Below are 45,669 nucleotides of genomic sequence, written 5' to 3'. Positions count from 1 at the left end.
GCAGGTACCGGCTACGTCGGTCTGTCTAACGCCATGTTACTGTCCCAACACCACGAAGTGGTGGCGGTGGATATCATTCCTGAAAAAGTGGCGATGCTTAATAATAAGCAATCCCCAATTATCGATACCGAAATCGAACAGTTTTTAACGGAAAAACAGCTTAATTTCCGTGCAACCGAAGATAAAGTCGAAGCCTATACTGGCGCGCAATACGTGATTGTGGCGACCCCGACAGACTACGACCCAAAAACTAACTACTTCAACACCAATTCAGTGGAATCCGTTATTCACGATGTGAACAAACTGAATCCAGACGCGACCATTATCGTCAAATCTACTATTCCAGTGGGCTTTACGGAGCGTCTGCGTGAAGAGTTCGGTTACACCAACGTGATTTTCTCCCCAGAATTCTTACGTGAAGGTCGCGCGCTGTGGGATAACTTGTACCCGTCCCGTATCGTGGTGGGCGAGCGCTCTGAACGCGCACAGATTTTCGCTGACTTGCTGTTAGAAGGCGCGATTAAGAAAGATGTGCCGGTGCTGTTTACTGATGGCACTGAAGCCGAAGCGGTCAAATTATTCGCCAACACTTTCTTAGCCATGCGTGTGGCATACTTCAATGAATTAGACACTTACGCAGAAAGCCGTGGCTTAAATGCGCGTCAAATCATTGAAGGGGTTTCTTTAGACCCACGTATCGGCAGCCACTACAATAACCCATCCTTCGGTTACGGCGGTTACTGCTTACCAAAAGACACTAAGCAGTTACTGGCGAACTACGACGATGTACCGAACAACCTAATTAACGCGATTGTCGAATCTAACCGCACGCGTAAAGACTTTATCTCGGATGCGATTATTGCTAAAGCACCGCGTAAAGTGGGTGTGTATCGCTTAGTGATGAAAGCGGGCTCCGATAACTTCCGTGCCTCTGCGGTGCAGGGTGTGATGAAGCGTATCAAAGCCAAAGGAATTGAAGTGGTGGTTTACGAGCCAGTACTCAAAGAAGATGAATTCTTCCGTTCGAAAGTTATCCGTGATTTAGAAACGTTCAAAGCAGAAAGCGACATTATTCTGGCAAACCGTATGGTGCCTGAACTGGATGATGTGGCGGACAAAGTCTATACCCGCGATTTATTTGGCAATGATTAAGTGATTCCCTCATGAAAACAGCAGTCTTAATTCAGTCTCATAATAATTCAAGATATATTTGTAAACTAGCTGAGTATTTTCCTTCTATTAGATTTTATATACATATAGATAGAAAAAACACTCACGACTTTAACTTCATAAAAGAAAAGAAACTAAGTAATATTTTTTTGATTGAAGAACGGATAAATGTATTCTGGGGTGGAGTTAGCCAGATCAAAGCCACTTTACTTTTATTAAATGAAGCTGAAAAAAACAAAGAAAATCATTACTTTCATCTAATGAGTGGTGAGTGTTTACCCTTGACTAGCTTTTATGAAATGGAAAAAGAGTGGGATAAAACTCCACATATTAACTTTATTGAAAGTCATATTGATAATAATAACTCTTGGCGACTAAAAGTAAGAGTTCCACATTCTGATACAAAATATTTAAGAACTTTTATAGGAAAGGCATTTAATAAAATGCTTAAATATAGCACATACATAAAAAAAACCACATCATTTAGTAATGATGAATTTTACTTTGGTTCTCAATGGTTTTCAATAACTCGAAATTTAGTTAGCCATATAGTATCTGCTGATAATGAACATTTTTTTGATAGTTTTAAAAATATAACATGTGCTGATGAGCATGCTTTTCAAATTTTATCAAGACGAATAGAAGAACCTTGTAATATTGCAGATAATAACAAACGCTTCATTCATTTCAAGAAAAAATCTAGTCCAGAATATTTAAATGAGAGCACCTTGTTAAAACTTGACAACAATAAATATTGGTTTGCTAGAAAAGTAAAAGAAGATGTTACATTAGATTATCTTGATAGGTTAAAAAATAATGTTTGAGAACTTCTCGGTAATAATGCCTGTTTTTAATGCACAAAAGACCTTAAAAGAAAGCATTGATTCTGTATTAAATCAAACCCATAAAAACTTTAAACTGTATATTATAAATGACTGCTCAACCGATAGCTCTAAAGATATAATCTTGTCTTATATAGATAGTAGAATTGTCTATATCGAAAATGATATAAATCAAGGTGTTTCTCTATCGAGAAATACCGGTATAAAAATGTGCACAGGTAAATACCTGTCATTTTTAGATAGTGATGATTTATGGCTACCCAATAAATTAGCTCTTCAATTTGAGAAATTAGAATCCGGTTATGATGTAGTCTGTTCAAACTATTTCACCTTCATAGAAAATAAGATAATTAACACAAGAGTCAGCCCAACATCCATTAATTTATCTGATATGTTAAAAACAAACTATATTGGGAATTTAACTGGCACCTATAACTGTGAAAAACTGGGAAAAGTTTATCAAAAAAACGTTGGACATGAAGACTATATTATGTGGTTAAATATATTAAAAAAAGGACCAAGAGTATATTGTATTCAGGAACCATTGGCAAAATATAGACTCTCAGAAAATTCTGTATCAGGAAACAAATTTAAGGCCATGAAATGGCAGTGGCTAATTTATCGAACTGAACTCAACTTTACAGCCCCTAAATCCATATATTACTTTTTACATTATATTTTTAACGCTTTTAAAAAAAGAAGATAAACTATGTTAACTATCATCGGTGGTTCCGGTTTTATCGGAACACGTCTATCAAACCAATTAAAATCTCAAAATATCGATTTCAAAATCGTTGATATTGAAAAAAGTGAAGCCCATCCTGAAAAATGGGAATTTGGTGATGTCACCAAACCTGAAACGCTTTTCGAACCACTAAAAGGTAGTGACGTTATTATTAACCTATCAGCAAAGCATAAAGATAACGTTCACCCTATTAGCCTTTACTATGAAGTGAACGTTGATGGTGCCAAAAACGTCTGTGATGTCGCTGAACAGTTGGGTATCAAACACATTGTTTTCACTTCATCGGTTGCTGTTTATGGCTTCGTTGAAAAAGAAACTGGGGAAGATGGCGAATATCATCCATTTAACCACTATGGTAAATCTAAGTTAGAAGCTGAATACGTTTACGATGCATGGCAAGCAAAATCTGCGGACAACATCTTAGTTACTATTCGTCCAACCGTTGTATTTGGTGAAAATAACCGTGGTAACGTTTATAACCTATTCCGCCAAATTGCGTCTGGTCGATTCTTAATGATCGGTTCTGGTAATAACCAAAAATCAATGGCCTATGTAGAAAATATTGCAGCGTTTATTACATTCGCAACCACCTTCACTGAAGGAAAGCATGTATTCAATTACATCGATAAGCCTGATTTTACGATGAACGAATTAACAGCGGTCATTTGCGGTGCCCTTAATAAGCCAAAATCCAATATCCGCATTCCATATCCAGTTGGGATTTTAGGTGGCTACTGCTTTGATGTGCTTTCTAAACTGACGGGCAAAGAATTCCCAGTGAGTAGTATTCGTGTGAAAAAATTCTGTGCTCGTACACAATTTAAATCCAATTACATTGGAAATACCTCTTTTGTTCCACCAGTTACGTTGGAACAAGGTATCGCCAATACTGTGCAATATGAGTTTAAATAAAACTCATTTTTCATAATCTCAATTTTGGAATATACAGACAGGATACAACCATGAGTAGTTCTTGCGTATTAGTCACCGGCGGTCTTGGCTATATCGGCAGCCATACCTGCGTACAAATGATCCAACAAGGTATTCAAGCGATTATTTTAGATAATCTTCATAATGCCAACCTTGAAGTGCTTAATCGCATTGAAACCATCACGGGAACTAAACCGACGTTTTATCAAGGTGATGTACGTGATAAAAGCATTTTAGACACCATTTTTACTCAGCACTCCATTAGCTCAGTAATCCACTTTGCGGGTTTAAAAGCAGTCGGTGAATCTGTTGAAAAACCGATTGAATACTATGATGTGAATGTGAATGGCACTTTGGTTTTAGTGCAAAGCATGCGTCAGGCGGGTGTTAAAAGCTTAATTTTTAGCTCCTCTGCGACAGTGTATGGTGAACCTGAACATACCCCATTAACTGAAGAGTCCTCTGTCGGAAATACCAACAGCCCATATGGTACGAGCAAATATATGGTTGAGCGTATTTTAACTGACCTCAGTATCTCTGATAGCGAATGGTCAATTTCCTTACTACGCTACTTCAACCCAGTTGGTGCACATAATTCTGGCTTGATGGGTGAAGACCCGAATGGGATCCCAAATAACCTGACCCCATTTATTGCGCAAGTAGCTGTCGGTCGCCGTAAAGAACTTGCTGTATTCGGTGGGGATTATGCCACTAAAGACGGCACTGGCGTCCGCGATTATATCCATGTGATGGATTTAGCTGATGGACATATTGCTGCGTTAAACTATATGAATAAAGACTCAGGGCTTTATATCTATAATCTGGGTACAGGTACTGGAACCAGCGTACTGGAAGTGATCGCTGCTTTTGAAAAAGCTGTCGGTAAGCCAATCCCTTATAAAATTGCCGAGCGTCGTGCGGGAGATATTGCTGAATATTGGTCAACCCCAGCAAAAGCAGAACGCGAGCTTGGCTGGAAAGCCAAATATAACATTCAGGATATGGCCGATGATGTATGGCGCTGGCAGTCAATGAACCCTAACGGTTATCAAAACTAAATCATCCTTGATATAGCATCAATTAGGCGAGCCACCGGCTCGCTTTTTTTTATTTTTTACATCCTCAAACTCTATTCTCACCGCACTATTAACCTACTCGCTCCCTAGCTCCCCCTATCGCTCACTCCGCCCTTATTCACAAAATATCCACCCCATCAATATCATTTTTTGTTTTATTATATTTTTATATAACATCGATTTTTGGATGAATTATTTGGTTTTTTATTTAAAACTGAACTATTATCCCGAGAAAAATTTGTGTCGTGTAACTTCGATTACTAAAAATTACCATTATCCATCCTGATTTAGGGCTATTATCATGTTCAGTAAATTCCTCATGACTATCACAATGAGCATCCTCGTTTCTGGATGTCATCTCGTCCCGGGAACCTATATTTCCACATCAGGAAAAATGCTCGTTGATACTGGGGAACGGGATATCAACCAGCTTGTGGATATTTACCCTATCTCCCCTAAACTGCTAAGTGAAATGCAGGTTTCCCCCGTGATCGCCAAACCCAATCCGCAGCTTGAAGCACAGCTAGCTGGTTATGACTATCGCGTTGGCGTGGGTGATGTGCTCGCTATTACCGTGTGGAATCACCCTGAACTCACTATCCCTGCAGGTGCCTACCGCAGCGCTGCAGATTCAGGAAACTGGGTTCACGCAGATGGCACCATTTATTATCCCTATATTGGAAAAGTCTCCGTTCTCGGTAAAACAATCAGTGAAATCAGGAGATTAGTCAGCACCCGACTGGCCGCCTACCTTGAAGCACCACAAATCGATGTCAGCATTGCTGCCTTTCGCTCACAAAAAATCTATGTGTCTGGCGAAATTGCCAAACCAGGTTCCTTGCCCATCACCAATGTCCCTCTCACTATTTTGGAAGCCTTTAATACCGCAGGCGGGTTAACCCAAAAGGCGGACTGGGATAATGTGATCCTCACCCGCGGGGGGAAAGAGATAAAAATCTCGCTGCAATCGTTAATCCAATACGGCGATTTAACCCAAAACTATTTAATGCTATCCGGCGATGTTCTCTATGTTCCCCGTAATGATGCGCAAAAGGTTTTTGTGATGGGAGAAGTTGGGCAGCCATCAACATTGACTATCGACCGTGCAGGAATGAGTATCACTGAGGCGCTAAGTAAAGCCAATGGACTCAGCCAAACTACCGCAAGTGCGACAGGGATTTTTGTCATCCGCTCAACGCATAAACCCACACCAACGGAAGGTTCTGAAGGCGAACAATCCCTTTCCAAAATGGCAACCATTTATCAACTCGACCTCTCCGATGCGACGTCACTCGTGATGGGAACGGAATTTAAATTACAGCCTTATGACCTTGTTTATGTGACAGCGGCGCCCGTTGTTCGGTGGAACCGTTTAATCACCCAATTGCTGCCAACCATCGCCTCATACAACCAGCTTGCCGAAGGGACTAAGCGTATTTATGCGTGGTGATTTTATTTTTAATCAAATACTTATGTTTAATAACATTCTTATCGTGTGCATGGGAAACATCTGCCGGTCACCCACCGCAGAGCGTTTAATGCAGGAGCTTTTCCCCCAAAAAAGGATCCACTCCGCAGGCCTGATTGCACAGGAAAATCAACCTACTGATGCTCAAGCTCGCCATATAGCAAAAAGCCATCGCCTCTCTTTGGAGGAAAACCGTTCTCGTCGTTTAACTAGGCATTTATGCCAGATGGCAGATTTGATCCTCGTAATGGAAAACACTCATACCCAAAAACTTTATCAACGATTTCCGCAAACTCGGGGCAAAGTCATGCTATTTGGTGAATGGCTAGATAAAACCGAAATCCCCGATCCTTATAAACATAGCGAAGAGATGTTTGAGCATGTTTATCAGCTTATGGAAAAAGCGGCCGAGTCATGGCAAGGAAAGATTTAGCCTCTATTTGAGCTTATTTAAAAACTAACCCTATGAACCAATTATTTATATGAACAATACAGAAAAAAAGCATGTGCCGAACGCCGATGAAATCGACTTACTCGCCATATTAAAAACACTGAAATCTAACACGCTAACGATAGCGGCGTTTACTATTACCGCCATTTTAAGTGCCGGAGTGTATTGCTGGTTCGCTTCTCCTATTTACCAAGCAAATGCCACATTGCAATACGATAAGGTCAATCAAGCATCACTATTAGAAAAAATGAATGATGGAATACTTTTTGGCGGCAATAACGGGCAAATCGATTCAGAAATTGAAGTCATTAAATCCAGAATGGTGTTAGGCAAAACGGTGTCAGACTTGAATTTAGATATTCAAATTTTGCCTTCAAAGATATTCTCCAGATTTCTAAGTGGTGTGCCCGTTGTTCATATTACAGAGTACCAATTACCCCCAGATTTAATCGGCCAACCCGCCACCTTAACCTTTTTAGATGATCGCCAATATACGCTGGCTTTTGCCGACCAAATTTATCATGGGCAAATTGGTACCACGTTAAAGCAAGGAGAAATTCACTTATTAATTGATTCATTTACAGCTCAAGGTGGGGAAAAACTGAGCTTAATAAAAAATGATCGTTATTCTACTATCGAAAATTTGCGACACCGTCTCAGTATGAATGAAGCCAGTAAAGGCTCTGGCATCATTAACTTAACCATTAAAGGGACAAATCAGCGAGAAAATATCGAGATTTTGGATAATGTAATTCAAAATTATATTAACCAGAATAGAGAACATAGAAAACGAGCCACAAATAACATATTGATTTTTCTAGATAACTACATACCAAAAGTAAAAAATAAACTCGACCATTATGAAAATCAGTTAAATACGTTTCGTAAACAAAATGAGTCTATTGACCTAACGCTAGAGGCTAAATCCGCGCTTGAGAGTGCATTGCATGTAGAAGAAAAGCTAAATGAGCTGACTTTTAAAGAAGTGGAGCTTCAACAGCGATATACCCGTAGCCATCCAGCTTATCAATCCTTACTCGATAAACGCCAAAAGTTGTTACTCGAGAAAGAAAAAGCCAGTAAAAACATTCAACAACTACCAAACACCCAGCAGCAAATTATTCGTTTAACTCGCGATGTTGAATCCGAGCAAGCTATTTATAATCAGTTGGTGGCCAAGCAGCGCGAACTCAGCGTATTAAATTCAGGGATCACTGCCGATGTGCGAATTATTGACTCTGCGGAGTCTTACCCCATGGCCATCGCTCCCAAGAAAAACTTAATCATGGTGCTGGCCTCCTTATTGGGTCTCATGATGGGTTGCGCCTTTGTGATCGGGAAAGAGCTTCTCAATAATAAAATTAAGAACACGGAAGATCTCGAGGTACTAGGCCTCCGTGTTTATGCCACTGTGCCATTCTCGTTGGATGAAAAAAAATCACGGTATCGCGAGAATAAAAAGCCCCTATCCATTGAAAATCCAGCAGATATGGCAATAGAATCCATTCGTTCATTAAGAACCAGTGTCTATTTCTCTGTAATGAATCAAGACAATAATATTGTGATGGTGACAAGCTCATCCCCAAATGTAGGAAAAAGTTTTATTACTGCAAATATGGCGGTCGTCCTTGCCAATGCAGGTAAAAAAATTCTGCTTATCGATACTGATTTACGCAAAGGGCATATTCATAAAACATTTGGGTTAGAAAATAAATCTGGGCTTTCAGAGTTTTTATCCCAACACAGTGAAAACCCAGTCTCAACACACCATCAAGTTATTGATAATTTAGATATTATTAGTCGAGGGGAAAGTACTACCCACTCTTCAGAACTGCTTATGGGCGAGCAATTTAAGCATTTATTGGACTCAGTTAAACATCAATATGACATGGTTCTGCTGGATACTGCGCCCATTTTTGCGGTTACCGATCCGGCTATCATCGGGAAATATGCTGGTACATCACTTTTAGTTGCCTATTATGGCGTGAATACCGTGAAAGAAATTGAACGCGCACTGAAACATTTCAAGCAAAATAACATTGAAATTACTGGCGCCATTCTTAATGGCATTGATGAAAAGTCTGACGACTATCACTATGTTTACCAGTATTAATAGAATGGCGAGCTACCCACTCGCCTTTCATTCTCATATCGACACAACTAATGCATCTTTCCAAATTTGCGCGTAAACTCTGCATCATCTTTTTTCATCCCGACCAATAGCCGTTAACGTTATGCCACATATTGTTTTATTCGAACCTGAAATCCCACCCAATACTGGGAATATCATCCGATTATGCGCCAATACAGGCTTTAGTCTGCACCTGATCCATCCCCTCGGTTTTACTTGGGATGATAAACGCCTACGCCGTGCAGGGCTAGATTACAGCGAGTTTGCGGATATCAAACATCATCATGACTATTACGCATTCTTAGAAAGTGAAGGGTTAAATCCTGATAATAATCAATCGCCAACAGGCGCTCGTGTGTTTGCGTTAACCACCAAAGGTAAGCCGAGCCACAGCAATGTGAGCTATCGGGAAGATGATTATTTGATGTTTGGACCAGAAACCCGCGGCCTACCGCCGTATGTTCTCGATAATATGCCAATCGAGCAGAAAATTCGTATCCCAATGTTGGCAGAAAGCCGCAGTATGAACCTGTCTAACTCGGTCGCCGTTGTGGTTTTCGAAACTTGGCGCCAGCTTGGGTACCCGGGTGCGCTGCTGAAAGACTAAAAACAACAAAGGAGCTGGTTAAGCTCCTTTGGTTTTATTAGAAAAAGTTTTCCGCTCCAATGAGTGGGATTAGCCTTGCTAGAACATCCTCAAAAACTCCATCTTCGGCAACGGCCGCAAACTTAACATTCCGGTCTTTCCAAGAGAGAGTCTGAATTAAATTTGATGCAACTACACAGGGCGTATCAAGATTTTTTACTGGAACTTCAGTTATTGCGCCTCGAATACTTGTGCTCACCGGGCAACAAATAACTAACCCCGTTTTTTGGCTATATTCCACACTAGATAAAACCAAAGCAGGACGATATTTACCGATTTCCTTGCCCTTTGTCGGTTCAAAATCTAACCAAACAATATCATTACGCCTTGGTACATATATTGTTTTCATTCACCCGTTTCCATACCCTGAATGTTAGCTAATTCATCAGAATGGCTATTATGCTCATCCAGATTTTTCAGTAAGTAAGCTTCAGAAAAAAGAACTTTCTTCTTTTTTGGTGATAATACTAATGTTCCATTTTCCACGACGAGATCAAGCTGTTGCCCGACTTCAATACCTAATTGCTTTAAGATAGCTAATGGGATAACTATGCCTTGGCTATTTCCCCACTTTTTGATAGCGATATTCATCTTTATCCACCCCACTTTATTGAGTATATTATGAACACCAAAGTATATACACTGTATAACTTTAATTTACCCTAAGCAACTCATCCTTCATTCTTCGTGTAAGTGAGGTCATTTATGGAAGTAATCAATATCAACGAAGCTGAGAAAAACTTTGATACCCTATTTGAGCAGATAATCAAAGAGATAGATGTGAAGATCATACAACGGCATGGCAAACCAGCAGCGATCATAATGCCATTAAGTATTTATGATGACTTAATGGAAACATTGAATGCGCTACAGATAGGTTACTAATAAATCTAAATCCCATCCCCGCCTTCAAAACCATCAACGTTACCATTAAAGTTTTGATCCATCTCCAGTGATGGTTTATCGCTTGTTGGCTTACCGACAATACGCGCAGGAACTCCCGCCACTGTGGTATGAGGAGGAACTGGGTGCAACACCACGGAGCCAGCGCCAATTTTTGCGCCGCGACCAATTTCAATATTGCCCAGAATTTTAGCGCCAGCGCCAATCATCACCCCTTCACGTACTTTAGGATGACGGTCGCCACAGGTTTTACCTGTACCGCCTAGCGTAACAGACTGAAGAATAGACACATCATTCTCAACAATCGCCGTCTCACCAATCACGATCCCTGTTGCGTGGTCGAGCATGATCCCGCAGCCAATACGGGCAGCAGGGTGGATATCGACCCCAAAAGAGACAGAAATTTGGTTTTGCAGATAAACGGCCAACGCTTTACGCCCTTCACCCCATAACCAATGCCCAATACGATAGGCTTGTAGGGCGTGAAAACCCTTCAAATACAGCAGTGGCGTAGAATATTTATCAACCGCAGGGTCACGTAAACGGACAGCAGAAAGATCCATCGCCGCAGAAAAAATCATCTGCTCATCATTACGATAGGCTTCTTCCACAATTTCGCGGACTTCCATTGCGGGCATAATTGGCGAACTCAACTTATTCGCCAACATATAGCTAAGTGCACTACCGAGGTTGTCATGCTTCAGTAATGTCGCGTTAAAAAAACTGGCAAGTAAAGGCTCACAGTCAGCAAGCGCCTTGGCTTCTTCCTTAATGTAACCCCAAATTCTATCCAGTTCTTCACGCGACATAATGGCTCTCTTCTATATTATTATTAGCTTGGTAATTTAGGCATATCTGCAATTTCATCTTTAGTTGCGCGCCCGAGCAAGGCTTGGGAGGCTTCTAACACATTTTTATTGCAGTAGAGAATTTGATAAATCTGTTCCGTGATTGGCATTTCAACACCGGCACGCTCCGCAAGGGCTTTCACCTCTTTGGTATTGCGATAACCTTCAACCACTTGCCCAATCTCTTTTTCCGCCTCTTCCACACTGACACCATTTCCCAGCATCATACCAAAACGGCGGTTACGGGATTGATTGTCGGTGCAGGTTAACACTAGGTCACCAAGTCCTGCCATACCCATAAATGTGGATGGATCCGCGCCCAGTGATACACCTAAGCGACTCATTTCAGCTAAACCTCGGGTGATCAACGCTGTACGTGCGTTTGCGCCAAAGCCCATACCATCGGAGATCCCTGCGCCTATCGCGATAACGTTTTTCACTGCGCCACCGAGCTGCACACCAATCATGTCAGGGTTTTTATAGACGCGGAAACTTTTGCCGCAATGGAATAATTTTTGTAAATCATCACCAAATTGGCTATCGGATGCCGCGACTGAAATAGCCGTAGGGAGACCTGCCGCAAGCTCTTTTGCGAAAGTAGGCCCAGAAAGCACCGCCAGAGGAATTTCGTTTCCTAATACCTCACGCGCTACATCTTGCAACAAACGCCCAGTATCTCTCTCTAACCCTTTGGTTGCCCAAATAATGCGGGAGCCCGCTTTTAGATACGGTTTGATTTGCTTGAGTACATCACCAAATACATGGCTAGGTACCACAATCAAGATATTCAGGCTCGCTTCAACGGCGCTTTTTAAGTCCGTTTCGAGAGATAAACTATCAGGGAAAGAAACACCAGGTAAAAATGCCTGATTGCTACGTTCTTGGTTTAATTTACGGATGTGTGCTGGGTCATGCCCCCACAACACCACCTGATGGCCATTACGTGCAAGGGTAATGGCTAAAGCGGTGCCGTACGAGCCGGCACCGATCACTGTCATTGAAGCAGTATTCATTAAGCGACCTTATTGAACTTCAGGGTTCTGCGCTTGTTCACCTTGTTGCTGCTGTAAGTAATTCATGAACAGTGCATCAAAGTTAACTGGCGCTAAGTTCAATTGTGGGAAAGTACCACGACCCACCATATTCGTGATAGTTTCACGCGCATATGGGAACAGGATGTTCGGGCAGTATGCACCTAAGCAATGTGCCATTTGAGTGCCTTCGATACCATCAATGGAGAACACACCCGCTTGTTGAACTTCACACAGAAATGCAGTTTCTTCGCCCAGAGTTGCGGTAGTGGTCACACGCAGAACAACCTCATACACGCCTTCAGCTAGCTGAGTTGAAGAAGTATCTAAATCTAATTTGATCTCTGGCTGCCACTCTTTTTGAAAGATTTGAGGTGCATTAGGTGCTTCAAATGAAACGTCTTTTGCGTAGATACGTTGAATTTGAAATACCATTTCTGAGTTGTTTTGTTCTGACATAATAATTACCTTACTTCCATATTAGAGTTTCGAGATATATTCAGTTGCCGGCACATTTTTACAGTGCCGGATAATTACTTCTTACCACGAGCCAGTGGTAGGTTTTCACCTGCCCAACCAGCGATCCCTTCTTTCAGGACAAAGACTTTTTCAAAGCCATGATGAGCAAGCTGTTCAGCAGGTTTAGTTGCTTCCATTCCACTTGCAGAAACCATAATTACAGATTTCTGTTTATGTTTTTCCAGCTCACCCAAATTATTATCTTTAATTTCAGATGGTGTTAAGTTAATAGAATCAATAATATGCCCTTTGCGGAACTCTTCGCGAGTACGTAAGTCCACAACAACTGCTTCTTCTTTATTGATCATTGTAATCGCTTGAGTGCGGGCAATGACTTTAGTTTTAGAGAACAGGCTTCTGAAGGTCATCACGACCACGGCAACAAATAACACTATCCAAGTCAGACTAACAAACGTGTTACGACCGACAAATTGCATGATTTCTTGGATCATGGGGGGCAATTACTCCCGTTAGTTAAAAACGAATATCAAAGGGTTCAGAGTATACCTTTGTGCTGAGCTAATTACAGCCAGTTAGCGCAAACTAGAAGGTCTTTTTTGCGAAAACACTCGCAGAATTAACACCTTTTTTCTGAAAAAAAGAATTTTTTCTCAAAGCTGTACGCAGGCATTTTAACATAAACATGCTCAGACTCGACTTTGACGCTAAATTAATTCCCATCTAAATAGAGTATATACAGTAAAATTCAGTGATAATACGCCTATAATTTGACTTAGTATCAAATGGTATAATAGCAATATTCTTAATTTTTAAGCGTTTTTATGACTATTTTTAAGAGAACACTGGAAAGCACGACTTGCAGATGAAATAATCAGTTATTGCATTTAATTGAGGTGATCTATCACAATGGCCCATACATCCCATCGAATAAAGACATTTTTTGTTCGTCAGGCAATGATCCCTGCCCTGCTTGGTTTGGGGTTATTTACTTTGGCGCCTTCTCACGTCGCGCTCGCGAATCAGATCACTGAAAATAAAGGTCAATTAAATGACCTGCTAAAAAGTATTGCTGAAAAAGAAAAAAGCGTTAAAGAACAGCAAACTAAAAAAAGTAATCTTCTTCAACAGCTCAAAGAGCAAGAGCAAAGTATTTCTGCAGCAAGCCGTGATTTGCACCTAACACAAAACCAATTAAAACAGCTAGATAAAGAAATATCCTCCTTATCTAGCAATATCAGTCGACTGCAAAAGAAAAAAAATGAACAAGAAAAATTGCTTGCTGAGCAGTTAGATGCCGCATTCCGACTTGGTAAACACCAAGGTTTATCACTACTCTTAAAGGGTGAAGAAGGTCAACGGGAAGAACGAATTCTTGCGTATTATGGTTACCTCAACCAAGCCCGTGAAAAAAACATTCTTGATCTAGAAGAAACCACCAAAGAGTTGCACGAACAGAAACAGTTAGAGCAAAAAAAGCAAGCTGAGCAAAAAACAACGCTCACACGCCAACAACAAGAAAAACAAAAGCTCGATAATGCGCAAGCGTCACGGCAAAAAACCTTAACCGTATTAGAAAGCTCATTAAAAGAAGATCAAAAAAACCTCGCGGTCTTAAAACAGAACGAAGCCAGACTACGCGACAAAATTGCTAAAGCAGAACGCGAAGCTAAAGCGCGCGCCGAGCGTGAAGCTCGTGAAGCCGCGCGAATTCGTGCTCAAGTTGCTGAAAAAGAGCGAAAAGCCAAACAAAAAGGCGCCACGTATAAGCCATCTGAAAGTGAGCAATCACTTATGTCTCGAACGGGCGGTTTAGGTCGTCCTGCAGGTCAAGCTATCTGGCCGGTACGCGGTTCCACCCTACATAATTATGGGGATGTGATCTCCAGCGAATTACGTTGGAAAGGTATGGTGATCGCCGCAAATGAAGGCACCCAAGTTAAGGCTATTGCGGATGGTCGCGTACTACTCGCTGACTGGCTTCAAGGTTACGGTTTAGTTGTTGTCGTTGAGCATGGTAAAGGGGATATGAGCCTATACGGCTATAACCAAAGTGCACTGGTAAATGTGGGACAAGAAGTCCGCGCTGGTCAACCAATTGCCTTAGTAGGAAGTAGTGGCGGCCAAGAACGCCCTGCACTTTACTTTGAAATTCGCCGACAAGGTAAAACCGTCAACCCTCGCCCGTGGCTAGGAAGGTAGCGCAATCTCCTTTCGCACTACCTATAAATGCTAAGTTTTCAAATACTAAGCTATAAAAAGTTAGGAAAATAATTATGTTAAGACACTCGCCGATGAAATTACTGATTAGCCTACTCCTTATTATGGTCGGCGCTCAGGCGAGTGCCGCTAAGCTCGCCATTGTTATTGATGATTTCGGTTACCGAGCCAAAGAAGATAATCAAATCCTAGCGTTACCGGCGGCCATTAGCATTGCTATTTTACCTAACTCACCTCATGGTGCTGAAGTCGCGGCCACGGCCTACCAGCAAGGGCGGGATATTTTAATCCATATGCCCATGAAACCATTGAGCAAACAGCCTCTTGAAAAAGACACTTTGGCACCCTCGATGAGTGCTGAAGAGGTTGATCGCATCATCAAAAATGCCATTAGCCGAGTTCCTCACGCTAAAGGAATGAATAACCATATGGGCAGCGAGATGACCTCCAGTCTTTCAGGAATGCGCAATGTGATGCGCTCGCTGTCGCAATCGAACCTCTTTTTCTTAGATAGCGTCACGATTGGCAATACACAAGCGTTGAATGCCGCTAAAGAATTCGGTGTTCCCTCTACGAAGCGCAATATTTTTATTGATAATCACCAATCTGAAGAGGAAACCCGTACACAGCTGAATAAAGCCATTGCTTACGCACGTAAACATGGCAGCGCGGTTGCTATTGGTCACCCGCACCCATCAACCGTACGCGCCTTACAAAAATTTATTCCATTGGTTCCTGCGGATGTTGAACTTGTGCCTGTCAGTACACTGGTTGGCTATCAGCCAGCAACTGGCGAACCACGCAAAACTCTCAGAATGCAACCTGAAGGCGTTAATTCAACACTGCCTGCGACAAAGCCTGAGACCAAAACGCCAAGCAAATCAGAGGTAAAACCTCATGAATCAGCCAAACCAACCACAAGTTCTGATGATGCTACGCCAACTCTTGCAGAGCCAGAACTGACCAACAATGCTGCCGAGCAACCAGAGAAAACTGTAGCGCCCGCTGAGTTAGGTGTATGTGATATCGAACTGCCAGCCACCCGCCTACAAGGCATTGAGCTACTCATGTTTGTGGTCGAGGCCATTTATCAAGATAAAACCCTGCAAACATATATAAAATAAACCCGATATCAACCTGAATTAACAATTTAAATGGGTAATGAAAACCGAATATTATATACTTGGCGGTAATACATCGAGTAAAGAGGCTTTCTGTAACCATGCACTCCTATTATTTTGGCTTAATTCTTATCGCTATTGTTTATTATTGCTCTATCAGTACTCAAATAAAATACAATAGAGCAATTACTCACACCCTACTGTTTTTATTAATTTATTTATCAATCTCTCAAATAGAGAATACTTTGCTGCGAAACTGCATTGGTATTCCAGTTATCACTATTTTAAGTCTAGACTTTTTAGCCTCTCAATTTTACAGTAAAAACTTTGATAGCCGATTAGAATATTCTTTTGCATTAAGTATAATTGAAACGGACAAAAATGAAGCACGAGGTATGTTATTGCATTATCTCCATTATATAATGCTATATCCTCTTTACCTGCTTGTTAGTATTACACTTATTAATATCCTACCCTTATTACCTCAGGGGTATAGCAATATTCCATCAGTTATTCTAGTCATATACTTGCTCAGTCTCCTGATAAAATCCTATCTTCATAATAAGAGAAAAAATAATGTCGACAGTTTTATTATCCGTTTTATCGAGGAAACACCCGTCAGCAATGTTGCACCTTTTTTAGAGGTCTACCAAGACAGAAAAGTTATACGCTCTTTATCATCGACAAAGCCAAGCTATACATTTAAAAACGATTCCACTGATATAGATACCTATGTCATTGTATTAGGGGAATCAGCACGCCCTAATAACATGAGTATGTATGGTTATAAGCGCCAAACAACTCCATGTTGTGATGCACAAAAAAAGAGCATGTTAATCTTTAATCGGGCCTATAGCCCGAGCTCCGTGACAGCAACAGCTGTTCCAATCGCATTAAGTAAAGCAAGCATTACCAATCTTCAATTTACTGATTATTCAGATAATATCGTTCATATCGCCAATCACTTAGGCCTAAAAACATTTTGGTTCAGTAACCAAGGGCAATACGGTAATTACAGTAACGCAATCACTGGAATGGCAATGAATTGTCACGAAAAAGAATGGTTGCCAAATGGTAGCTACGATAAGGATCTGCTGCCTCTTTTTAAAAAGGCTTTAGATGATAAAGAGAGAAAGCTAATTATTCTGCATTTATATGGTAGCCACATCCCATGTGAGCATCGTTATCCCGCTACGGATGCCATTTTTAATGGTCATACTCCTGATGACCATTATGATAACTCCATTCATTACACCGACAGTTTATTGGGTGATATCTTTGATTCTCTGCAAGATATGAGGGCATCTGTTCTGTACTTTTCTGATCACGGGCTCGAACGGTTTGTACAGGGAAATAAAGTCAAATACCAACATGGGGGTGCCAATGCTACTCTTGATGCTTTTATGATCCCAATGTGTACTTGGTATAGCCCTATAGTTAAAGACAGTCACCACACCGGTGAGATCAATGGCATCTGGTTGTCGGAAAATAATTACTTTTTCATCAAAAACTGGCTAGGTGCAACAGATACTTCAACCTTGGAAACTCTCACGCAAAAAAATAATCAAATTAAAGTAATGAGTACAACTGGAAAAATAAACGTACTTTCAGAATAAAATTAATAGGCGGGCAATGTATTTAGCCCGCCTGTAAATACTTTAATCCCAGTTTAAAATCACTTTTCCTGACTGCCCTGAGCACATCACATCAAAGCCTTTCTGGAAATCATCAATAGAAAACTCATGCGTAATGATTGGTGATAAATCGAGACCCGATTGCACTAATGTCGCCATTTTGTACCAAGTTTCGAACATTTCACGCCCATAAATTCCCTTGATAAACAGACCTTTAAATATAACTTGGCTCCAGTCTGTTGCCATTGAAGCTGGCGGAATACCTAATAGCGCAATTCTGCCACCGTGGTTCATGGTGTCTAGCATGGTCTGGAAAGCGGCGGGCGCTCCTGAAACTTCTAACGCCACATCAAAACCTTCTTTCATGCCCAGTTCATTCATGACGTCTTTAAGGTTTTCACGGCTCACGTTTACCGCGCGGGTTACACCCATTTTTTTTGCTAATTCAAGGCGATAATCATTCACGTCCGTGATCACCACATGGCGGGCACCAACATGTCGGCAAACCGCTGCCGCCATAATACCGATAGGGCCTGCGCCCGAAACCAACACATCTTCGCCCACTAAATCAAACGATAATGCCGTATGTACCGCATTACCAAATGGGTCGAAAATTGCCGCAATTTCATCGGGAATATTGTCTGGGATTTTAAAGGCGTTAAACGCGGGGATCACTAGATATTCAGCAAAGCATCCCGGGCGATTTACGCCAACGCCAATGGTATTACGGCATAGGTGAGTGCGCCCACCTCGGCAATTACGACAATGACCGCAGGTAATATGCCCTTCACCAGAAACACGGTCACCAATTTTAAACCCTTTAACTTCCTGCCCAATCTCAACAATTTCCCCTATATATTCATGACCCACCACCATCGGAACGGGAATGGTTTTTTGCGACCATTCATCCCAATTGTAGATATGAACATCCGTTCCGCAAATGGCGGTTTTACGGATTTTAATCATCACATCATTGTGTCCCAGTTCCGGTTTCGGAACGTCTGTCATCCATATACCTGGTTCTGCTTTTAATTTGGACAGTGCTTTCATAGGCGACCTTTTATTTATGATTACATTAATTTCATGACCACTTTAATTTCATAACTGTATAAATTTGATAAGAAAATCAAATTGATAACTAAATTAATTGAAGCTTTTTGCCAATACGGGTGAATGCATCAACCGCGTGTAAAATATCGGCTTTACTGTGTGCAGCGGACATTTGCGTACGAATTCGCGCTTGCCCCTGCGGAACCACCGGATAGAAAAATCCAGTGACATAAATACCCTCTTTTAATAACTCTGAAGCGAATTGCTGAGCAATTTTGGCATCGCCTAACATCACAGGAATGATGGCGTGGTCGGCGCCTGCTAATGTAAATCCTGCCGCAGACATTTTTTCTCTAAATAACTTCGCATTAGCCCACAATTTCTCACGACGCTCTTGCCCTTCGGTCATCATATCGATCACCTTAATGGACGCGGCAACGATGGCTGGAGCCAAAGAGTTAGAGAATAAGTACGGGCGTGAGCGTTGGCGTAACCACTCGACAACCTCTTTTTTGGTGGCAGTATAACCACCCGATGCACCACCCAGAGCTTTTCCTAATGTGCCAGTGATGATGTCAACACGCCCCATGACGTTACAATACTCATGGCTACCACGACCGTTTTCACCAACAAAACCAACAGCATGGGAGTCATCCACCATAACCAATGCGTTATATTCATCCGCAAGGTCACAAACCGTTTTCAGGTCAGCAATCACGCCATCCATCGAAAACACACCATCCGTCGCAATCAGAATATGACGCGCACCCGCCGCTTTGGCTTCTTCAAGACGCTGTTTTAATTCCGTCATATTGTTATTGCTGTAACGGTAGCGCTGGGCTTTACACAGGCGAACACCGTCAATAATGGAAGCATGGTTTAACGCATCGGAAATAATGGCGTCTTCAGGGCCTAATAGGGTTTCAAAAAGTCCGCCATTGGCGTCAAAGCAAGAGGAATAAAGGATCGCATCTTCCATTCCAAGGAAATCTGCGATTTTCTTTTCAAGAATTTTATGGCTGTCTTGGGTACCGCAAATAAAGCGAACCGATGCCATTCCAAAGCCATGGCTATCCATACCCTGTTTTGCCGCTTCAATCAGCGCGGGGTGATTGGCTAATCCTAAATAGTTATTTGCACAAAAGTTAATAACGCGCTGCCCACCTTGGATTTCAATATCCGCGTCTTGAGAGGTCGTAATAATGCGCTCATGTTTAAACAAGCCCTCAGCTTCTATTTGCACCAATTGTTGTTTAATCTGCTGGTAAAATTGTTCTGACATGATTTGTTCCTGTAAAGAAGTTGTTTACAGAGTTTAATAATAGTCACTGGAACTCGCGATATCTGCGGAGCAAATAAGTTAAGTTTGTAGGCAAGATCACGATAATGCCCTTTGAAGAGGTATGACAACTAGGACAATTATCTGGTCGATATACTGTTGTCTGCACAAAGAGGTGTTATTATAGACCCCAATTTTATATCCATTTATTCTTAACCCACTTGAGGTATTCACGATGATCGTAGTCACTGGCGGAGCTGGTTTTATTGGCAGCAATATTATTAAAGCCCTGAATGAAATGGGTCGCACCGATATTCTGGTGGTGGATAACCTGAAAGATGGTACTAAGTTTGCCAACCTTGTTGACCTCGATATCGCCGATTACATGGATAAAGAAGACTTTATCGTGAGCGTTATTGCGGGTGATGATTTTGGTGATATCGACGCTGTTTTCCATGAAGGTGCTTGCTCATCCACCACTGAGTGGGATGGTAAGTACATGATGGATAATAACTATCAATTTTCTAAAGAACTGCTGCATTACTGTTTAGAACGTGAAATTCCTTTCCTGTATGCTTCCTCCGCAGCGACATACGGCGGACGTAGCGATAATTTCATCGAAGAACGTGAATTTGAAAAACCACTGAACGTGTACGGCTACTCTAAGTTCCAATTTGACCAATATGTCCGCAACATCATGCCTGAAGCGCAATCTCAAGTGTGTGGCTTCCGCTATTTCAACGTTTATGGGCCAAACGAGAACCATAAAGGCAGCATGGCGAGCGTGGCTTACCACTTAAACAAACAGATTAATGAAGGGCAAACCCCGAAACTGTTTGAAGGCAGCGACACTTTCCGCCGCGATTTCATCTACGTTGGCGATGTAGCTGCAGTGAATTTATGGTTCTGGGAAAATAACGTCTCTGGTATTTTCAACTGTGGTACAGGTCGTGCGGAATCATTCCAAGCGGTTGCCGATGCCGTCACTGAATTCCATAAAGATAAAAATGTCTCTATCGAATACATTGAATTTCCTGAGAAATTAAAAGGTCGCTACCAGAGCTTCACGCAAGCGGATCTGACTAAACTGCGTGCCGCGGGTTACACTGCACCGTTTAAAACCGTTGCTGAAGGCGTGACCGAATATATGCAATGGCTGAATAAAGACGCGTAATTGTCTTTTATGAAAACCGTTCCTATGAAAACCACGCCTATGAAAATATTAGTGATTGGCCCCTCATGGGTAGGGGATATGATGATGTCTCAGAGCCTTTATCGCACGATCAAGGCACTGCATCCTCATGCTCAAATTGATGTGATGGCACCAGATTGGTGCCGTCCGTTATTGGCGAAAATGCCTGAAGTGTCTGAAGCGATTTCCATGCCATTAGGGCATGGAAAGCTAGAAATTGGCGAACGTCGTCAATTAGGCATCAATTTGCGGAAAAATGGGTACGACCAAGCGATTGTTTTGCCTAATTCATTGAAGTCTGCACTGGTGCCATTCTTTGCTAAAATCGCCAAAAGAACGGGATGGCGCGGTGAAATGCGTTATGGGCTGCTCAATGATTTACGCCCATTAGATAAACAAGCATTTCCGCTGATGGTGCAACGCTACGTCGCATTGGCGTATGACAAACAGCTCATCAAATCTGCCGATGATATTCCCGCCCCGATTTTATGGCCTAAATTAGTCACTGATAAACAGCAAGTTAGCGATACTGTTAGTCAATTTAATATTGATTTTTCTCGCCCAATTATTGGTTTTTGCCCAGGAGCTGAATTTGGCCCTGCAAAACGTTGGCCGCACTATCACTATGCGGCGCTCGCTCAAAAATTAATCAGCGAGCAAGGCTACCAAGTCCTATTATTTGGTTCTCAAAAAGACCATGAAGCGGGTGAAGAAATCCGTCAAAGTTTGACTGACGATGCTCGCAATTACTGCCTTAATTTCGCAGGAAAAACCTCGTTAGAACAAGCTGTTAATCTTATCGACGCTTGCCAAGCCGTTGTCAGTAATGATTCAGGTTTAATGCATGTGGCTGCCGCTCTCGATAAACCGTTAGTCGCGCTATATGGCCCAAGCAGCCCTGATTTTACCCCGCCACTGTCTGATAAAGCGGAAGTCATCCGCCTGATCACGGGTTACCACAAAGTGCGTAAAGGTGACGGCGAAAGTGGCTATCACCAAAGTCTGATTGATATTCAACCGCAAATGGTACTCGATGCCCTCACGCGTTTAAATATAGGTATTAAATAATGAGAGTGTTATTAGTAAAAACATCATCTATGGGAGATGTTTTACACTCTCTGCCTGCATTAACCGATGCGCAGGCAGCAATACCGAATATTCAATTTGATTGGGTGGTCGAAGAGGGATTTGCTCAAATTCCCACCTGGCATAGTGCGGTGAATAAAGTGATCCCTGTGGCAATCCGTCGTTGGCGAAAAAATTGGTTTTCTGCGCCAATTCGTGCCGAACGTGCAGAGTTTCGTCGCCAATTACAGGAAACCCACTACGATGCCGTTATCGATGCGCAAGGGTTACTTAAGAGTGCGTTGCTAGTCACTCGCCTCGCTCACGGTTCTAAACATGGTTATGACCGCCATAGTATCCGCGAGCCGATTGCCAGCTTCTTTTACGATCATCGTTATTTCATTAGTAAACAGCAACATGCGGTAGAACGTATTCGCCAATTATTTGCTAAAAGCCTCGGGTATACTTGCCCTAGAACGCAAGGCGATTACGCGATTGCTCGCCATTTCTTGCAATCAACCGATGGAACCGAAGCACCCTATGTGCTGTTTTTGCACTCCACAACACGCGATGATAAGCATTGGCCGGAGTCTCATTGGCGTGAACTGATTCAGTTAATGAAGGAAACCGGGCTGAGAGTGAAGCTCCCTTGGGGTGCAGAGCATGAGCATCAGCGAGCAATGAGATTAGCCGAGGGTTTTGATTTTGTTGAAGTCTTACCAAAATTAACGCTGGCACAAGTCGCACAACAAATTGCGGATGCTAAAGCGGTGGTTTCTGTCGATACAGGCTTAAGCCATTTAACCGCTGCGCTGGATAAACCGAATTTCACGCTGTTTGGCCCAACAAATCCCGGTTTAATTGGTGGTTATGGAAAAGGCCAAAATGAGATAAAAAGCGTAGATAATAGAATGGATAGCATTAAAGCTGATGCCGTCTTTCAACAACTGCGCACCGAGTTATAGCCCACATAGCGCATTATCTAAAACCTATCTCCCATAAAAATTAAGCGGCCATCTGACCGCTTAATTATTTTTCACTTCGCAAAAGATTTATTTTTTCTCTGGGGCAATAAACCCAAAACACATGGTTTTCGGCTCAGCATCCGGTTCAGAGCGGTAAATCACATCTTCTTTTTCAATTTTAAATTGTGGCCAGAATTTGCGTACTTTGGCGAAATCTTCGTGGGCACAATCATCATATTTGCGCCCTAATAAAATGGCACCGTGCTCACGAATTTCTGCTTCAGTAATATCACGGTTATACACATTCGGTGGCATATGGTTTTCTAGCGTCCAAGGCTGGATAACATGAGGCCTATCTTGAGCGTAGATAATAAACCATTGGTGTAGGTTATCTTCGCCGCCAACATATTTGACTGGCGTTCCGTAACGTTGATACCAACGTTGTTCACCTTCCGCGATTAAGGTTTTCACGCCAATAAATTTCTGACCCGCTCCGCGAATATTTCCAGCTTGAACAATGAGATAACCGGATACCATTAAGGCACCAACTACGGCTAAGCCAATTAATGGTTTTTTCAGTGACTTTTTCGGCATTATGGTGATTGAGCCAACAAACAAAGGCGCACATACCATCATAAATGGCTGTAACCACTCCGTAATTCGCCCGCCATCATGGAACGAGAACCAACCGTAAATCACCGCGAGTGGAAATAAAATAATAAAGTTTGCCATGCGATTCGATAAGGCTTTCGGCCAACCGATTTTTCCGCCACAGCAATATAAGATAATCGCTGCGATAATCAGCGGGTAAAACACGCTCAGAGCTGCTTCGGTGGTATGTAAGTTAAAGCCTGGGTCAATTTGTGAATCTACCCATTTAAAAGCAGAAAAATCACTCGCCATCAGCCAAAAGAAGTTTGGCAAAATCATCGAAAACCACAGCGCTATCGCCAGATAAAACACCGGATGGCGATAGCTTTGGCGCGCTTGTTTCACAAAAAGAGTGAGCAAAAAGACAGAGCCAACTAAGGCGAGCGTGGAGTATTTCCCCATTGTTGCAAGACCAGCAACTAAAGCAAAAGGCAGCCACCACAAAGGGTTATCTTCGACAGCACGCAGGAAGAAATAAATCACCCAAGGCCAAAATGTCACTAAAATATAGTTATCATTATAAGGAATGATATCGAAATTAATGACACCGGATAAATTCATCATCAGCATCGCAAACCATGCGAGATCGCGACGACCGGTTAATCGGTAGGCAAGTTTCCATACCCCAAGTAACCCAAATCCAATACCGATAAAATGGCTCAAATACCAATAGAAACTATAAGAAATTCCCAAATGGATTGCAGGCCACATCATGGTACCGACAAACCACGGGTTTTTTGGCGATCCCCATTCACCATTCATTCCCCAGTTAACGGCTTCGACCGTATCGTAAGGAACAGTTGGGTCAAAAAAGAAACTCGCAAGGATCCAGGCAATGGCATAGCCAATGATCCAAAGATACACATACTTATTTGAAGTTGGTTGATTGGTTGTTGGCATTCTTTTTTCAGCGAAATTTATCAATAAAGTTAAAGGGAAATACGCATTATTTTACGTCGAGCTTATAGAGGGTTACCCCTCGCTCGGCTGAGTATGCAAAAACGTGACTGGGTAGTTTACTATAGTTTAAACGAAATAATCAGAAATGAGAGAAATTGTCATTACTCATTGTAGTAATATTCAAGTTATCAATATTTTTGCTGAATATTACTGTTCTCTTGGAGGTAAATAAGGTTGCAATAACTTAAGTAAACGCTGTAATGCGCCTTGGTTTTCATGCAATACTTCCGCTGCATGACGACCATAATACAGTCGATAATCTTCATCAGACAGTAAACTCGTCACGGCTTGAGCCAACGATTCGCTATCTGTCACAGTGATCAACCCATCAGCTTGGGTTAACTTCGCACAAATATCTTTAAAATTAAAGGTATGCGGCCCCATCAAAACAGGCAATGCATGCGCAGCTGCTTCAAGTGGATTATGACCACCGGTTTCAACTAAGCTCCCACCAACGAAAGCTATATCTGCAATTCCGTACAGCAACATCAATTCCCCCATCGTATCGCCAATAACCACTTGGGTTTCTAGAGATGGGATAACGCCGCTACTACGACGAATAAAGCTTAGCCCTGCTTTTTGCGTCAGCTCTTCCGCTTTTGCAAAGCGTTCTGGGTGCCTTGGGACTAAAATGAGTAATAAATTAGGAAATTTTTTCAGCAACTGTTGGTGAGTTTGCAAAACAATCGCTTCTTCACCTTCGTGGGTACTTGTCGCAATCCATACTGGACGATGTGCAGCCCACTGCCTACGTAACGTAATCGCTTTAACGGCCAGTTCAGGGGTAACGGAAATATCAAATTTTAAGCTCCCCGTCACTTCTAACTGCTTACGTCTTAACCCTAATTGAATAAAACGTTCACCATCTTCTTGATGCTGAGCAGCCACCATCGTGACATTTTGCAGCATGCGCTTCACAAAACTACCGAGTTTTTGATAACCCACAGCGGAGCGTTCAGATAGCCGAGCATTCGCGATAACTAATGGAATATTACGCTTATGTAGCTGGTTGATCATATTCGGCCAGAGCTCCGTTTCCATAATAATCACCAGTTTAGGATCAACTTGATTAAGGAAACGACTCATGGAGCCGGGTAAATCATAAGGGAGATAAACGTGACTAATATCGTCACCAAATGCTGACTGAACACGTTCTGACCCGGTTGGAGTCATTGTGGTCACGGTAATAGGGAGTGATGGGTAGTGATGGCGAAGCGCACGTACTAATGGTACTGCTGCAAGGGTTTCGCCCACAGAAACTGAGTGTAATAAAATGCCTTTAGGAACAACTTTACCACCACAAAAACCATAGCGTTCTCCCCAGCGTTTGCGATACGCAGGGGCTTTACGGCTACGCAATAATAAGCGTATCCAAATTAATGGCTGGATGAGATAAAGAAGTACCTGATATACACGCAATAACATTCGATCTGATTCACTTACCAAAATTGGCGGTATCTTACCATAAACCATTACTGAAAGTGTGTAGAATCTGTGCCTAAAATGAGACTTAAAATAAATGCATACTTATCAGTGATTGTTGCAAGAGAATGCAATTGCCGTTAATGTGGATTTCACCGTCACTTATTCCTATCGATATATTGGGATAAGCAATAATAAACAAAGAGATAGCAATATCATGACCCATAAAGCTATTTATCCGGGAACCTTTGACCCGATTACCTCTGGACACGTCGATATCGTCACCCGTGCCGCAGCGATGTTTGACCACGTTTTACTCGCTATCGCAAACAGTCAACGCAAAAGTCCTATGTTTAATTTGGAAGAGCGTGTTGAGCTAGCAAAACAAGTTACCGCTCACTTAGGAAATGTTGAAGTAGTTGGTTTTTCTGAGTTAATGGCGAATTTTGCACAGAAAAATAATGCAAATATTTTAATTCGTGGCGTACGTTCAGTGGCGGATTTTGAATATGAGTGGCAGCTGGCTAATATGAACCGCCATTTTGTTCCCGAGCTAGAAACGGTATTTTTACTTCCATCACAAAGCTTATCTTTCGTTTCATCCTCATTAATTAAAGATGTCGCGCTTCATGATGGAGATATTTCGTCGTTTTTACCGCCTGTTGTTGCGGATGCTATGTTGAAAAAACTCAACAAAATCTAGCAATTACTTCTGACATTGAGGGCAATAAAAGGTTGTCCTCTGTCCTTGTTTAATGCTTTCAATCGGGGTTCCGCACACAGAGCACGGCTCGCCTTTTTTTCCATACACAAATAACTCTTGAGCAAAGTAACCCGGCTTTCCGTCTGACTGTAAAAAGTCTTTAAGAGTGGTTCCACCTTGCTCTATTGAACGTTGCAGCACTTTTTTAATCTGCGTAACCAATTCGGTAATTTCATTGAGTGTCAGTGTGTTAGTCAGCTTTTCTGGGGAGATTCTTGATGCAAAAAGCGCTTCATTAGCGTAGATATTCCCTACCCCAACAACGATTTTGTTGTCCATCAACCAAGGTTTGACCGCAACCTTACGTTTAGCGGCTAAATCAAAGAGATATTTAGGATTGAATTCATCGGAGAGAGGCTCAGGACCTAAATGGGCGAGAATGGAGCTGGACGCTAAATCATCACACCAAAGCCATGCACCAAAGCGTCGAGGGTCGGTGTAGCGTAGTACTTTACCATCACGCAAGATAAGGTCTACATGGTCATGTTTCCCTTCTGGTAATTCTTCCGTCAAAATTCGCACACTGCCAGACATTCCTAAATGGACGATAATCCACCCTTTTCGCAGTTCAATAAGCAGGTATTTTGCCCGTCGCTGGACACTAATCACGGTTTCATCAGATAAACGCATGATTTGTTCACTTACTGGCCAACGTAACCGTTCATTACGCACTATGGCATAACTAATTGTATTGCCGACTAAATGCGGTTCAATACCTCGGCGACTGGTTTCAACTTCGGGCAGTTCTGGCATGATAAAGTTTCCACTTAATAAGGTACAGAGTATATGTATTAATGTATAATGATACCGAAAATCAACAGTTATCTGTATAGATATATTGTTGCACTAATTTAACATAACTTAAAATAGGTAACTTTATGATTTTTGATGATAAAAGTGATATGACCCTTGTTATAACTAGCTGTGGGCGATTTGAATTGCTGAAAGCAACATTATTATCATTTGATAAATATAATTCATATCCGATCAAAAAAGTCATAATTACTGAAGATTCTGGAAACACTGATATTCATGAAGTTATTCCTGAATCATGGAAACCATATACCGATATCATTATTAATAAAAAAAACTTAGGTCAAATAAAATCTATTGACCTTGCATACAGCAAAGTTGACACCGACTATATTTTTCATTGTGAAGACGATTGGGAATTCTATCGAAGCAATTTTATTGAAGATTCAATAACTTTATTACTACATGACCCTAAACTCTTGCAAGTTTGGCTGCGTGATTATGATGATGATATCAAAAAGCATTATTCTTTTATTAGCAAAGATGAGCAGAAAGAATTTGAAAATATATCTTATTCCGTAATAAATAGCTCTCATTCAATGATGAGAGGATTCAGCTTCAACCCTGGCGTAAAAAGATTGTCTGATTATAAATTAATCAAAACGTATAATATTGGAAAGAGTGCGGATCTTACTGAAGGCGTTTTATCTATAGCATATAGCATGTATGGAATGTATGTCGTTATTCTAAATAAAAGTGCAGTAAAACACTTAGGATGGGATAATCACATTCCAACTGATAGCGAGAAATTCAAAAAAAGTAAAAAAATAAAATATACAACATTAGGTTTTTTATTTGGGGTTTTGGTTTCCATGATTTTCAGCTTTTTAATTTTCAAATAAAATGAGTAATGGTATGTTTGATTCTATAAAAAATGGTAAATATGATAAACTTACACTAATCAATATGTTTTCTATTGTATTTATTATTTCTATATTTTTCATCGATGGAATAACAAGATATAAAAAGGGAATTTCAATATTAATTGTAATACTGTCATTGATAACTTTATTTAAATCAAAAAAAAATAAAGCTTTCGCCTTATACAATAACAAAGTCTTCTTTTTTTCATTGTTTTTCTCCCTGTTTTTATTGCTCTCATCATTATATTCTGAAGATCAAGAAGAAACTGTTAAGTATGCGTTTAATAGCACATTCAACTACGGACTTCTTTTCTTCATTCTTTTTATCCCGATTTTACTTTATAAATTAGATAAAAAAGAAATTTTTCAAATACTAACCTTTTCATTTATCTTTGGGCTAACATTAAACTGTACTATTGAGCTAACAAGATATTATTTAGAATATATAAATAATGGAACATTACCATTTACAACTTATTCTTTTAGAGAAATTTCAAATTCTTTAGTTTTTTATTTTCCAGCGCTACTTATATTGCTTTTTTCAGAGAAAACAAAATATTCTTTTTATCTCACTCTATTATTAATTGTATTTTCCTTTATACTTCTAGGTACCTTATCCCGAGGGGCTTGGTTAGCGATATTAGTATCATGTATAACCTTCTTTCCATTAATAAAAAATTGGAAAATACCACTAGCAACGCTAATCGTTATTGGAATTACATTTATCACCTTGAAAGTAATTACCAATGAAAACAATATATTATTATTTTCTAAATTAGAGCAAACTAGTAGTTCTAACCGTTATGAAAATGGAACTCAAGGTACTGCCTTGGAAATGATTAAAGAAAGGCCAATTCTTGGATATGGTTATGGCAACAATGTTTATGATGCCGTTTATAATGAGAAAGTAAGCCAACACCCAGATTGGATTTATAAAAAATCTATAGGCCCCCATAATACGTTTTTATTTATCTGGTTTGGTTCTGGCTTATTAGGTCTGACTTTATTTATTTCAATGATAATAATGGCATTTATTTCACTCTTGAAAAACTTAAAATCTGACTGTATCTATACCAAAAAAATTAGCATTATTTTAATAACCATTCTCGTTGGTTATCTACTCACTCGAGGTATGTTTGAACAGATGGATATTAAGCCTATAGGGATAATACTTGGCTTCTTACTCTTAATACAAAAGAAAACCTAATTATAACCACCTGTTCAAAAAATCATATTAGAGCCTAAAATATTTTCTTAAATAAATATTTTAGGCTTAATAGAAAACTAGAAATAAACTCTCCCTGCTTAAATAAATGCTTTGCACTGTATCTTAAGTGGTTGCTACTTTTAGCTTTCAATAAAGGAATATTTTTCCACGGTGAAGCATTTTTAGCTTCTAGAAAAGATTTTGCAGTTGGGTAATTAGCCCATTCATGCCATGGTTTCGTTGGGCCTATATAATGAATCAAAATTGTACTCGATGTTATTGGATTCTCTTTTCGACCATCTTGTAATTCATAATTGATGCTATATTGCGTGTTATATTTTTGGTCTAAGTAGACAATTTTACCAGTTAACAACATGTTCAATATATCTTGGTCAAGATAGGAAATCTTGGCTTTAACTTCATCTTGAGATAACAGATTCATCGCCTTTAAGGATATATCATTTTCCTTCCAACTCACTAAATTTAAAACTAAGAAGCCAGCATTAAAATACCCATTAGCAATACTCGGGATCCCCAATGCATCCGCTCTTTTTTTCCACCAATCAGAATCTCTTTCAGGAACAGCCGCGACTACTTGATTTTCTGTAAATTCGAGCTCTAATAATTCACTTAATGAGCCTTGACACATAATATCCGCATCCATATAAATGATGCGCTCTAGTTGCTCAGAAAAGTAGTCTGCAATGATAAATCTAAAATACGTTGCGTAAGACCAATTTTTGGTGCTTGGTAACGACTTTAACTGTTCACAATCAACTAAATATATTTTTATGCTTGTTTTATATTGCTCAGCCAACTCACGAAAAAGAGCCTCTTGTTCCGAATCAAAATAATCGGTAAAAACATGAAAACAGAATGATATGTCCTCGTTATTTTTTAAGAGAGAGGCAATAGAAATTCCACAACCATATAAAAAATTACGGTCAATACCGTAAGAAATATGTAAACAATCATCTCTAGCAACCACATTTTTGGCTGTAAGATCAATTTGCTTTGTGATTGCACTTTCCTTATTAAAAAACATGTTTAGTCTCTCTTTTTCTTTATAGCGACTTTCTGATCGTACGCGCTTTAATTTTGTCAGCTTTGCTTTTCGCATCTGCCATCAAACTAGATTCTTGACTCAGTATCTCTTTTAACGGCATTTCAAAATAAACCTTCATAAATCGGAAAATATCTCGCTGAGTTAAACCGATTTCTAATGATGAAAAGTATAAACCAATTAAGTCCTTATTTCGCCAGCGGGTAGGAACTGATGACCGTAGCTGTGCGCGATGCAAATCGATGACTGAGATTTTTAAATCTTGCAGATTTTCTGTGAACGGTAGATGCAGTAAGAAATGGCAAATATAACAGTCGCGATGGTTAATACCGATGCGATGCATCTTACGTACCATCTCAGCGACTCGCTGGATCAGCATTTGCTTAGTTTTGAATTTAGGCGGCTGAGTGGCCCAATTAGCGCAGTAATCTTCTAAACTCACTGTTGGAGTGAGGTCTTCAGTAATAATAAATGAATGACGTCGAAGTGGGTTCCACCCTTTTTGCCCGAAAGCGCGCCCGTTCATGGTATCAACGCCAGCTTCAGTCAATCGATGAATTGCATTCCATTCACGATCTGCACCTAAAACAGGTAAACGGAATGAGAATAAATTCTTCAAAACCTCTTTTAGCGTCGTGCCATAGTGAATCTTAATAAAATAGCTTTTATCATCAATCTGAAAACGCAATGTTCTGCGCGTTTCCAATGCACGAAAAACTTCACCATCCAATTTATCTGTTTCAACAAATGGGTCTTTATCTTTCCACAATTCGTTAAAAGGCGCTTTTAACTCAACCATTAGAGCATCCTAAAATAATATCGGCCGCTTTTTCCGGTAAACTGTACAGATCTTCTGTGTCTGCATAGTATTTAGCATTGTTTACCCATTGAGCTCGTTTTTGTGTATCTTGCAGGCTATCGCATAGCGCCTGATTTAAAACTGCCTGTTCAAACGGCTCATTGACCACAACGCCACACTGGGCTTTGTCGATAAACGACGCGTAACCACACACTTCCGTGACAATAATCGGCAGTCCCGCAACAATCGCTTCAAGTAGGACAATCCCAGCCGCTTCTTGGTAAGCCGGATGCATCAAAATATCCGCAGCGGCCATTAGCTCTGCAATATCATTGCGCCCGCTAAAAAATGAAACTTGTTTAGCAATTCCCAACGCTTCCGCTAAGCGTTGATATTTAGCGGGTTTGTCTTGCCCTACCACCATCAATAATGTGTTGTTTCTGATGCTTTCAGGTAATGCAGCCATTGCTTTGAGAGTTCTATCAACGCCCTTGCGTTTAAAATCGGACCCAACTTGAAGCAGCAAAAATGCAGACTCGGGAATTTGATTCTTTTCTCGATAGATACGCTTAGCATCCGCAATCTGTTGGTCATATTTTCGGTCAACGGCGATACCCGGAGGCAGCATATGAAAACGGTCACTTTCAGTTCCATAATGCTTTTCAAAATGGGCAATTTGATGAGGAGTAAGCATCATTAGCTGCGTTGCCTTTCCTTTTTGGAAGACGGCTTTTTCAAAAGCAGCATAATGTTTATAGCGCGGAGTCAGCTTATAGAAAAAACCTTTTTCTTCAGCCACTTTTTGCGCATAACAAACATCCGCAGCAAAATATACATCCAGATCAGGCATTTTATTAAAGCCAATGATTCTATCTGCAGGATGTTGCTTCAGATGTGCCATGACCCATTCACAGTATTGGGCATTTCGTCCATGGTTAGTGCCTGAACTGGTAGGAACAATAATAATTTCAAACTGTTCCGGACGTTCACCTTCCCATGATTGGGTATAAACACGAATACAGTGTCCACGAGCTTGGCAAGCCATCGCAATACGTAAAAAGTCGCGTTGTAGCCCACCAAATGGAAAATATTTATACAGACAAAATGCCAATACCATCTTAGTACCTTCCCATCATTGAGCGCATATTCATCGGTAGCATTTGCTCCGTCGCTTCAATCACATCACTCGCAGGAATTACGGAGAGATATTTTTTATTGCGGTCTAGTTCATCTCTAGGTGGCATATTTTCATAATCTCCTGCCCAGAATTTCACCACATTATCGCTCCATGGACGCCAGAAAATATGGTTTGTGGCGCCAAATAGGCAAACGATGGGAGTTTTCACCGCGGCAGCAATATGCATAGGTGCAGAATCCACGCCAATAAAAAGAGCGGCGTGCGCAATTAATGCACCTAATTCAGGGAAGGATGTTTTTCCTGCAAGCTCAGTCGTTGGCTTGGTTTGGCAATTCTCCGCAATTTCATTCACACACGCTAAGTCTTCTTTGCTTGGGCCCGATGTTAATACCACTTGATAACCACGAGACTGCAATGCATCAATGACAGCTGAGAACTTTTCATTATCCCAACATTTAAAAATTTGTCGGGCGGTTGGCTGGATCACAACATAGCTACTGTGAACGCCAAGATCTAACAGCCTCTGATCAATTTTTTTCCAATCATCTTCCGCATAAGACATGGTTAGGTCTGTTTTGAATTCTTGGATCCCTAACGGCTTTAATACAGAAAGATTGTTTAAAACAACATGTTCCCCTTCAGGGGGAGTGAGATGCGTAAAGCTATTTCGCCAAAATTTCGAATCACGATGACCGAAATCGTGCGAAACCTTAGTTTCTGCGGGAATGGCACGAACGAGTAACGAAACCATCCATTGATCAGCAAGGTTAACGACCAAATCATATTGATTACGACGTAATTTAAACAGCAGACTTAAAAAGTTGCAGGCTTTACTCAAACCACCACTTTTCTTACCTTTCATACCATATAGTGTATGGATCTCTTGGTTTTCCGACAAAATGGGAATGGTGTCCTGATAAAGCAAAACATCAATCTGGGCATCAGGATAATTTTGCTTTAATGAGCTGATAACAGGCGTCGTCAGTAGCATGTCACCATGAAACCGCATCTTGATTACAAGAATTTTTTTATACTGTTTTTTCACCAGGAGCTCTTAATCAGGTCTAGTAGATAAATTGATATGGATATTTGACAATAAAATGCGTTATTAATTCCATGAATACTGAATATGTTACTACGTTCAGATTAATGGTTATAGTTTTTAATCAATATCCCAGTGGATAGCCACTTTATGGCTAATTTTTGACATAAAAAAACCCAGCCTAAGCTGGGTTCTTCGTACGCAGAAAGCAAAATTATTTGATTTTTGCTTCTTTGTAGATCACATGCTTACGAACAACTGGATCGAATTTTTTCAGTTCCAGTTTTTCTGGCATTGTGCGCTTGTTCTTCGTAGTGGTATAGAAGTGACCTGTACCTTCAGAAGAAACCAGCTTGATTTTCTCGCGAATACCTTTAGCCATTTTTTAGCTCCTTAGTACTTCTCACCGCGGGTACGCAGTTCAGCAAGAACAGCATCAATACCCTTTTTATCGATAACACGCATACCTTTAGCAGATACACGCAGTGTTACGAAACGTTTCTCAGACTCAACCCAGAAACGGTGAGAGTGCAGGTTTGGCAAAAAACGACGTTTGGTCGCGTTTAATGCGTGTGAACGGTTGTTACCGCTCATTGGACGCTTGCCGGTAACTTGGCAGACTCGTGACATGTCTATTCTCCAAAAATCTAATCAGCTCGAGCTTTTTTGTTCTGGGCTTGACTGCCTCGTCAGGCTTAGGAGCCCATCTCAGCAAACTTTTAAGTGATCAACAAAATATCTTTATCTTAGCAAAAAAATTTACTGAGATAGGCTCTTCTCGTCAAACCCGAGATCCTTAAAGGTGGCGTAGTATACGCTTTCAATCGTTTTCACTCAAGCCCAACACAGCAAAAGTTGTCATTTTTTAGTCAAAAAAATGATTTTACAGCCATCCGCGCTCAGTAAATGAGGTACAAGATTTGTGTCCAACCACAAAATGATCAAGTAATTTAATCCCCATCATGTCACAAGCACTTTGAATTTTCTCAGTAACGTACTTATCTGCCATGCTTGGCTCAGGGTTTCCCGATGGGTGATTATGGGCAAGCACTATCGCTCTGGCATTCATTTTCATGGCAAACCGGATAATTTCCCTTGGATGCACTTCAACACGATTGATTGTGCCTTTAAACATCTCTTCATGGCAAATCACCTGATGCTGATTATTCAAAAATAGCACCATGAAAACTTCTCGCTCCTGCCCTGAAAATAATTCAAGTAACCTCGATTTCAATGTATTGGGATTATCCATCACATCATCACAAAGTACTTGTGCAGAGAAACAGCGCCTTGCGAGCTCACTAGCTGCTTGCAATTGGCTTAATTTACAAACCCCCAGCCCTTTACATTCAATCAGCTTTGCGTAGTCAGCTTGCACTAATAAATAGAGTGAACCAAACTCATGAAGTAAGCGCTGAGCAAGTTGTAAAACGGGTTCACCCCGTGTTCCAGTGCGCAGAAAAATCGCTAATAATTCTGCATCTGATAATGATGCAGTCCCATACGCCAACATTTTTTCTCGTGGTAAAAGCTCCATATATTCGTGCATCGACTCACCCTCTTTCGCGTCGTTGTCCTCTTTGTAGCCAACCAACATGCTCAGGGCAATCATCTAAACTAGCCTTTGCGTAGCGCTTCGCAAAAATAGCATCGGGATACAAAATCGGCTCTCTCACCAAGCTCATTGATATGGTAAGATGCCCCCCATGTTGACCAAATCGGACAGAGACCATGACTCAACAAACTTCAGTTAACTCATTATTAGGTAAGCGAATTGTTCTTGGTATCAGTGGTGGAATAGCCGCTTATAAAATTCCTGAACTCACTCGCCGACTGCGTGATGAAGGGGCATCTGTACGTGTTGTCATGACACCTGCGGCAAAAGCGTTCATTACACCTCTCACTCTGCAAGCTGTTTCCGGTTATCCGGTCGCTGATGATTTGCTAGACCCCGCAGCGGAAGCCGCAATGGGTCACATTGAATTGGCAAAATGGGCTGATATAATTATTTTAGCGCCAGCAACTGCCGATTTAATCGCACGATTAAGCGCTGGTATGGCGAATGATTTACTCACGACTGTTTGTCTTGCATCTGCGGCGCCTATTGCCGTCGTGCCTGCGATGAATCAACAAATGTATCGCGCAGCGGCAACACAGGATAATTTAATCAGACTGCAACAACGCCAGTGTATGATTTGGGGCCCTGATGAAGGCAGCCAAGCATGTGGTGATGTCGGTCCCGGGCGCATGATTGACCCATTAGCGATTGTGAAATTAGCTAGCCAGCATTTTCAATCATGTTTAGATCAGCAATCCCGTTCAGATCTAGACGGGATTTCAATCATGGTCACGGCAGGCCCAACCCGTGAAGATTTAGACCCTGTACGCTTTATCAGTAATCACAGTTCTGGAAAAATGGGTTTTGCTATCGCGCAAGCCGCCAGTGAACGCGGAGCGAATGTCACTCTCGTTGCTGGCCCTGTTAATCTAGTAACACCGGATGGTGTAAACCGCATTAACGTGACGAGCGCCCTTGAGATGTATGAACAAGTACACCAGTCTATTACTGAGCAAGATATTTTTATCGGCTGTGCTGCGGTTGCAGATTACCGAGCTAAAACCGTCGCTGAAAATAAAATTAAGAAACAAGGGGATGAAGTTTCCATTACTCTTGTACAAAATCCTGACATTGTGGCAAGTGTAGGAAAACTGACGCAAAATCGTCCTTATGTAGTCGGTTTCGCGGCAGAAACCCAAAATGTCGAAGAATATGCACGACAAAAGCGCCAACAAAAGCAACTTGATTTAATTTGTGCGAATGACGTTTCCTTAGCGGATAATGGTTTTAATAGTGATAACAATGCACTACATCTATTTGATGCCCACGGCGATGTTCGATTACCACACAGTAGTAAAATTGAATTAAGCCACCATTTACTTGACGAGATACTCCAACGTTATGAAAAAAATCGATCTGAAAATTCTTGATGCCCGTATTGGGAACGAGTTTCCACTGCCAACTTACGCGACCACTGGCTCTGCGGGTTTAGATTTACGTGCATGTCTTGATGCACCTATCGATTTAGCGCCGGGTCAAACTGAATTGATCCCAACGGGTCTAGCTATCCATATTGCGGACGAGCAACTTGCCGCAGTGATCCTGCCGCGTTCAGGTTTAGGTCATAAGCATGGCGTTGTACTGGGTAACTTAGTCGGTTTAATCGACTCTGACTACCAAGGCCAACTGATGGTGTCTGTATGGAACCGTGGCGATAAAACATTCACCGTTGAACCAGGTGAACGTATGGCACAAATGGTCTTTGTTCCTGTTGTTCAGGCACAATTCAATATTGTGGATGACTTTGACGCGACAGAGCGTGGTGAAGGCGGTTTCGGTCACTCTGGTCGCCAATAATGGGTCTCCAATAAGTCGAACCTATTCACGTTGAAATACCGAATATAGGCGTCCTACAAGCGCCTATATTTATGAATAAAAACAATCAGTAAGGTATTTCTGTACCTCGTGAATAGCTTAGATTTGGTTATAATCTCTACATATTTTAAATCTGTTTTATTCTGAGTGTGACTTTACTCAGAGCGAAATTTTGGATAGTTTGTCTTGCTGTTTTAGCAGGGGTCTTATCAGACATGGCAGAGAATACAATACAAAAACGTAACAGACGTGATGAGATTTTACAGGCTCTTGCGTTAATGTTAGAAAGTAGCGATGGTAGCCAGCGTATTACAACGGCAAAACTCGCTGCGACAGTCGGTGTTTCAGAAGCTGCACTATATCGTCATTTTCCAAGCAAAATGAAGATGTTCGACAGCTTAATTGAATTTATTGAAGATTCACTTGTTTCCCGCATCAACCTGATTTTAGCGGACGAAAAAGATACACTTGTCCGGATTAAACTGGTTTTAGCGCTAATTTTAGGTTTCTCTGAGAAAAACCCTGGATTAACGCGTATAATGACGGGTCATGCGCTAATGTTCGAGCAAGATAGGCTGCAAGGGCGCATTAACCAATTATTCGAACGCATCGAATCACAGCTGCGACAAGTATTAAAAGAGAAAAAAATCCGTGATGGACACGGTTTTATCCATGACGAATCACTATTAGCTTCTCAACTATTAGCCTTCTGTGAAGGTATGCTGTCCCGCTTCGTACGTTCTGAGTTTCGTTACCGTCCAACGGTAGAATTTGAAACTCGCTGGCCTTTAATTTTGGCTCAGCTACAATAACCGCTTATTTATACTACTCACCCCGCCCATTATTGGGCGAGGGCTTTTTTTCAATTAAATTCCGTACTGATCACGATACGCTTTCATTGCAGCAAGATGCTGTTGCATATCTTCTTTTTCCGCTAAATACGTAATTAAGTCGCTCATTGTGATGATCGAATACACTTTACAGCCATAATCACGTTCCACTTCCTGCACCGCAGAAATTTCCCCTTTCCCTTTTTCTTGACGATCTAAACACAGCAACACGCCGCTCAACGTTGCTTCTTGCTGTTTGATAATTTCCATCGACTCACGAATTGCCGTACCTGCCGTAATCACATCATCAACGACCACCACACGACCTTGCAGTGGGCTACCCACTAATGTGCCGCCTTCCCCGTGGTCTTTCGCTTCCTTACGATTAAAACAATATGGCATATCAATATCATGATGTTCCGCCAATGCGACTGCTGTTGTGGTCGCAATCGGAATACCTTTATAGGCTGGGCCAAAAATCACATCACACTCAATTGCACTTTCTTTTAACGCTTGTGCATAAAAACGACCGACAAGAGCCAAGTCACGCCCTGTATTAAATAGCCCCGCATTAAAGAAATAGGGACTCTTACGACCTGATTTCAGCGTAAACTCACCAAATTTCAGTACCTGTTTTTTCATGGCAAGTTCAATAAAATCGCGCTGATAGGCTTTCATTGGTCATTCTCCTCAATTAATTTGTATTGGTCTTTTTTTGAAACGACTTTCGCGGTTTATCTTCATCAGTAAACAACTTAATCAATAAACTGCGGGCATAAAAAAGGCGACTTTTCAGCCGCCTATTTAATAATAAATTTATTTCAGCGCTTCTCGCTGAGCTTCGAAAATGGTATCTAGCCCCGTTTTCGCTAATGCTAAAAGAGCTAAAAGCTCTTCATGGCTGAATGGTTCGCCTTCTGCGGTACCTTGTACCTCAATCATTCGACCATCATCCATCATTACGACGTTCATATCCGTTTCTGCAGCAGAATCTTCAACATACTCCAGGTCACACAGCGCTTCTTGGTTAACGATACCCACAGACACCGCAGCAACCATGGATTTCAGAGGACTTTTCGCTAATTTGCCTTGAGCAACCATGTTATTCAGTGCATCAACCAATGCAACACACGCGCCGGAAATCGCCGCAGTACGTGTACCGCCATCTGCTTGGATAACATCGCAGTCCAACGTAATGGTGTGTTCGCCAAGTTTTTTCAGGTCAACCGCCGCACGTAATGAACGCGCGATCAGTCGTTGAATTTCCATAGTACGACCGGTTTGTTTCCCTTTTGCCGCTTCACGTTGGTTACGGGAGTTTGTAGCGCGAGGTAACATGCCATATTCTGCGGTTACCCAACCTTGTCCCTGACCTTTTAAGAAACGAGGAACACCCTCTTCAACGGTCGCGTTACATAACACCTTAGTGTCGCCAAACTCAATAAGAACAGAGCCTTCTGCGTGCTTTGTATAATTACGCGTAATTTTTATTGGACGCATCTGGTCTGCTAATCTACCTGCTGGGCGCATGGTGTTATCTCCGTTATCAACTCAAATTGGCACGTATTATACGTTGTTAATCGGATAATGCCTATCCTGTCATCCGTCATAGCGCTATAATCCTGTTATCTCAATGAATGATAGGAACGAATTATGATCCGTAGTATGACTGCTTTTGCCCGCCGTGATATCAAGGGTGAATGGGGGAATGCGGCTTGGGAGCTGCGTTCCGTAAACCAGCGTTATTTAGAAACCTATATCCGTTTACCCGAGCAATTTCGCAGCTTAGAGCCAGTTATCCGTGAACGCCTTCGTTCCCGCCTAACCCGTGGTAAAGTCGAATGTAATCTGCGTTTTGACTTAGATGGTGCTCACCGTGGTGAGTTACTACTCAATGAAGATTTAGCTCGCCAGCTGATTAGCGCAGCAAACTGGGTAAAAAATTACAGCCACGAAGGTGAAATTAACCCATTAGAAATCTTACGCTGGCCGGGTGTGATGTCCGCTGGTGAACAAGATTTAGACGCGATTAGTGAACAGTTAATGGCAGGCTTAGATGAAACCATCGATGCCTTTATCCAAAGCCGTGAAGCAGAGGGTGCAGCGCTGCATAGCCTTATCGAGCAACGTCTGGATGGTGTTTTGGTTGAAGTTGCCAAAGTTCGCCAACATATGCCTGAAATCCTACAATGGCAGCGTGACCGTCTACAAAGCAAGCTAGACGACGCACAAATCCAAGTAGACAGTAATCGTTTAGAGCAAGAGCTGATTTTACTGGCTCAGCGCGTTGATGTCGCTGAAGAGTTAGATCGACTGGAAGCGCACGTTAAAGAGACACGCAATATTCTGAAGAAGAAAGAAGCCAGCGGCCGTCGCCTCGATTTTATGATGCAAGAGTTTAACCGCGAATCAAACACCCTTGCCTCTAAGTCTATTAATAGTGAAGTGACTAACTCTGCTGTTGAACTTAAAGTGCTGATCGAGCAAATGCGCGAACAGATTCAGAACATCGAATAAAATTCACTTTTCAGAGTAACTTCAAGCCAGCTTATTCACTGAATTCGCTGGCTTTTTTATTAAGTCAAACTCAACCTTAACCCGCTTTTGCCATTTCCAACGGTTTCTCTCGTTGGTGCTTATAATGGAAAGAGAAGTAGAAAATCACGGCCAATATTACGGTGTAGGACGAGAACACCAGCCAAATTGACTGCCAATCCTTCACGCCATCCACACTAAAGTAGTCGACGACCAATCCGCTCAATATCGCCCCAAAATAGGCGCCCACACCATTCACCATGGTCATGAACAACCCTTGAGCACTGGCACGCATACGGTGATCCACTTCCTGCTCAATAAAAATAGAGCCGGAAATATTAAAGAAATCAAACGCACAGCCATACACAATCATCGACATAATTAAGAACATCAAACCGATAGTCGATGGGTCACCGAATGCAAAGAAACCAAATCGTAATGTCCATGCCAACATACTGAGCAGCATGACGGTTTTAATGCCATAACGCTTTAAAAAGAATGGAATAGCAAGAATAAATGCCACTTCGGCCATTTGGGAAACTGACAGCAAAATCGATGGATACTGAACAATCAAACTGTCTTGATACAGCGGGTTACGCGCAAAATCATGCAAGAACGGGCTACCAAACGTATTGGTAATTTGCAGAACCGCGCCCAGTAGCATCGCAAACAGGAAAAATACCGCCATAATCGGCTTTTTGAACAACACTAAGGCATCTAACCCAATCTTGCTCATCCAACTGGTGGTAATCGCCTGCTTATTCACTGCCATTTTTGGTAATGTCAGGGAATACATCGCGAGCAGCAGCGAGCAACTTCCCGCCACATACAGCTGCATACTACTCAACTCAAACTTCAGTAAACTAATGCTCCACATCGCCGCAATAAATCCTACGGTACCAAATACACGAATTGGCGGGAAATTAGCAACAGAGTCTAGCTGATACTGACTTAGCGATGAGTAGCTAATGGTGTTCGACAAGGCAATAGTCGGCATAAATGCCATCGCATTAATTAACATTGCCCAGAACATCACTGAAGGATCCGCCACCGTCGCAGCGTAAAACAATGAACCCGCACAAATAATATGGCAAAGCATATACAGGCGGTTTGCAGGAATATATTTATCCGCAATGATGCCGATTAATCCGGGCATCAAAATAGCGGCAATCCCTTTCGAGCTGTACACCATACCGACTTCAGCCCCGGAGAAATCCAAGGTTTTCATCATGTAGGCACCCAATGTCACCAGCCAACTTCCCCAAACAAAATATTGCAGAAAAAGCATGACCTTTAAACGAGACTTAATATTCATACTAGGCTCCGTTTGGAGTGAATTTGGCGGGTAACATTCTCAGCTCGGCAATAATGCCCCAAAGGAAAACCGCTCCCGCACTGTCTTTCTATTAATTTGATAAAAAGCTTAATTTGATAAAAAGTTAGAAACGCTCAATCACACCCGTTACTAATTTTAAGAAGGTTGCCTTCACTTTTTCTGCCGTTTCAATCACTTCATCATGGCTTAAAGGCTGTTCTAAAATGCCGCACGCCATGTTGGTCAGGCAGGAAATACCGACTGTTTTAATCTGAGAATGGTGAGCCACCAGCGCTTCAGGTACGGTAGACATTCCCACCGCATCAGCGCCAAGAGTTCTGATCATGCGAATTTCGGCTGGCGTTTCATAGGTTGGGCCTGTCCACCATGCATACACGCCTTGGCGCAGAGACACACCTTGCTCCTTCGCGACATCCAAAATCGTTTGGCGCAGCTCTTTGTTGTACACTTCGCTGACATCCAGGAAACGTACACCCAGTTCAGGGTTGTTTGGTCCCATTAATGGGTTATTCGCCGTCAGGTTAATATGGTCGGTGATAACCATCAGGTCGCCCGGATTAAAGTCAGTATTCACCGCTCCGCAGGCGTTGGTGATGATCAACTTTTCCACACCCAGCGCTTTCATTAAACGCACAGGGAACGTCACTTGATCCAGCGAAAAACCTTCGTAATAGTGAAAACGACCTTTCATCGCCACTACCGTTTTGCCTGCAATCGTCCCGATCACTAATTCGTTCGCGTGACCTACCGCTTCAGACTTCGCAAAATGTGGCACTTCGCTATAAGGAATATGCACCGCATTTTCTAACGTATCAGCAAATGGGCCTAATCCAGACCCTAAAATGATCCCAACAGTGGGCTTCATGTCCGTACGAGATTGGATAAAACTCAGACTTTCTAAGATATCTTTGGTGTTGTGCATAATGCGCTCCGCAATCAAATCAAATAAAGAAGATGATTGGGATAATAACGTAATTAGAAAATCTAACAGCGATCTTAATCTCATTTTGAGAAAATGTTAATAAACATGACATCTGTTAAAGTACTCGCCATGTGAATCTGTTAATCTTGAATGATTAGCTTTATAACTGGATATTCCACTAGCGAAAACAGGAGGGGGAGCCATTGTTACACCGTTTATTGAACGAATTTCGCACATCCAAAAATTCCAAAACTCAAAAACTCAAAACGCTGTATCGGCTGATCCTCAACCACGGACCAATTCGGGCGGAAGCGCTAACCTCCCTCGCGAACATGAAACCCGCGACCTGTGCCAGGCTCCTCGATGAACTAAGTAAATGCCAGTTACTCTCCACGTCAGAACTTGGGGAATCAACGGGAGGACGCAAACCCATTTTGTACAGCGTCAACCCGGCTGATGGCTACTTAATTGGCATTGAGATGAGTGATATCTACTCAACAATTGTTCTGCAAAATCTGAAGTTAGACATTCTTGGCAAAGTCAAAATCAAGTATGAGCACCTCGAAACCGCTGAAAACATGCTCGAACATCTATTGGACAACGTCGATGACCTGCTTGCTGAGCATCAGTTAGATACTCAAAAAATACTGGGTATCGGCATTGCCATCGACCATATTTTAGAACGCGATAAAGTACCTTACTCTGACTACAACGCACGAATTCAGGCGCTATATCAGTACATTACTCAGCGCGTTCCCTGCTTTGTTCTGTTAGGAAGTGGCATCAGCTTCGCGGCCTTTGCAGAGTACCGTTTACGCTACGCCTCTGATAGCCAACGATTCTTACTCACCACTTGTGACACAGACATTCGCAGCTCGACTATTATCAATAATCAATATGCCCCAACGCCAATAAGCACCGCACAAGCTTTTGGACACACGACTATCGATATCAATGGTCAGCGTTGTGAGTGCGGCTCGTTTGGCTGTTTAAAACAGTACAGTTCATTACACGCCATTAAATCTCGCGTGATTCAACATTTAAGGCTCGGTAAACCCTCGGTCATTAACCAACTCGTCAAATCTGAAGATGAAATTAACTATCACACGATTTTTCAGGCGCTTGCCCAGAACGATGAGGTGTGTCTTAAAGCCTTGGAAGAAGCCGCGTATTACTACGGTATCGCGATTGCCAACGCGGTATTAATTACCCAAGCCGATGTGGTGGTTTGCGGGGGAACCCTCACCCCAAAAAACCATTTCTTTGAAATGACCAAAAAATCCATTGAGCAAAAACTCTCGATTTTCCCGCATATCAAACCGCGCATTTACCCAGCTAATGATTCTTATGAAATCGTCGCTCAAGGTGCAGGTGGGATGGTGATGGAAAGCTATCTTTCTGAGTGACGATGGATTCAAATAAAAAATGCCCCAACTTGTGGGGCATTTTCATTATAAATCACCGGTGACTATTTTAATCTTAGTCATTACCAAGCTTTAGTCATTACCAAACAGGTCACGGGTATAGACTTTGTCCGCCACATCATCCAGTTCAGGCACCATACGGTTTGCCAGAATAATGTCGCTTTCTGCTTTGAACGTTTCTAAATCACGGATAACTTTCGAACGGAAGAATTCATCTTCTTTGAGTACTGGCTCGTAAACCACCACTTCAATTCCTTTGGCTTTGATACGCTTCATCACACCCTGCACCGCAGAGGCACGGAAGTTATCGGAGCCCGCTTTCATCACTAAGCGATACACACCCACTTTACGCGGTGCTTTAGCAATAATCGCATCCGAGATAAAGTCTTTACGCGTGCGGTTAGATTCGACAATCGCGTTAATTAGGTTGTTCGGTACATCGTCGTAGTTCGCCAGTAACTGCTTAGTGTCTTTTGGTAAGCAGTAACCGCCGTAACCGAAGGATGGGTTATTGTAGTGGCTGCCGATACGTGGGTCTAAAGAAACCCCTTCAATGATTTGACGCGCATTTAAGCCACGGCTTTCTGCGTAAGTGTCTAATTCATTGAAGTATGCCACACGCATGGCTAAGAAAGTGTTGGCGAATAATTTGACCGCTTCGGCTTCAGTGCCATCAGTAAACAGCACCGGCACATCTTTCTTAATCGCGCCTTCTAACAGCAAGTCAGCGAAAATCTGTGCGCGTTCAGAGCGCTCGCCCACCACGATACGGGACGGGTACAAGTTATCCCACAGCGCGCGACCTTCACGTAAGAATTCTGGGGAGAAAATCACGTTGGTGTAACCGAACTCTTCACGCAGACGCTCCGTAAAGCCCACTGGAATAGTAGATTTGACGATAATGGTCGCGTCTGGATTCAGTTTGTTCACATCGTGAATAACGGATTCCACTGAATTGGTGTTGAAGTAGTTAGTTTTTGGGTCGTAGTCTGTCGGGGTCGCCACAATCACGTATTGCGCGCCAGTATAGGCTTCGACTTTATCTTCGGTTGCACGGAAATTAAGCTGTTTTTCCGTTAAAAACTGTTCGATTTCGGTATCGATAATTGGGGATTGCTTATTATTAAGCATCGCCACTTTTTCAGGAATGATATCCACCGCCACCACTTCGTGGTGTTGGGACAGTAACATGGCGTTAGACAGACCGACGTAGCCGGTACCTGC

General features: G+C 41.8%; 41 protein-coding genes and 6 pseudogenes. 24 read left to right on the top strand and 23 right to left on the bottom strand.

Annotation, left to right across the window (positions count from 1 at the left end; all coding sequences use genetic code 11):
* The 9 genes and pseudogenes from GKR74_RS09070 to trmL all read left to right on the top strand — a co-directional run.
* The coding region (locus tag GKR74_RS09070; RefSeq protein WP_154603297.1) for a nucleotide sugar dehydrogenase at positions 1-1,152 on the top strand (1,152 nt) is incomplete at its 5' end.
* Between the two features lie 11 nt (positions 1,153-1,163).
* Positions 1,164-2,024, top strand: a pseudogene (locus GKR74_RS09065) (beta-1,6-N-acetylglucosaminyltransferase).
* Positions 1,987-2,718 (top strand): glycosyltransferase family 2 protein, encoded by a 732-nt coding sequence (locus tag GKR74_RS09060; protein WP_230089141.1) that lies wholly within the window; start codon positions 1,987-1,989, stop codon positions 2,716-2,718. The pseudogene GKR74_RS09065 and the gene GKR74_RS09060 overlap by 38 nt, the downstream one beginning before the upstream one ends.
* 3 nt (positions 2,719-2,721) lie before the next feature.
* Positions 2,722-3,669 carry an NAD-dependent epimerase/dehydratase family protein gene (locus GKR74_RS09055; RefSeq protein ID WP_154603324.1) on the top strand — a complete coding sequence of 316 codons (948 nt, stop codon included), beginning with the start codon at positions 2,722-2,724 and terminating at the stop codon, positions 3,667-3,669.
* A gap of 50 nt (positions 3,670-3,719) precedes the next feature.
* On the top strand, positions 3,720-4,745 hold the full coding sequence (galE, locus tag GKR74_RS09050; RefSeq protein ID WP_154603323.1) for a UDP-glucose 4-epimerase GalE: 1,026 nt from the start codon (positions 3,720-3,722) through the stop codon (positions 4,743-4,745).
* Between the two features lie 319 nt (positions 4,746-5,064).
* Positions 5,065-6,225 (top strand): annotated as a pseudogene (locus GKR74_RS09045) (polysaccharide export protein).
* A gap of 10 nt (positions 6,226-6,235) precedes the next feature.
* Complete coding sequence (locus GKR74_RS09040; RefSeq protein ID WP_154603330.1) at positions 6,236-6,664, top strand: low molecular weight protein-tyrosine-phosphatase; 429 nt, start codon at positions 6,236-6,238, stop codon at positions 6,662-6,664.
* Positions 6,665-6,713: 49 nt separating this feature from the next.
* Entirely contained in the window at positions 6,714-8,795 is a 2,082-nt protein-coding gene (locus GKR74_RS09035) for a polysaccharide biosynthesis tyrosine autokinase (RefSeq protein ID WP_154603321.1), read from the top strand.
* A 121-nt stretch (positions 8,796-8,916) separates the two neighbouring features.
* Positions 8,917-9,420: a tRNA (uridine(34)/cytosine(34)/5-carboxymethylaminomethyluridine(34)-2'-O)-methyltransferase TrmL gene (trmL, locus tag GKR74_RS09030; protein WP_006660558.1), complete on the top strand. Its 504-nt coding sequence runs from the start codon at positions 8,917-8,919 to the stop codon at positions 9,418-9,420.
* Between the two features lie 37 nt (positions 9,421-9,457).
* Here the strand turns inward: trmL and GKR74_RS09025 are convergent, their stop codons facing one another.
* The gene (locus GKR74_RS09025; RefSeq protein ID WP_336431317.1) at positions 9,458-9,799 is read right to left on the bottom strand and encodes a type II toxin-antitoxin system PemK/MazF family toxin; all 342 of its coding nucleotides are present in this window, start codon (positions 9,797-9,799) and stop codon (positions 9,458-9,460) included.
* Positions 9,763-10,050: pseudogene (locus tag GKR74_RS09020) on the bottom strand (AbrB/MazE/SpoVT family DNA-binding domain-containing protein). The gene GKR74_RS09025 and the pseudogene GKR74_RS09020 overlap by 37 nt, the downstream one beginning before the upstream one ends.
* 114 nt (positions 10,051-10,164) lie before the next feature.
* Here GKR74_RS09020 and GKR74_RS09015 point away from each other — a divergent pair.
* The gene (locus tag GKR74_RS09015; protein WP_154603318.1) at positions 10,165-10,344 is read left to right on the top strand and encodes a type II toxin-antitoxin system Phd/YefM family antitoxin; all 180 of its coding nucleotides are present in this window, start codon (positions 10,165-10,167) and stop codon (positions 10,342-10,344) included.
* Between the two features lie 5 nt (positions 10,345-10,349).
* Here GKR74_RS09015 and cysE read toward each other — a convergent pair whose 3' ends face one another.
* The 4 genes from cysE to GKR74_RS08995 all read right to left on the bottom strand — a co-directional run bounded on the left by cysE (position 10,350) and on the right by GKR74_RS08995 (position 13,209).
* Positions 10,350-11,171, bottom strand: a complete 822-nt coding sequence (gene cysE, locus GKR74_RS09010) for a serine O-acetyltransferase (protein WP_036950776.1) — start codon at positions 11,169-11,171, stop codon at positions 10,350-10,352.
* A 23-nt stretch (positions 11,172-11,194) separates the two neighbouring features.
* A complete protein-coding gene (gene gpsA / locus GKR74_RS09005; protein ID WP_108479153.1) occupies positions 11,195-12,223 on the bottom strand; it encodes an NAD(P)H-dependent glycerol-3-phosphate dehydrogenase in 1,029 nt (342 codons plus the stop codon).
* 9 nt (positions 12,224-12,232) lie between these two features.
* Positions 12,233-12,700, bottom strand: a complete 468-nt coding sequence (gene secB, locus GKR74_RS09000) for a protein-export chaperone SecB (protein ID WP_006660561.1) — start codon at positions 12,698-12,700, stop codon at positions 12,233-12,235.
* A 74-nt stretch (positions 12,701-12,774) separates the two neighbouring features.
* A complete protein-coding gene (locus tag GKR74_RS08995) occupies positions 12,775-13,209 on the bottom strand; it encodes a rhodanese-like domain-containing protein (protein WP_230085095.1) in 435 nt (144 codons plus the stop codon).
* 418 nt (positions 13,210-13,627) lie between these two features.
* Here GKR74_RS08995 and envC point away from each other — a divergent pair, with 418 nt between their 5' ends.
* The 3 genes from envC (at position 13,628) to GKR74_RS08980 (ending at position 17,675) form a co-directional block, all read left to right on the top strand.
* Complete coding sequence (gene envC, locus GKR74_RS08990) at positions 13,628-14,920, top strand: murein hydrolase activator EnvC (protein ID WP_154603317.1); 1,293 nt, start codon at positions 13,628-13,630, stop codon at positions 14,918-14,920.
* A gap of 74 nt (positions 14,921-14,994) precedes the next feature.
* Positions 14,995-16,062, top strand: coding sequence for a divergent polysaccharide deacetylase family protein (locus GKR74_RS08985; RefSeq protein ID WP_154603316.1), 1,068 nt, complete (start codon positions 14,995-14,997; stop codon positions 16,060-16,062).
* Positions 16,063-16,160: 98 nt separating this feature from the next.
* A complete protein-coding gene (locus tag GKR74_RS08980; protein ID WP_154603315.1) occupies positions 16,161-17,675 on the top strand; it encodes a phosphoethanolamine transferase in 1,515 nt (504 codons plus the stop codon).
* A 42-nt stretch (positions 17,676-17,717) separates the two neighbouring features.
* On the opposite strand, the gene tdh is transcribed toward GKR74_RS08980, so the two are convergent.
* Positions 17,718-18,743, bottom strand: coding sequence for an L-threonine 3-dehydrogenase (tdh, locus tag GKR74_RS08975; protein ID WP_108479150.1), 1,026 nt, complete (start codon positions 18,741-18,743; stop codon positions 17,718-17,720).
* 88 nt (positions 18,744-18,831) lie between these two features.
* On the bottom strand, positions 18,832-20,025 hold the full coding sequence (locus tag GKR74_RS08970; protein WP_154603314.1) for a glycine C-acetyltransferase: 1,194 nt from the start codon (positions 20,023-20,025) through the stop codon (positions 18,832-18,834).
* A 232-nt stretch (positions 20,026-20,257) separates the two neighbouring features.
* Between GKR74_RS08970 and rfaD the strand changes: the two genes are divergently transcribed.
* The 3 genes from rfaD to rfaC are packed head-to-tail and all read left to right on the top strand — an operon-like array spanning position 20,258 to position 23,244.
* Entirely contained in the window at positions 20,258-21,196 is a 939-nt protein-coding gene (gene rfaD / locus GKR74_RS08965) for an ADP-glyceromanno-heptose 6-epimerase (protein ID WP_154603313.1), read from the top strand.
* A 39-nt stretch (positions 21,197-21,235) separates the two neighbouring features.
* Complete coding sequence (rfaF, locus tag GKR74_RS08960; protein ID WP_154603329.1) at positions 21,236-22,282, top strand: ADP-heptose--LPS heptosyltransferase RfaF; 1,047 nt, start codon at positions 21,236-21,238, stop codon at positions 22,280-22,282.
* Positions 22,282-23,244: a lipopolysaccharide heptosyltransferase RfaC gene (rfaC, locus tag GKR74_RS08955; RefSeq protein WP_154603312.1), complete on the top strand. Its 963-nt coding sequence runs from the start codon at positions 22,282-22,284 to the stop codon at positions 23,242-23,244. The genes rfaF and rfaC overlap by 1 nt, the downstream gene beginning before the upstream one ends.
* A gap of 87 nt (positions 23,245-23,331) precedes the next feature.
* Here rfaC and GKR74_RS08950 read toward each other — a convergent pair whose 3' ends face one another.
* Together GKR74_RS08950 and waaA are read right to left on the bottom strand one after the other, a co-directional pair.
* Positions 23,332-24,795 (bottom strand): ArnT family glycosyltransferase, encoded by a 1,464-nt coding sequence (locus tag GKR74_RS08950; RefSeq protein WP_154603311.1) that lies wholly within the window; start codon positions 24,793-24,795, stop codon positions 23,332-23,334.
* A gap of 207 nt (positions 24,796-25,002) precedes the next feature.
* Positions 25,003-26,280, bottom strand: a complete 1,278-nt coding sequence (gene waaA, locus GKR74_RS08945) for a lipid IV(A) 3-deoxy-D-manno-octulosonic acid transferase (protein ID WP_154603310.1) — start codon at positions 26,278-26,280, stop codon at positions 25,003-25,005.
* Between the two features lie 214 nt (positions 26,281-26,494).
* Between waaA and coaD the strand changes: the two genes are divergently transcribed.
* Complete coding sequence (gene coaD, locus GKR74_RS08940; RefSeq protein ID WP_154603309.1) at positions 26,495-26,980, top strand: pantetheine-phosphate adenylyltransferase; 486 nt, start codon at positions 26,495-26,497, stop codon at positions 26,978-26,980.
* Positions 26,981-26,983: 3 nt separating this feature from the next.
* Here coaD and mutM read toward each other — a convergent pair whose 3' ends face one another.
* The gene (gene mutM / locus GKR74_RS08935) at positions 26,984-27,793 is read right to left on the bottom strand and encodes a bifunctional DNA-formamidopyrimidine glycosylase/DNA-(apurinic or apyrimidinic site) lyase (RefSeq protein ID WP_154603308.1); all 810 of its coding nucleotides are present in this window, start codon (positions 27,791-27,793) and stop codon (positions 26,984-26,986) included.
* Between the two features lie 125 nt (positions 27,794-27,918).
* Here mutM and GKR74_RS08930 point away from each other — a divergent pair, with 125 nt between their 5' ends.
* Both GKR74_RS08930 and rfaL read left to right on the top strand, forming a co-directional pair.
* On the top strand, positions 27,919-28,695 hold the full coding sequence (locus GKR74_RS08930; RefSeq protein WP_154603307.1) for a glycosyltransferase family 2 protein: 777 nt from the start codon (positions 27,919-27,921) through the stop codon (positions 28,693-28,695).
* Positions 28,696-28,708: 13 nt separating this feature from the next.
* Positions 28,709-29,923: an O-antigen ligase RfaL gene (gene rfaL, locus GKR74_RS08925; protein WP_195848761.1), complete on the top strand. Its 1,215-nt coding sequence runs from the start codon at positions 28,709-28,711 to the stop codon at positions 29,921-29,923.
* A gap of 34 nt (positions 29,924-29,957) precedes the next feature.
* On the opposite strand, the gene waaO is transcribed toward rfaL, so the two are convergent.
* The 7 genes and pseudogenes from waaO to radC form a co-directional block, all read right to left on the bottom strand.
* Complete coding sequence (gene waaO, locus GKR74_RS08920) at positions 29,958-30,968, bottom strand: lipopolysaccharide 3-alpha-galactosyltransferase (protein WP_154603328.1); 1,011 nt, start codon at positions 30,966-30,968, stop codon at positions 29,958-29,960.
* Positions 30,969-30,987: 19 nt separating this feature from the next.
* Positions 30,988-31,785: a lipopolysaccharide core heptose(I) kinase RfaP gene (rfaP, locus tag GKR74_RS08915; protein WP_154603305.1), complete on the bottom strand. Its 798-nt coding sequence runs from the start codon at positions 31,783-31,785 to the stop codon at positions 30,988-30,990.
* A pseudogene (locus GKR74_RS08910) lies at positions 31,760-32,902 on the bottom strand (glycosyltransferase family 4 protein). Before GKR74_RS08910 ends, rfaP begins: the two are co-directional and overlap by 26 nt.
* A 1-nt stretch (position 32,903) precedes the next feature.
* Positions 32,904-33,968, bottom strand: coding sequence for a lipopolysaccharide core heptosyltransferase RfaQ (gene rfaQ / locus GKR74_RS08905; protein ID WP_336431316.1), 1,065 nt, complete (start codon positions 33,966-33,968; stop codon positions 32,904-32,906).
* A gap of 211 nt (positions 33,969-34,179) precedes the next feature.
* Positions 34,180-34,347 carry a 50S ribosomal protein L33 gene (rpmG, locus tag GKR74_RS08900; protein WP_004265124.1) on the bottom strand — a complete coding sequence of 56 codons (168 nt, stop codon included), beginning with the start codon at positions 34,345-34,347 and terminating at the stop codon, positions 34,180-34,182.
* A gap of 11 nt (positions 34,348-34,358) precedes the next feature.
* Positions 34,359-34,595, bottom strand: a complete 237-nt coding sequence (rpmB, locus tag GKR74_RS08895; protein WP_004265123.1) for a 50S ribosomal protein L28 — start codon at positions 34,593-34,595, stop codon at positions 34,359-34,361.
* A 253-nt stretch (positions 34,596-34,848) separates the two neighbouring features.
* Entirely contained in the window at positions 34,849-35,514 is a 666-nt protein-coding gene (gene radC / locus GKR74_RS08885; RefSeq protein WP_154603326.1) for a RadC family protein, read from the bottom strand.
* 182 nt (positions 35,515-35,696) lie between these two features.
* On the opposite strand from radC, the pseudogene coaBC reads away from it, so the two are divergent.
* The 3 genes and pseudogenes from coaBC to slmA form a co-directional block, all read left to right on the top strand.
* Positions 35,697-36,935, top strand: a pseudogene (gene coaBC / locus GKR74_RS08880) (bifunctional phosphopantothenoylcysteine decarboxylase/phosphopantothenate--cysteine ligase CoaBC); the annotation flags it as partial.
* Positions 36,925-37,380: a dUTP diphosphatase gene (dut, locus tag GKR74_RS08875; protein ID WP_154603302.1), complete on the top strand. Its 456-nt coding sequence runs from the start codon at positions 36,925-36,927 to the stop codon at positions 37,378-37,380. The pseudogene coaBC and the gene dut, both read left to right, overlap by 11 nt.
* A gap of 233 nt (positions 37,381-37,613) precedes the next feature.
* A complete protein-coding gene (gene slmA / locus GKR74_RS08870; protein WP_154603301.1) occupies positions 37,614-38,210 on the top strand; it encodes a nucleoid occlusion factor SlmA in 597 nt (198 codons plus the stop codon).
* A 54-nt stretch (positions 38,211-38,264) separates the two neighbouring features.
* On the opposite strand, the gene pyrE is transcribed toward slmA, so the two are convergent.
* Both pyrE and rph read right to left on the bottom strand, forming a co-directional pair.
* A complete protein-coding gene (pyrE, locus tag GKR74_RS08865; RefSeq protein WP_154603300.1) occupies positions 38,265-38,906 on the bottom strand; it encodes an orotate phosphoribosyltransferase in 642 nt (213 codons plus the stop codon).
* A 138-nt stretch (positions 38,907-39,044) separates the two neighbouring features.
* Entirely contained in the window at positions 39,045-39,758 is a 714-nt protein-coding gene (rph, locus tag GKR74_RS08860; RefSeq protein ID WP_036950714.1) for a ribonuclease PH, read from the bottom strand.
* A gap of 123 nt (positions 39,759-39,881) precedes the next feature.
* On the opposite strand from rph, the gene GKR74_RS08855 reads away from it, so the two are divergent.
* Positions 39,882-40,745, top strand: coding sequence for a YicC/YloC family endoribonuclease (locus GKR74_RS08855; protein ID WP_132497006.1), 864 nt, complete (start codon positions 39,882-39,884; stop codon positions 40,743-40,745).
* 76 nt (positions 40,746-40,821) lie between these two features.
* On the opposite strand, the gene GKR74_RS08850 is transcribed toward GKR74_RS08855, so the two are convergent.
* Complete coding sequence (locus GKR74_RS08850) at positions 40,822-42,078, bottom strand: nucleoside permease (RefSeq protein WP_154603299.1); 1,257 nt, start codon at positions 42,076-42,078, stop codon at positions 40,822-40,824.
* Positions 42,079-42,202: 124 nt separating this feature from the next.
* Positions 42,203-43,021 (bottom strand): purine-nucleoside phosphorylase, encoded by an 819-nt coding sequence (locus GKR74_RS08845; RefSeq protein WP_036950708.1) that lies wholly within the window; start codon positions 43,019-43,021, stop codon positions 42,203-42,205.
* Positions 43,022-43,224: 203 nt separating this feature from the next.
* On the opposite strand from GKR74_RS08845, the pseudogene GKR74_RS08840 reads away from it, so the two are divergent.
* A pseudogene (locus tag GKR74_RS08840) lies at positions 43,225-44,478 on the top strand (ROK family protein).
* 39 nt (positions 44,479-44,517) lie between these two features.
* Here the strand turns inward: GKR74_RS08840 and GKR74_RS08835 are convergent.
* Positions 44,518-45,669 (bottom strand): nucleotide sugar dehydrogenase (locus tag GKR74_RS08835; protein ID WP_154603297.1); only part of this gene is annotated, 1,152 nt, incomplete at its 5' end.

Origin of the sequence: Providencia sp. wls1914, from assembly GCF_009706645.1 — a bacterium.
Lineage (GTDB): Bacteria > Pseudomonadota > Gammaproteobacteria > Enterobacterales > Enterobacteriaceae > Providencia > Providencia zhijiangensis.
This window is presented reverse-complemented; position numbering and strand designations above follow the sequence as displayed.

Excerpts from the sequence above, each read along its gene's own strand:
- GKR74_RS09060 (WP_230089141.1), top strand. The coding sequence starts at position 1,987 with ATGTTTGAGAACTTCTCGGTAATAATGCCTGTTTTTAATGCACAAAAG.
- GKR74_RS09055 (WP_154603324.1), top strand. The coding sequence starts at position 2,722 with ATGTTAACTATCATCGGTGGTTCCGGTTTTATCGGAACACGTCTATCA.
- galE (WP_154603323.1), top strand. The coding sequence starts at position 3,720 with ATGAGTAGTTCTTGCGTATTAGTCACCGGCGGTCTTGGCTATATCGGC.
- GKR74_RS09040 (WP_154603330.1), top strand. The coding sequence starts at position 6,236 with ATGTTTAATAACATTCTTATCGTGTGCATGGGAAACATCTGCCGGTCA.
- GKR74_RS09035 (WP_154603321.1), top strand. The coding sequence starts at position 6,714 with ATGAACAATACAGAAAAAAAGCATGTGCCGAACGCCGATGAAATCGAC.
- trmL (WP_006660558.1), top strand. The coding sequence starts at position 8,917 with ATGCCACATATTGTTTTATTCGAACCTGAAATCCCACCCAATACTGGG.
- GKR74_RS09015 (WP_154603318.1), top strand. The coding sequence starts at position 10,165 with ATGGAAGTAATCAATATCAACGAAGCTGAGAAAAACTTTGATACCCTA.
- cysE (WP_036950776.1), bottom strand. The coding sequence starts at position 11,171 with ATGTCGCGTGAAGAACTGGATAGAATTTGGGGTTACATTAAGGAAGAA.
- gpsA (WP_108479153.1), bottom strand. The coding sequence starts at position 12,223 with ATGAATACTGCTTCAATGACAGTGATCGGTGCCGGCTCGTACGGCACC.
- secB (WP_006660561.1), bottom strand. The coding sequence starts at position 12,700 with ATGTCAGAACAAAACAACTCAGAAATGGTATTTCAAATTCAACGTATC.
- envC (WP_154603317.1), top strand. The coding sequence starts at position 13,628 with ATGGCCCATACATCCCATCGAATAAAGACATTTTTTGTTCGTCAGGCA.
- GKR74_RS08985 (WP_154603316.1), top strand. The coding sequence starts at position 14,995 with ATGTTAAGACACTCGCCGATGAAATTACTGATTAGCCTACTCCTTATT.
- GKR74_RS08980 (WP_154603315.1), top strand. The coding sequence starts at position 16,161 with ATGCACTCCTATTATTTTGGCTTAATTCTTATCGCTATTGTTTATTAT.
- tdh (WP_108479150.1), bottom strand. The coding sequence starts at position 18,743 with ATGAAAGCACTGTCCAAATTAAAAGCAGAACCAGGTATATGGATGACA.
- GKR74_RS08970 (WP_154603314.1), bottom strand. The coding sequence starts at position 20,025 with ATGTCAGAACAATTTTACCAGCAGATTAAACAACAATTGGTGCAAATA.
- rfaD (WP_154603313.1), top strand. The coding sequence starts at position 20,258 with ATGATCGTAGTCACTGGCGGAGCTGGTTTTATTGGCAGCAATATTATT.
- rfaF (WP_154603329.1), top strand. The coding sequence starts at position 21,236 with ATGAAAATATTAGTGATTGGCCCCTCATGGGTAGGGGATATGATGATG.
- rfaC (WP_154603312.1), top strand. The coding sequence starts at position 22,282 with ATGAGAGTGTTATTAGTAAAAACATCATCTATGGGAGATGTTTTACAC.
- GKR74_RS08950 (WP_154603311.1), bottom strand. The coding sequence starts at position 24,795 with ATGCCAACAACCAATCAACCAACTTCAAATAAGTATGTGTATCTTTGG.
- waaA (WP_154603310.1), bottom strand. The coding sequence starts at position 26,280 with ATGTTATTGCGTGTATATCAGGTACTTCTTTATCTCATCCAGCCATTA.
- coaD (WP_154603309.1), top strand. The coding sequence starts at position 26,495 with ATGACCCATAAAGCTATTTATCCGGGAACCTTTGACCCGATTACCTCT.
- mutM (WP_154603308.1), bottom strand. The coding sequence starts at position 27,793 with ATGCCAGAACTGCCCGAAGTTGAAACCAGTCGCCGAGGTATTGAACCG.
- GKR74_RS08930 (WP_154603307.1), top strand. The coding sequence starts at position 27,919 with ATGATTTTTGATGATAAAAGTGATATGACCCTTGTTATAACTAGCTGT.
- rfaL (WP_195848761.1), top strand. The coding sequence starts at position 28,709 with ATGTTTGATTCTATAAAAAATGGTAAATATGATAAACTTACACTAATC.
- waaO (WP_154603328.1), bottom strand. The coding sequence starts at position 30,968 with ATGTTTTTTAATAAGGAAAGTGCAATCACAAAGCAAATTGATCTTACA.
- rfaP (WP_154603305.1), bottom strand. The coding sequence starts at position 31,785 with ATGGTTGAGTTAAAAGCGCCTTTTAACGAATTGTGGAAAGATAAAGAC.
- rpmG (WP_004265124.1), bottom strand. The coding sequence starts at position 34,347 with ATGGCTAAAGGTATTCGCGAGAAAATCAAGCTGGTTTCTTCTGAAGGT.
- rpmB (WP_004265123.1), bottom strand. The coding sequence starts at position 34,595 with ATGTCACGAGTCTGCCAAGTTACCGGCAAGCGTCCAATGAGCGGTAAC.
- radC (WP_154603326.1), bottom strand. The coding sequence starts at position 35,514 with ATGCACGAATATATGGAGCTTTTACCACGAGAAAAAATGTTGGCGTAT.
- dut (WP_154603302.1), top strand. The coding sequence starts at position 36,925 with ATGAAAAAAATCGATCTGAAAATTCTTGATGCCCGTATTGGGAACGAG.
- slmA (WP_154603301.1), top strand. The coding sequence starts at position 37,614 with ATGGCAGAGAATACAATACAAAAACGTAACAGACGTGATGAGATTTTA.
- pyrE (WP_154603300.1), bottom strand. The coding sequence starts at position 38,906 with ATGAAAGCCTATCAGCGCGATTTTATTGAACTTGCCATGAAAAAACAG.
- rph (WP_036950714.1), bottom strand. The coding sequence starts at position 39,758 with ATGCGCCCAGCAGGTAGATTAGCAGACCAGATGCGTCCAATAAAAATT.
- GKR74_RS08855 (WP_132497006.1), top strand. The coding sequence starts at position 39,882 with ATGATCCGTAGTATGACTGCTTTTGCCCGCCGTGATATCAAGGGTGAA.
- GKR74_RS08850 (WP_154603299.1), bottom strand. The coding sequence starts at position 42,078 with ATGAATATTAAGTCTCGTTTAAAGGTCATGCTTTTTCTGCAATATTTT.
- GKR74_RS08845 (WP_036950708.1), bottom strand. The coding sequence starts at position 43,021 with ATGCACAACACCAAAGATATCTTAGAAAGTCTGAGTTTTATCCAATCT.